General features: G+C 52.3%; 57 protein-coding genes (2 of these 57 cut by a window edge). 8 read left to right on the top strand and 49 right to left on the bottom strand.

All coding sequences use genetic code 11. The features are described 5' to 3' along the window. The 4 genes in view from EVJ29_RS02820 to EVJ29_RS02805 are tightly spaced (at most 56 nt apart) and all read right to left on the bottom strand, a layout consistent with a single transcriptional unit that may run on beyond the window. Window positions 1–734, bottom strand: the 5' portion of a protein-coding gene (locus EVJ29_RS02820) for an NAD(P)H-hydrate dehydratase (RefSeq protein ID WP_131490384.1). The gene continues 664 nt to the left of window position 1, outside the view; the window shows 734 of its 1,398 coding nt (coding positions 1–734); it begins with the start codon at window positions 732–734; the stop codon falls past the left edge of the window. A 56-nt stretch (window positions 735–790) separates the two neighbouring features. Then, window positions 791–1,201, bottom strand: a complete 411-nt coding sequence (locus tag EVJ29_RS02815) for a Fur family transcriptional regulator (RefSeq protein WP_131463777.1) — start codon at window positions 1,199–1,201, stop codon at window positions 791–793. Beyond that, entirely contained in the window at window positions 1,188–2,051 is an 864-nt protein-coding gene (locus EVJ29_RS02810) for a metal ABC transporter permease (RefSeq protein ID WP_131442970.1), read from the bottom strand. The genes EVJ29_RS02815 and EVJ29_RS02810 overlap by 14 nt, the downstream gene beginning before the upstream one ends. Then, the gene (locus EVJ29_RS02805; protein WP_070327013.1) at window positions 2,048–2,806 is read right to left on the bottom strand and encodes a metal ABC transporter ATP-binding protein; all 759 of its coding nucleotides are present in this window, start codon (window positions 2,804–2,806) and stop codon (window positions 2,048–2,050) included. The genes EVJ29_RS02810 and EVJ29_RS02805 overlap by 4 nt, the downstream gene beginning before the upstream one ends. 190 nt (window positions 2,807–2,996) lie before the next feature. Between EVJ29_RS02805 and EVJ29_RS02800 the strand changes: the two genes are divergently transcribed. The 3 genes from EVJ29_RS02800 (at window position 2,997) to EVJ29_RS02790 (ending at window position 6,956) form a co-directional block, all read left to right on the top strand. After that, window positions 2,997–4,532 carry a Ppx/GppA family phosphatase gene (locus EVJ29_RS02800; protein ID WP_131463779.1) on the top strand — a complete coding sequence of 512 codons (1,536 nt, stop codon included), beginning with the start codon at window positions 2,997–2,999 and terminating at the stop codon, window positions 4,530–4,532. Next, complete coding sequence (locus EVJ29_RS02795) at window positions 4,529–6,694, top strand: RNA degradosome polyphosphate kinase (protein WP_070327011.1); 2,166 nt, start codon at window positions 4,529–4,531, stop codon at window positions 6,692–6,694. Before EVJ29_RS02800 ends, EVJ29_RS02795 begins: the two co-directional genes overlap by 4 nt. A 91-nt stretch (window positions 6,695–6,785) precedes the next feature. Then, the gene (locus EVJ29_RS02790) at window positions 6,786–6,956 is read left to right on the top strand and encodes a DUF1427 family protein (RefSeq protein WP_021065708.1); all 171 of its coding nucleotides are present in this window, start codon (window positions 6,786–6,788) and stop codon (window positions 6,954–6,956) included. Window positions 6,957–6,993: 37 nt separating this feature from the next. Here EVJ29_RS02790 and EVJ29_RS02785 read toward each other — a convergent pair whose 3' ends face one another. The 5 genes from EVJ29_RS02785 to EVJ29_RS02765 form a co-directional block, all read right to left on the bottom strand. Continuing rightward, window positions 6,994–7,563, bottom strand: a complete 570-nt coding sequence (locus EVJ29_RS02785; protein ID WP_131490385.1) for a hypothetical protein — start codon at window positions 7,561–7,563, stop codon at window positions 6,994–6,996. Between the two features lie 3 nt (window positions 7,564–7,566). After that, window positions 7,567–8,469 (bottom strand): deoxyribonuclease IV, encoded by a 903-nt coding sequence (locus EVJ29_RS02780; protein ID WP_131442975.1) that lies wholly within the window; start codon window positions 8,467–8,469, stop codon window positions 7,567–7,569. Window positions 8,470–8,554: 85 nt separating this feature from the next. Further along, window positions 8,555–9,898, bottom strand: coding sequence for a DEAD/DEAH box helicase (locus tag EVJ29_RS02775; protein WP_071397764.1), 1,344 nt, complete (start codon window positions 9,896–9,898; stop codon window positions 8,555–8,557). Between the two features lie 61 nt (window positions 9,899–9,959). Continuing rightward, the gene (locus EVJ29_RS02770; protein ID WP_071397765.1) at window positions 9,960–10,895 is read right to left on the bottom strand and encodes a sugar ABC transporter substrate-binding protein; all 936 of its coding nucleotides are present in this window, start codon (window positions 10,893–10,895) and stop codon (window positions 9,960–9,962) included. Then, window positions 10,892–12,655: a sensor histidine kinase gene (locus EVJ29_RS02765; RefSeq protein WP_071397766.1), complete on the bottom strand. Its 1,764-nt coding sequence runs from the start codon at window positions 12,653–12,655 to the stop codon at window positions 10,892–10,894. Before EVJ29_RS02765 ends, EVJ29_RS02770 begins: the two co-directional genes overlap by 4 nt. A gap of 120 nt (window positions 12,656–12,775) precedes the next feature. On the opposite strand from EVJ29_RS02765, the gene EVJ29_RS02760 reads away from it, so the two are divergent. Next, window positions 12,776–13,729: a 4-hydroxy-3-methylbut-2-enyl diphosphate reductase gene (locus tag EVJ29_RS02760; protein ID WP_131463783.1), complete on the top strand. Its 954-nt coding sequence runs from the start codon at window positions 12,776–12,778 to the stop codon at window positions 13,727–13,729. Window positions 13,730–13,776: 47 nt separating this feature from the next. Here the strand turns inward: EVJ29_RS02760 and EVJ29_RS02755 are convergent, their stop codons facing one another. The 26 genes from EVJ29_RS02755 to EVJ29_RS02630 form a co-directional block, all read right to left on the bottom strand. Then, window positions 13,777–14,889 (bottom strand): Nif3-like dinuclear metal center hexameric protein, encoded by a 1,113-nt coding sequence (locus EVJ29_RS02755; RefSeq protein WP_131490386.1) that lies wholly within the window; start codon window positions 14,887–14,889, stop codon window positions 13,777–13,779. Next, window positions 14,889–15,605 carry a tRNA (adenine(22)-N(1))-methyltransferase gene (locus EVJ29_RS02750; protein WP_131490387.1) on the bottom strand — a complete coding sequence of 239 codons (717 nt, stop codon included), beginning with the start codon at window positions 15,603–15,605 and terminating at the stop codon, window positions 14,889–14,891. The genes EVJ29_RS02755 and EVJ29_RS02750 overlap by 1 nt, the downstream gene beginning before the upstream one ends. Before the next feature lie 101 nt (window positions 15,606–15,706). Then, entirely contained in the window at window positions 15,707–16,045 is a 339-nt protein-coding gene (cccA, locus tag EVJ29_RS02745; RefSeq protein WP_070327002.1) for a cytochrome c550, read from the bottom strand. Window positions 16,046–16,177: 132 nt separating this feature from the next. Further along, a complete protein-coding gene (gene rpoD, locus EVJ29_RS02740) occupies window positions 16,178–17,272 on the bottom strand; it encodes an RNA polymerase sigma factor RpoD (protein ID WP_016508087.1) in 1,095 nt (364 codons plus the stop codon). A 35-nt stretch (window positions 17,273–17,307) separates the two neighbouring features. Next, window positions 17,308–19,125 carry a DNA primase gene (gene dnaG, locus EVJ29_RS02735; RefSeq protein WP_233589561.1) on the bottom strand — a complete coding sequence of 606 codons (1,818 nt, stop codon included), beginning with the start codon at window positions 19,123–19,125 and terminating at the stop codon, window positions 17,308–17,310. Window positions 19,126–19,235: 110 nt separating this feature from the next. Further along, complete coding sequence (locus EVJ29_RS02730; protein ID WP_070327897.1) at window positions 19,236–20,078, bottom strand: pyruvate, water dikinase regulatory protein; 843 nt, start codon at window positions 20,076–20,078, stop codon at window positions 19,236–19,238. Beyond that, window positions 20,065–20,694: a helix-turn-helix transcriptional regulator gene (locus EVJ29_RS02725; protein WP_070327000.1), complete on the bottom strand. Its 630-nt coding sequence runs from the start codon at window positions 20,692–20,694 to the stop codon at window positions 20,065–20,067. Before EVJ29_RS02725 ends, EVJ29_RS02730 begins: the two co-directional genes overlap by 14 nt. 21 nt (window positions 20,695–20,715) lie before the next feature. Further along, entirely contained in the window at window positions 20,716–22,770 is a 2,055-nt protein-coding gene (gene glyS / locus EVJ29_RS02720; protein ID WP_131490388.1) for a glycine--tRNA ligase subunit beta, read from the bottom strand. Beyond that, entirely contained in the window at window positions 22,763–23,665 is a 903-nt protein-coding gene (glyQ, locus tag EVJ29_RS02715; protein WP_016508054.1) for a glycine--tRNA ligase subunit alpha, read from the bottom strand. Before glyQ ends, glyS begins: the two co-directional genes overlap by 8 nt. A gap of 280 nt (window positions 23,666–23,945) precedes the next feature. Beyond that, the gene (recO, locus tag EVJ29_RS02710) at window positions 23,946–24,695 is read right to left on the bottom strand and encodes a DNA repair protein RecO (protein ID WP_071397773.1); all 750 of its coding nucleotides are present in this window, start codon (window positions 24,693–24,695) and stop codon (window positions 23,946–23,948) included. 3 nt (window positions 24,696–24,698) lie between these two features. Beyond that, a complete protein-coding gene (gene era, locus EVJ29_RS02705) occupies window positions 24,699–25,607 on the bottom strand; it encodes a GTPase Era (protein WP_070326997.1) in 909 nt (302 codons plus the stop codon). Window positions 25,608–25,641: 34 nt separating this feature from the next. Beyond that, window positions 25,642–25,983: a diacylglycerol kinase family protein gene (locus tag EVJ29_RS02700; RefSeq protein ID WP_131504698.1), complete on the bottom strand. Its 342-nt coding sequence runs from the start codon at window positions 25,981–25,983 to the stop codon at window positions 25,642–25,644. Beyond that, window positions 25,980–26,456: an rRNA maturation RNase YbeY gene (ybeY, locus tag EVJ29_RS02695; RefSeq protein ID WP_131490390.1), complete on the bottom strand. Its 477-nt coding sequence runs from the start codon at window positions 26,454–26,456 to the stop codon at window positions 25,980–25,982. The genes EVJ29_RS02700 and ybeY overlap by 4 nt, the downstream gene beginning before the upstream one ends. Further along, a complete protein-coding gene (locus tag EVJ29_RS02690; protein ID WP_236633362.1) occupies window positions 26,434–28,515 on the bottom strand; it encodes an HD family phosphohydrolase in 2,082 nt (693 codons plus the stop codon). Before EVJ29_RS02690 ends, ybeY begins: the two co-directional genes overlap by 23 nt. A gap of 17 nt (window positions 28,516–28,532) precedes the next feature. Then, on the bottom strand, window positions 28,533–29,495 hold the full coding sequence (locus EVJ29_RS02685; RefSeq protein ID WP_370251801.1) for a PhoH family protein: 963 nt from the start codon (window positions 29,493–29,495) through the stop codon (window positions 28,533–28,535). 127 nt (window positions 29,496–29,622) lie between these two features. Beyond that, window positions 29,623–30,087 carry a hypothetical protein gene (locus EVJ29_RS02680; RefSeq protein ID WP_131490391.1) on the bottom strand — a complete coding sequence of 155 codons (465 nt, stop codon included), beginning with the start codon at window positions 30,085–30,087 and terminating at the stop codon, window positions 29,623–29,625. A 5-nt stretch (window positions 30,088–30,092) separates the two neighbouring features. Then, complete coding sequence (gene floA / locus EVJ29_RS02675; protein ID WP_016508066.1) at window positions 30,093–31,073, bottom strand: flotillin-like protein FloA; 981 nt, start codon at window positions 31,071–31,073, stop codon at window positions 30,093–30,095. Continuing rightward, window positions 31,070–31,582, bottom strand: a complete 513-nt coding sequence (locus tag EVJ29_RS02670; protein ID WP_070326992.1) for an NfeD family protein — start codon at window positions 31,580–31,582, stop codon at window positions 31,070–31,072. The genes floA and EVJ29_RS02670 overlap by 4 nt, the downstream gene beginning before the upstream one ends. A gap of 136 nt (window positions 31,583–31,718) precedes the next feature. Beyond that, a complete protein-coding gene (locus tag EVJ29_RS02665) occupies window positions 31,719–32,168 on the bottom strand; it encodes a GatB/YqeY domain-containing protein (protein WP_070326991.1) in 450 nt (149 codons plus the stop codon). 33 nt (window positions 32,169–32,201) lie between these two features. Then, a complete protein-coding gene (rpsU, locus tag EVJ29_RS02660; protein WP_286203271.1) occupies window positions 32,202–32,396 on the bottom strand; it encodes a 30S ribosomal protein S21 in 195 nt (64 codons plus the stop codon). A gap of 79 nt (window positions 32,397–32,475) precedes the next feature. Then, window positions 32,476–33,141 carry a deoxyribose-phosphate aldolase gene (deoC, locus tag EVJ29_RS02655; protein WP_070326989.1) on the bottom strand — a complete coding sequence of 222 codons (666 nt, stop codon included), beginning with the start codon at window positions 33,139–33,141 and terminating at the stop codon, window positions 32,476–32,478. 77 nt (window positions 33,142–33,218) lie between these two features. Beyond that, a complete protein-coding gene (gene rarD / locus EVJ29_RS02650; RefSeq protein ID WP_236633361.1) occupies window positions 33,219–34,082 on the bottom strand; it encodes an EamA family transporter RarD in 864 nt (287 codons plus the stop codon). A gap of 147 nt (window positions 34,083–34,229) precedes the next feature. Beyond that, on the bottom strand, window positions 34,230–35,387 hold the full coding sequence (locus EVJ29_RS02645; RefSeq protein WP_131463798.1) for a bifunctional cystathionine gamma-lyase/homocysteine desulfhydrase: 1,158 nt from the start codon (window positions 35,385–35,387) through the stop codon (window positions 34,230–34,232). Continuing rightward, the gene (locus tag EVJ29_RS02640; protein ID WP_131490392.1) at window positions 35,353–36,291 is read right to left on the bottom strand and encodes a PLP-dependent cysteine synthase family protein; all 939 of its coding nucleotides are present in this window, start codon (window positions 36,289–36,291) and stop codon (window positions 35,353–35,355) included. Before EVJ29_RS02640 ends, EVJ29_RS02645 begins: the two co-directional genes overlap by 35 nt. A 1-nt stretch (window position 36,292) precedes the next feature. Then, entirely contained in the window at window positions 36,293–36,760 is a 468-nt protein-coding gene (locus tag EVJ29_RS02635; protein WP_131439956.1) for an S-ribosylhomocysteine lyase, read from the bottom strand. After that, a complete protein-coding gene (locus EVJ29_RS02630) occupies window positions 36,757–37,401 on the bottom strand; it encodes a class I SAM-dependent methyltransferase (RefSeq protein ID WP_131463802.1) in 645 nt (214 codons plus the stop codon). Before EVJ29_RS02630 ends, EVJ29_RS02635 begins: the two co-directional genes overlap by 4 nt. 338 nt (window positions 37,402–37,739) lie before the next feature. On the opposite strand from EVJ29_RS02630, the gene EVJ29_RS02625 reads away from it, so the two are divergent. Continuing rightward, window positions 37,740–41,408, top strand: a complete 3,669-nt coding sequence (locus EVJ29_RS02625) for a S8 family serine peptidase (protein WP_131463804.1) — start codon at window positions 37,740–37,742, stop codon at window positions 41,406–41,408. A 99-nt stretch (window positions 41,409–41,507) separates the two neighbouring features. Here the strand turns inward: EVJ29_RS02625 and EVJ29_RS02620 are convergent, their stop codons facing one another. The 6 genes from EVJ29_RS02620 to hrcA all read right to left on the bottom strand — a co-directional run bounded on the left by EVJ29_RS02620 (window position 41,508) and on the right by hrcA (window position 47,899). Next, window positions 41,508–42,254, bottom strand: a complete 747-nt coding sequence (locus EVJ29_RS02620) for a 16S rRNA (uracil(1498)-N(3))-methyltransferase (protein WP_131463806.1) — start codon at window positions 42,252–42,254, stop codon at window positions 41,508–41,510. Between the two features lie 3 nt (window positions 42,255–42,257). Beyond that, complete coding sequence (prmA, locus tag EVJ29_RS02615) at window positions 42,258–43,196, bottom strand: 50S ribosomal protein L11 methyltransferase (protein WP_070326982.1); 939 nt, start codon at window positions 43,194–43,196, stop codon at window positions 42,258–42,260. 18 nt (window positions 43,197–43,214) lie between these two features. Beyond that, window positions 43,215–44,321 carry a molecular chaperone DnaJ gene (dnaJ, locus tag EVJ29_RS02610; protein WP_131439963.1) on the bottom strand — a complete coding sequence of 369 codons (1,107 nt, stop codon included), beginning with the start codon at window positions 44,319–44,321 and terminating at the stop codon, window positions 43,215–43,217. 109 nt (window positions 44,322–44,430) lie between these two features. Continuing rightward, on the bottom strand, window positions 44,431–46,254 hold the full coding sequence (gene dnaK, locus EVJ29_RS02605; protein ID WP_071397788.1) for a molecular chaperone DnaK: 1,824 nt from the start codon (window positions 46,252–46,254) through the stop codon (window positions 44,431–44,433). Between the two features lie 29 nt (window positions 46,255–46,283). Then, the gene (grpE, locus tag EVJ29_RS02600; protein WP_131463808.1) at window positions 46,284–46,859 is read right to left on the bottom strand and encodes a nucleotide exchange factor GrpE; all 576 of its coding nucleotides are present in this window, start codon (window positions 46,857–46,859) and stop codon (window positions 46,284–46,286) included. A gap of 17 nt (window positions 46,860–46,876) precedes the next feature. Then, window positions 46,877–47,899, bottom strand: coding sequence for a heat-inducible transcriptional repressor HrcA (gene hrcA / locus EVJ29_RS02595; protein WP_070326978.1), 1,023 nt, complete (start codon window positions 47,897–47,899; stop codon window positions 46,877–46,879). 192 nt (window positions 47,900–48,091) lie between these two features. On the opposite strand from hrcA, the gene EVJ29_RS02590 reads away from it, so the two are divergent. Then, window positions 48,092–48,697: a DUF1054 domain-containing protein gene (locus EVJ29_RS02590; protein WP_070326977.1), complete on the top strand. Its 606-nt coding sequence runs from the start codon at window positions 48,092–48,094 to the stop codon at window positions 48,695–48,697. Between the two features lie 37 nt (window positions 48,698–48,734). Here the strand turns inward: EVJ29_RS02590 and hemW are convergent, their stop codons facing one another. From hemW to lepA, 5 genes are all read right to left on the bottom strand, one after another. Further along, the gene (gene hemW / locus EVJ29_RS02585) at window positions 48,735–49,889 is read right to left on the bottom strand and encodes a radical SAM family heme chaperone HemW (protein ID WP_070326976.1); all 1,155 of its coding nucleotides are present in this window, start codon (window positions 49,887–49,889) and stop codon (window positions 48,735–48,737) included. 66 nt (window positions 49,890–49,955) lie between these two features. After that, on the bottom strand, window positions 49,956–51,140 hold the full coding sequence (locus EVJ29_RS02580; protein ID WP_131490393.1) for a DUF1015 domain-containing protein: 1,185 nt from the start codon (window positions 51,138–51,140) through the stop codon (window positions 49,956–49,958). Window positions 51,141–51,152: 12 nt separating this feature from the next. Further along, window positions 51,153–52,316: a phosphoglycerate dehydrogenase gene (locus EVJ29_RS02575; protein ID WP_070326974.1), complete on the bottom strand. Its 1,164-nt coding sequence runs from the start codon at window positions 52,314–52,316 to the stop codon at window positions 51,153–51,155. Beyond that, complete coding sequence (serC, locus tag EVJ29_RS02570) at window positions 52,294–53,370, bottom strand: 3-phosphoserine/phosphohydroxythreonine transaminase (protein WP_131463815.1); 1,077 nt, start codon at window positions 53,368–53,370, stop codon at window positions 52,294–52,296. Before serC ends, EVJ29_RS02575 begins: the two co-directional genes overlap by 23 nt. A 107-nt stretch (window positions 53,371–53,477) precedes the next feature. Then, window positions 53,478–55,301 carry a translation elongation factor 4 gene (gene lepA / locus EVJ29_RS02565; RefSeq protein WP_070326972.1) on the bottom strand — a complete coding sequence of 608 codons (1,824 nt, stop codon included), beginning with the start codon at window positions 55,299–55,301 and terminating at the stop codon, window positions 53,478–53,480. A 219-nt stretch (window positions 55,302–55,520) separates the two neighbouring features. Here lepA and rpsT point away from each other — a divergent pair, with 219 nt between their 5' ends. Then, window positions 55,521–55,781 carry a 30S ribosomal protein S20 gene (rpsT, locus tag EVJ29_RS02560; protein WP_034778152.1) on the top strand — a complete coding sequence of 87 codons (261 nt, stop codon included), beginning with the start codon at window positions 55,521–55,523 and terminating at the stop codon, window positions 55,779–55,781. 30 nt (window positions 55,782–55,811) lie between these two features. Here rpsT and EVJ29_RS02555 read toward each other — a convergent pair whose 3' ends face one another. Together EVJ29_RS02555 and holA are read right to left on the bottom strand one after the other, a co-directional pair. After that, window positions 55,812–56,243, bottom strand: a complete 432-nt coding sequence (locus tag EVJ29_RS02555; protein WP_131490394.1) for a GNAT family N-acetyltransferase — start codon at window positions 56,241–56,243, stop codon at window positions 55,812–55,814. 9 nt (window positions 56,244–56,252) lie between these two features. Further along, window positions 56,253–57,257 (bottom strand): DNA polymerase III subunit delta, encoded by a 1,005-nt coding sequence (gene holA / locus EVJ29_RS02550; protein ID WP_083273932.1) that lies wholly within the window; start codon window positions 57,255–57,257, stop codon window positions 56,253–56,255. A 97-nt stretch (window positions 57,258–57,354) separates the two neighbouring features. On the opposite strand from holA, the gene EVJ29_RS02545 reads away from it, so the two are divergent. Beyond that, window positions 57,355–57,519, top strand: coding sequence for a YqzM family protein (locus EVJ29_RS02545; RefSeq protein WP_016508105.1), 165 nt, complete (start codon window positions 57,355–57,357; stop codon window positions 57,517–57,519). A 53-nt stretch (window positions 57,520–57,572) separates the two neighbouring features. On the opposite strand, the gene EVJ29_RS02540 is transcribed toward EVJ29_RS02545, so the two are convergent. Further along, on the bottom strand, window positions 57,573–57,671 hold the end of the coding sequence (locus EVJ29_RS02540) for a DNA internalization-related competence protein ComEC/Rec2 (RefSeq protein WP_131490395.1). It continues 2,034 nt past the right edge of the window; the window shows 99 of its 2,133 coding nt (coding positions 2,035–2,133); its start codon lies off the right edge, out of view; the stop codon is at window positions 57,573–57,575.

Below are 57,671 nucleotides of genomic sequence, written 5' to 3'. Positions count from 1 at the left end.
GCTAGAAACGGTGCCCCGATCAAGTGGCGGCTCCCGCCGACGAGCTGGCCATGACCGTAAGTCGATTTATGGCCATATGGATCACGGGATAACAGACCGCGGTCAAAATCGGTCTCCGTCAACACGCGCCAGTTCGACGTCTCAGGCAACCCGATGTCGATTCGTTCGACTTTCCCGTAAAACGGTGCAGTTTGATTCAAGAACGCACTTCGCTTGTAACCATGTAACGTCAACGTCTGATCGGCTTTGATCGCGTGCCCGTCGAACCGGCTCGTCTCGTCGCTCGGCACACCGGACGGGACATCGACCGCGATCACCGTCGCCGCTTGGTCGCACATCCAGGTGATCACGTCTCTCGCTTTCCCTGTGACCGGTCCGTCAAGGCCGACTCCGAACAAGGCGTCGATAATATAGTCCGTCCGTCTCGGATCATCTACGACCGGGACCACTTGCTTCGCTAACGCTGCGTGCGTCAAGGCTTCTGGCGATCTCGGCTCGCCGAGTGGTGCCCAGACGCTGACGTCATACCCACGCCGGTGCAGTTCACGGGCGATGACCCAACCGTCGCCCCCGTTATTCCCTCGTCCACAGACGACGAGGACGGACGCCTCTGCTCGAATCACCAAACGATTCGTCAAGGCCAGCGCCGCCCGCTCCATCAAGGCTTCGGGCGTCGTCCCGTGCGCAAAAGCCTGTTCATCCGCTCGCTTGATGTCGCTTGCCGTATAAATCATCGACTCACTCCTTTCTTATATGTACACAAAAAAGGAAGTTGCAGTAATCAACCTCCTTACTTACATTGTTTACAATACCCGTAAATCTCAAATTTATGATCGATGACCTCAAAATCAGGGTCAAGCGTCTCTACGTAACGCATCGGGCAAAGTTCGAGCAGTTTCGTCTTGCCGCACCCGCGGCAGATCAAATGATGGTGGTGGTGCGATGAGCCACACGTGACCCGGAACGCTTTCTCACCGTTCAACTCGGTCGCTTCGAGCAACCCTTCCTCCGCAAACGACTTCAAGTTCCGGTAGACCGTATCAAAGCTCATCGTCGGATGTTTCGAACGCATATAATCCAGGACGTCTTTCGCACTGACGTAGCGTTCTTCGGTCGCCAAATAAGCGTACATCTCAATCCGTTTCGGCGTCACTTTCAATGACGACGATTGCAACCGTTCGATTTGTTCAGTCTGTTTCATGGAGTACCTCCTTCTTCCGTAACGATCCGATCTTCTCAAACAACATGACGGCAGCCAAAATCAAGACGGCGAGCAAGACGATGACACCGCCCGGGGCGACGTCTAGTTCGTAGGCGAGGACAAGTCCCCCAATCGTCGCAAGCTCACCGAACACGATTGCCCAAACAATCGTCTGTTTGAAACTGTTCGTGAACCGGAGTGCGGCCGCGACCGGTAACGTGATCAAGCTCGAGACGAGCAACGTGCCGACGATCCGCATACTGACAGCGATGACGAGCGCGACGACGAACATGAACAACATGTGTAACAACGTGCTCGGCAACCCGGACACTTTCGCTTGTTCTTCATCGAACGACAAGAACAAAAGCTGTTTATAAAACACGACGATGACGATGACCGTGATGAGCGCGACAGCTAGAATCAAACCGATATCAGACGGACTGACCGCTGAAATCGAACCGAACAACAGCGTCGACAAATCGACCGAGAAGCCTCGCGACAACGAAATGAAGATCGCGCTCAGCCCCATCCCCGCCGACATCATGATCGGGATCGACAGCTCTTGGAAATGGACGTACTTATTGCGGAGCCAATCGAGACCGAGCGCCGCGAGCACCGAGACGAGCGTCCCGAGGTAGAGCGGATTCAAGTCAGAGAAGAACAAGACATACTGTCCGAGAAACAAACTGAAGGAGATGCCGGCGAGTGTCACGTGTGACAAAGCGTCGGCAATCAGACTCATCCGTCTGACGACGACGAAAGAACCGATCAACGGGGCCGTAAACCCGATGACGACGGCCGCTATGAACGCATAACGTAAAAAACTATAGGTTAACAAGTCGGCAATCATGACATACCTTCATGAACGAGGACTTTGACGGGATACGGCTTGATGGCGGCAAGTTCTCCTAGTTCGCTATACTCTTTCAACCCACAGTTACAGGCCATACGTCCCCGGTCAAGATGGACGACTTTCGTGACGAGGTCGGTGACGACGTTTAAGTCGTGCGTGACGAGGATGAACGTGCACGACGTCTGCTCGCGCAACAAGTGGAGCACTTCATAAAAGTCCCGCAGATGCTTTTGGTCGACCCCGACCGTCGGCTCATCCAAGATGAGCAAATCGGGTTGGTTGACGATGGCCCGGGCGATGAACACACGCTGCTGCTGCCCACCGGACAGGCTTCCGATTTTGCGATTCCGATACTGCCACATGTTGACCGTCTCGAGTGCATTTTGAATGGCGGCCTTATCTTCCATGTTCAATCGCTTGAACAGGCCTAGCCGTCCGTACCGGCCCATGGCGACGACTTCTTCGACCGTCACCGGAAACCCCGAGTTAAATGACGCCGCTTTTTGGGAAACGTAACTGATACGGGACTTGTCCTTGAATTGGCCTTGCGGGCGACCGAACAGTTCGACCGTTCCCGCCTGCGGGCTCAATAGACCAAGGATCGTCCGAATCAACGTCGACTTGCCTGACCCGTTCTCGCCGACGATGGCGACGAAATCACCTTGCTTGATATCGATGGACACGTCCCGAAGTGCGGCCGTGCCATCATAATAATACGAAACATGATCTAATTTTACGACAGATGTCGTCATGAGCTACCCTTCTCTCGTTTGATAAATCGTAATCATTTCTACTTGCTCAGCGTCTGTATTATACAGAATATTATTAAATGCTTCAAGTTTGAGAAGATCGAGGCGCTCGTCGTCACGTCTTCACACAAAATCAAGATGAGTTTGTCTAGTGTTCGTTGTACACTAGAGGTATCGCAGAGGGGGATTTACCGTGGAAAAAAAATTAGCAGTCATTGATATCGGGTCAAACTCGATTCGCAACGTCATTTTTGAAGTGAATCGACACGGCCAATATTTTGAACGGTTGAACGTGAAGGAAGTCGCTCGGCTCTCGAGTCATATCACCGATGCGAACGAACTGTCCGAAATGGGCATCCAATCGTTAATCGAGACACTCGACCATTTCATTAGCCTGAACAAGCATCATGGCGTCAAAGAGATGTTGCCGGTCGCGACCGCAGCCATCCGCAACGCCAGCAATTCTGAAGCGATTTTAAACGAGGTCCTTGACGCGACCGGGATGGAGATCCGCTTGTTAAGTGACTATGAAGAGGCGTATTACGGATACTCGGCCATCGTCAACTCGACTTATATCGAAGACGGCTATTCGGTCGACATCGGCGGCGGCTCAATGGAAGTGACTTACTTCAAAGACCGCGAGCTCGTCTTTTATCATAGTTTCCCGTTCGGTGCCGTCACGTTGACGAACGATTTTATGTCAGGCGACACGCTCTCGAAAGATGAGCGGAAACAACTGACCGCGTTCTTGAAGAAGGCGTTCAAAGACATCGATTGGCTCGTCCCTCACGGTGTTCCGCTCGTCGGTGTCGGCGGGACCGCCCGAAACCTCGTCCGCGTCGAACAGTCGTTGTCCCACTTCCCGCTTGAAGGCATCCATCAATATACGCTCGGTGCCGACCGGCTTCACGAAGTCGTCGATGAACTGATCGACATGTCGACGAAACAACTCGGACGACTCGATGGCCTGTCAAAAGATCGGATGGACATCATCGCTCCGGCCGTGACCGCAATCGATGAACTGGCCCGCTATTTAAAAGTGCCTGAGTTTACGATGAGCAATAACGGTCTGCGGGAAGGGCTATTTTATGAATACTATTTAAAAGAGAACAACGAGATCCGTTTCGCCGATGTCAAAGAAGAAAGTTTCCGCCACTTCGAGAAACAATACGACGTCGATCCGGTCCGGCATCGTCATCTCGTCCATCTGGCCCGTCAAATTTATATGGGCTTGATCGAGGCGAAGACGATCAAACCAAAACCGTTCGAACCGGGACTGTTAGAAGCAGCTTGCCGTCTCGCTTACGTCGGTGAATACATCGACCATAACAACAAGAGCGACCACACGTTCCATTTGATCACGACCAATGACTTTAAAGGCATGAACAACGAAGACCGGCTCGCCCTGGCGCTCGTCACGTCTTACAAGTCACGGCGCCTGCTCGAACAGCATATCGAGGGCTTTCCTGAATGGTTCGACTCGAAAATGTTGAAGAGTCTAGAGCTGATCGGATCAATCGTCAAACTTGTCGACGCGCTCGATTTGACCGAGCGTCAAGTCGTCGAGAACATCGACGTCGAGACAACAGACGACGGGCTTGCCTTCACCCTTCATACATCGACGTCCCCGCGCTTTGAATTGCAGCGCGGCATCCGTCACAAAAAGCATTTAGAACGCGCGATCGAAACGACGATCGAGTTACGCGTAGAGGAGAGGATCACTTTATGACGACTTACTTACCAGAACATTTTAACAACCGCGAATTGAGCTGGCTCAGCTTTAACGAGCGCGTGCTCCAAGAAGCGATCGATGACCGCAATCCGCTCATGGAACGCCTCAAATTTCTCGGCATCTTCAGTGCAAACCTCGATGAGTTCTACATGGTCCGTTTTGGAGGACTGAAAGACGAGGTGCTCGCCGGATTCAACCAACCGGAGGACAAGGCCGGGCTGACACCGAAGCAGCAAATTAAAGCGATCTCAATCAAGGCCCAAGAACTCGTCGAAGTCCAATATGCGACGTATAAAAAAATCGTCAAACAACTCGGAACAGAAAACGTCCGCTTTTTACGTCCGAAGCACTTGAACAAAGAGCAACTTGATTTTGTTAAACTGTATTTTCGGACCCACGTCTTCCCGGTCTTGACACCGATCGCGGTCGATGCGTATCGCCCGTTCCCGATGCTGTTGTCAAAATCGCTCAATATCGCCGTCGAAATCTCGTCGACCTCAGAAGGCAAAAAGCGACTCGCCCTCGTTCAAGTACCGGCCGTCCTACCGCGTTTTCTCGAACTGCCGACAGAAGACGAAGAACATGCCGATTTGATGTTGCTCGAAGACGTCATCATCCAATTCATCGATTCGCTCTTCAAAGGCTTTGAAGTCGAGTCGACGATGCCGTTCCGGATCACCCGTAACGCTGACATGCCGTTCCATGAAGAAGGCAGTCACGATGTGTTGAAACAGATCGAGAAAGAATTGAAGAAACGCCGTTACGGCGTCGGCATCCGCCTCGAGGTCCAACAACGTTCACTCAGTAAAGAACTGTTGTTTATGCTGCAAGACGTCCTCGATCTGCACGACCGCGACATTTTCGTCGTCGACGGACCGATCGATTTGACGTTCTTGTTTGGCATCTATAATAAGATCGGAATCGAGTATGATGAGATGATCAACGAGACGCTCATCCCGTTCGTCCCGGAAGGACTCGAGCCCGGCAAGGACTTGTTCAAGGCCGTCCTGAAAAAGGATTACTTGCTCCATCACCCATACCATTCGTTCGACCCGGTCGTCCGCTTTATCGCCCAGGCCGCGAAAGACCCGAACGTCTTGGCCATCAAGCAGACGCTTTACCGTGTGTCTGGCGATTCACCGATCATTAAAGCGCTCACTGACGCTGCTGAGAGCGGCAAACAAGTCACCGTCCTCGTCGAACTAAAGGCTCGGTTCGATGAAGAGAAGAACATTCAATGGGCGAAACAGCTCGAAAAAGCCGGGGCCCACGTCATCTACGGCTATAAAGAGTTAAAAACGCACTCGAAGATCACGCTTGTCGTACGGATTCTAGAAGGAGGTGTCCTCCAACGCTTCGTCCACCTCGGTACCGGTAACTACAACGACTCGACGGCGAAGCTTTATACGGACATCGGCTTGTTGACGACGAACGAGGACTTGGCCGAAGATGCGACCAACTTCTTCAACTGGCTCTCCGGTTACGGTGAACGACCGTCTTGGCACGAGTTCGAGACGTCGCCTGACGACATGCTCGACTTCTTCCTTCACAAGATTCAAGACGAGATCAAACTGCATGAGAAGTATGGGAACGGTCGCATCGTCGCCAAGATGAACTCGCTCACCGACAAGTCGATCATTACGAAGCTGTATGACGCGTCTCAGGCCGGGGTCAAGATCGATTTGATCATTCGCGGCATCTGTTGCCTGCGGCCGGGCATTAAAGGCGTCTCGGAAAATATTCGTGTCGTCTCGATCATCGACCGCTATCTAGAACATTCTCGCATCTTCTATTTCTACCAAAACGGGAAAGAAGACTTGTATTGCTCGTCTGCGGACTGGATGACCCGAAACATGAAAAAGCGCATCGAGATCTTGTTCCCAATCCTAGATGCGGGTCATAAGTCATACATTAAAGACATGCTCGCGCTACAGCTCGTCGATAACGTCAAAGCGCGGATCCAACGCGCCGATGGCAGTTACGTCTACATCAAGCAAGAACCTGGCCAAGAGAAAATTCAATCGCAGATCATCATCCATCAATATACAGGCGGCCGTTGGAACAACATCCCGAGCGTCTTCGAACGGGAGCCGTCAAACTGGGCCGAACGTGAAGTCCTTCGCCTCCGGGCCGAAAATGAGAAAATGACTGATGACTGATGTTAGACTTCTCAAACGAGAAAGAACATTGTATAATTAGTTCGTTCAGTTAGTTGAAACGCTTTCATTTTCGAATATGGAGGAATCATTTATGCAAGAAATCTTACTCTCGTTGCTCGCCGGCCTCATCTGTGGCATGATTTTCACTGCCTTGAAGTTGCCGTTGCCTGCCCCCCCGGTCTTGCCTGGCGTCATTGGAATCTTTGGCGTCTTTCTCGGGATGAAAGTTTACCAATTCGCGCTTGCGAACTGGCCATTTTAAACAAAAAGAACGATGCCCGCGGGCATCGTTCTTTTTGTTACTCTGCATGATGGATCGCCTTATGACAAGTCGGACAGACCCACATCCCGCTGTCTCCTTCAAGATGGTACTCTAGCAGACGATGGGCCATCGCCCCATACCTGTCTATCAAGTCGACTCCACAGCTCGTACAAGCCGTGACGGAAGCGATACGGTGCATCATCATTCGTTCCCGGGCTAGATGCGTCTCGTACGTTTGCCGTGTCCAGCGTTGGGACGGGACTTGATAACCGCGGTCCCACATATCTTTTAACGTCGCATATGACGTCGACACGTCGTACATACCACTCTTGAGCAGCGGATGATGAAAATCAAGGCCGACTAAATCGACGAGACAATAGTCTCGAACTTCATCGTCGGGACGCGTTCGCCAATACCGGTCGTCGGGGCGCGTCGTCGTCTCGACGAGCATAATCTCGACTTCCGCGACGATCCCATATCCAACGACTTCGATCAAGGCTCGTCCCTCAATGCTTCCTTCAATGTAAAACGGGCTCTGCTCGCGAAAGTATGTCGGGAGCGCCGCAAATACGTCATACGTCTCTGGATCGATCTTTAGCACGCTCATCGCTTATTGATGCGCGAGCGCGAATCGTTCGCGCCATTCGGCGTCGAACGCGCCTAATCGGAACATGTCGATCTCTTGCTTATACGGCGCGACTTTCGTCTTCTCGCTGATTGGAATGTAAGGTGTTTCAAGAATTTTTGGCAAATGCGCGAACGCCTCATGATGGATGATTCGGTTCAACGCGTCAAAACCGATTTCCCCGTAGCCGATATTTTCGTGGCGGTCTTTTCTCGCCCCGCGCACGTTTTTCGAATCGTTGACGTGGATGACGCCGAGTCGGTCGATTCCGACGATGCGGTCAAACTCGGCAATCACGCCGTCTAAGTCCCCCACGAGGTCATACCCGGCGTCATGGACGTGGCACGTGTCGAAACAGACCGACAGCCGGTCGTTATGCGTCACTCCGTCGATGATCGTCGCGAGTTCTTCAAACGTCTTCCCGAGTTCGCTTCCTTTTCCTGCCATCGTCTCGAGGGCGATCTTCACCGTCTCGTCTCCGGTCAGCACTTCATTCAAGCCTTCGATGATGCGAGCGAGACCGACGTCTTCGCCGGCACCGACATGGGCGCCTGGGTGAAGGACGACATGGCGGGCGACTTGTAGCGCTTCGGCCCGCTTGATTTCAGCCGCCAAAAACGAGACCGCGAGTTCGAACGTCTCGGGTTTCGTCGTATTGCCCAGGTTGATGATGTATGGGGCGTGGACGACGATCTCCTCGATGTCATGCGCCGCCATGTGGACGAGCGCCGCTTCGATATTTAACTCCTCGATCGGTTTACGACGCGTGTTTTGAGGCGCGCCCGTATAGACCATCATCGTCGTCGCACCGTACGAGACGGCTTCCTCACTGCCAGCGAGCAGCATCTTCTTACCTGAAACCGAAACGTGTGAACCAATTTTTAACATAGTCAACTCTCCTTCGCAATCTTCTGCCTTTAGTGTACACAAAAAGAAGAACCGACTCCATGAAGTCGATTCTTCTGTTTAGTGATTACCGTCTGTTCTTCTTACGGGTCTCACGACGTTCCGTGCGCTGTTGTTGCATATGCTCGCGCGAAGCCGTCTCTTTCAATTTATACTTGAACTTCTTCTTGTAGCCTGGTTTGACTTTCTTCTTCGCCTTCTTGATCTCACCGGCCATACGGCTGTGCGCCGTGTGCGATACTTTCATCTTACGGTCGGTCACGCGGCGTTTACGAGTCTTGATCTCTTGGAGCGTCCCGCCTTTGACATCGACATGTGTGAACGCGAAACCACGCTCTTCAAGTCGATTGATCGGGCCGTTCTCGTGATCTTCATACAGCGTATACGCTTCTCCGGTGGCACCGGCACGACCGGTCCGGCCGACACGGTGTGTGTAGAAGTCGAGATCTTTCGGAATACCGAAGTTGATGATGTGCGACACACCTTTAATATCAATCCCGCGGGCAGCCAAGTCGGTTGCGATCACGTATTGATATTTTGCATCGTTGATGTCTTTGATCGCTTGCTTGCGTCGACGGGCTTGCATGTCGCCATGAAGCGTCCCGACGTTGAGGCCTGCCTCACGGAACGACTTCTCGAGCTCATCCGCGTCTTGTTTCGTGTTCGTGAACACGAGGCAGACGAACGGATTGATCGCTTTGGCCACTTCGACCGTCAATTCTTTGCGGTCGCGGTGACGGACCGGGATGACGTGGTGCTTGATCTTCGGTGCGACGCGGTGCTCGGCACTTGCTTCAGCGTAGCGCGGATCGTGAAGATATTTCTTCAAGAACGGCTCAAGCTTCTCTGGGATTGTCGCTGAGAAGACCATCGTTTGCAGTCTTTCCGGAAGCGACTGCGCGATGCGGTCCACTTCTGGCAAGAAGCCCATATCAAGCATTTGATCGGCTTCATCGACGACGAAATGTTTGACTTTATGCGGGAACAACGCCTGAACTTTCATCAAGTCGAGCAGACGGCCTGGCGTCCCGATGATCAACTGTGGTGGGTTTTTCATCTTGTCGATTTGACGTTCACGGTCAGTTCCGCCGACGATCAAACTCGTCTTAATATAGTCAGGCTGCTTCACGAGGAGTGTTTTCAACTCTTCGTGGATTTGCCAGGCAAGCTCGCGTGTCGGTGCGACAACGATCGCTTGGACTTCATGTTCGCTCGGGTCGATCGATTCTAAAATAGGTAAGAGGAACGCAAGTGTCTTCCCGGTCCCGGTTTGTGATTTTCCAATGATGTCACGGCCATTCATCGCGGCTGGAATAATCCGTGCCTGAATGTCCGTTGGGTTAGTGATGCGCTTTTCTGTCAAGGCATCGACGATAAACGGTAACAATTTGAACTGTTGGAAGCTGTTCAATCGATACACCTCCTGTTTCTTTCCACTTTTCCTAGCATAGCGGAATCTAGTTATTTGTCAATTAATCTTTACCGAGTCCTTCATACAAGTAACTCGATGAATAGTAGTGCGCCGAGATTTTTTTACTGCTCAAATGCTGTTCGAGCGCTTTGAACCCGACTTCAATCATTTCGTTCGGGGATTGCACGACCGTCGCATCGACTTTCCCGCTATGAATCAACGGGTAAATCTCTGTCACACCGTCTACCGACACGATTGTCTTGTCATTTAGTCTCTTGCTCTCGAGCGCCCTCACGACCCCGAACGTATTGTCGTCGTTATGGGAAAACACGGCGTCGAACGGGATGTCTTCCTCGAGCCAGCGCGACATCTCGATCTCGGCTTGGAACGGATCGTAGTTACCCGTGAGCGAGGCCACGACCTCGAGGTCGTCATGGGCTTTATCGTACTCGGTCAACCCGAGGCTACGATCGATGGTCGAGCGGACTTTTGCCGTTCCCCTCACTTCGACGACACGGATCGGCCGATCGAGTGCGGTATGTTTGGCGGCAATATGGTTGGCGGCCATCCGCCCGATTTCAACGTTATCGGACACGACGGACGTGAGCACGCTATCGTGGTCGATCATCCGGTCGATCGCGATAATCGGAATCCCTTTGTCTCTCGCCTTTTCGAGCGATGATTGAATGAACGTCTCGTCAAGCGTCGTCACGAAGATGGCTTTGACACCGCGCTCGATCAAAGAATCCAATTTCTCTTTTTCTAAGACACGTGAATCCTCACTTGTCGTCGGAATCGGAATGAACCCTTTTTGATTGGCCGTTCGTACAAATGCGGCTAACAACTTATTGGCGTGTTCGTGTTTTTCACTGACGAACACGAAGCCGACCTCATTGTTCGTCGTCGCGCGTTCCGGCAACTGGATCGACGTGATCAATAAAATCGTCATGGCCCAGATGACGGGAATCCAAAGCCAGTAATAGCGGAAGCCCTTCATACGTTTGTCCGCCTTGGGATTTTAATCATCATCGCCGTACCTTCTCCTTCAACGCTCTCGATTTCCATTTGACCGTTTACGGCTTTTAATGATTCTCGAATCATGTACAGCCCTAGCCCGTTGCCGTTCTCTTTCGTCGTATAGAACGCCGACCCGACCGTGTTCACTTGATCTTTCGTCATCCCGATTCCGTTATCCTCAATCAAGAACCGATAATCCCGCTCCGTGAAGAGGACCGTGACCGTGACGCTACCGTCCGCCCCTTTTGAATCGACGGCTTCGACGGCGTTTTTAAACAAGTTGTAGATGGTTTGAACGAGCATGTCGCTCGAACAGTAGAACGGCGGCATCTCATTCGGAACAATCAGTTCCCACTTCGTCACCCGTTTATAACATTCGGCGTCGAGTAAGAACTCGAGCCGACTCGCAAATTCAGTCATGTCGAGCCACTCTTCTTGAAGCTTGGATTGATCTGGTTTGGCGAGCGTGAGCATCGTCGTAATCAAATGGTTAGCCCGATTGAGCTCGGACAGTGCAAGGTCGAGCATTTCTTCACTACCATGACCTTCTTTCGCCATCTGCAAGGTGATTTGGACAGGTGTGAGCGGGTTACGGATCTCGTGAGCGATCCCGGCCGCGAGTTGACCGAGCGAGGCGAGCTTCTCTTGTTGGAGCAAGAGCTGTTGTTGGCTCAACTGCTCACGTCGAGCCGTCTCCATCCGATTCGAGTAGTCGTTATACGTATCGAGGAGCGTCTGGACTTCCTTTGAACCGGTGCGTTCGAGTAAAATCGGTTCGAGTGACTGTTGTTTCTTGATGTTTTGAACGAGTTCGAGCAGCGGGCTCGTCAATGTCTTCGAGAGAAGGAGACCGACTAAAATACTTAAGAAGAAAGTGACGAGCGTAATCATCAAATATTGCCAACGTGTATCATAGACCGCCTCATAAACCGAATCCGTGCTATGCTTGGCCAATACGCTCCATCCGTTCACTCGAGCGTCCGGTTCGAACATGATGACATCGTCTTCGGTACTTAAAATCGTCCGAACGTCATACTCATCCGTCGTTTCGACGATTGAGCGTGACAACCTTCGCTCCGCATCCGTGACGAGGTTAAACGATGTCGATAACACTTCTCCCCGCTCATTTAAGAGGTAGAGAATCATATCATCGTTCGTGGATTCGAGCATGCGCCGATAGAGGTCCGAGTTAAGCACACTGATGCTTCCACCAAACATGCCAATCGGTCGGTTGTCCTCGATGACGGGTACGTAAAGATACGTGCCCGCATCACCAGAAATCGATACAGGGTCACTCATGAATAAATCGTCGCCGTTCGAAGTGATGACTTCTTTAAATTTCGGATCAGCCTTTAACGTCATCGCGGGGACTTGCCGTTGCGAATACCAAGTGAATTCATCTTCTCGTAAATCATAGTAAAAGATCGAAGTGAAACTCGTTCGTTGGTTCAAGTAACCCGTCCGAATCCGCTCTTCAATCAAAGGTTCGTTTCCAACATAAGCACCAAGGTAGACGAGGTCTTCATACAATTTCCCAAGCCTTGTCTCGAGGTTCTCGATACTCCCATCAATCGCATAGTCAAATTGTTCTTTCGCCAATTCTTCCGCGCGGGACACCGTCACGCGATCGGCAGAGAAAGCTAGTGATGAGATGACGAGTCCAAGAATGATAAAGATAATAAATGTGATTTGAAAGAAGTACGATTTTCGAACTTCAAGCAATGTTCTCAAGCGTTCCACGGTGTCCCTCCTTTCTAACCTTAAGATTATAGCATGAATACACGCAATTCTTTTCGTATTTTCGAAACAATGTTAGACTAATACGTAGGAAAGCATCGCGAAAGGAGCGTTCATCACGAAATGAAAGTTAAAAAAATTAGCCCACGCGGATACTGCTATGGCGTCGTCGATGCCATGAAATTAGCGAATGAAGCCGTGGCCAACCCAGATTTACCACGGCCTATCCATATACTCGGTATGATCGTCCATAACCGTCACGTCACCCAAGCGTTTGAAGACTTAGGCGTCAAGACCGTAGACGGTGAGGATCGGATGCAAGCAGTTGAAACAATCGACAAAGGGACCGTCGTGTTTACGGCCCACGGCATCTCCCCGCTCGTTCGGAAGCGTGCCATCGAAAAAGGACTGACGATTGTCGATGCGTCTTGTCCTGACGTTCTCGTCACGCACGATTTAATTCGTGAGAAGACAGCGGCCGGCTACGAAGTCATCTATATCGGCAAGCACGGTCACCCCGAACCTGAAGGCGCGATGGGAGTCGCCCCTGGAAAAGTCCATCTCGTCCAGTACGAGAGCGATTTTGAGGCGTTGCCAGATCATTTGTTAGACGCAAACATTCTCGTCACGAACCAGACGACAATGAGCCAATGGGACGTTTCGGCATTGATCGAACTCATTCAAGAACGCTATCCTCACGTCGAGGTGCATAACGAGATTTGTAACGCGACACAAGTTCGTCAGGAAGCCGTGGCCGAACAGGCCGGCGACTGCGACTTGCTCATCGTCGTCGGTGATCCGAAATCGAACAACTCGAACCGCCTCGCCCAAGTCTCTAAAGAGATTGCCGGGACGAATGCCTATCGCATCGGTGACTTGAGTGAGCTCGATCTCAATTGGCTTCAAGACGTCGAAACGGTCGCGGTCACATCGGGCGCGTCGACACCGACGCCGATCACGAAAAAAGTCATCGACTTTTTGACGCAGTACGACCGTGATGACTTGAGCACACACGACAAGACACCTTATCTCGAACTGCGAAACATTTTGCCGAGAGTGAAGGCGCTTCGCAAATGACAAGCAACCCCCGTCCTCATGCATGAGGGCGGGGGTTGTGTTCAGTTTCAGCGGAACTTAAAAGGATTCGTGTCCGTAGCGGAAACGAGGAGCTCGACCTCGAGTTTTGCTGCCGTGAACTTCTGTTGCAAGACGTCGACGACGCCTTGTTTCATGACGCTCTCGACGTGATGACCCGGGTCGACTACGGCGAGCCCGAGCGCCATCGCGTCGTGGGCGACATGGAAATATAAGTCACCGGTCACGTAGGCGTCGGCTCCCTTGAAGTGCGCGGCTGAGACATACTTGTTGCCGTCACCACCGAGCACGGCCACTTTTTTGATTGTTCGGCCCAAGTCGCCGACGACCCGCACCGCTTCGACACCAAAGCTTGCTTTGACATGTTCCGAAAATTCAGCGAGCGTCAGCGGCTTGTCGAGTCGACCGATGCGGCCGAGACCTAGGACAGGCCCTGTAATCTCATCCCGAATCAAGTCATGAGCGACCTCTTCGTAAGGATGAGCGTCAAACATCGCTTTTAACACCCGCTTCTTCTTACTTTCGGTAACGATTGTCTCGATCTTCACTTCATCGACTTGCTCCGTTTTCCCGATTTGTCCGAGGTACGGGTCGGCCAAGTCGAGCGGGGTGAACTGCCCTTTCCCTGTGACCGTGAATTGGCAATCGCCATAATTCCCGATCCTTCCGGCTCCGGCCGAGCCTAACGCTTTAGACACGGCGGACTGATGTGTCTCCGGGACGAAGACCGACAATTTATACACCGGCTCTTCATACGTCGGGACGAGCACTTCGGTCTCACGCAATCCGAGTGCCTCGCTCATCCAGTCGTTGACCCCGCCCTCACAAACGTCTAAATTCGTATGGGCGACGTAGACGGCGATATCGTTTTTCAGACATTTCGTAACGATTCGACCGGCGGCGTTGCGATCGGTCACTTGGGTGAGCGCGCTAAAGATCGGCGGATGATGCGCGATAATCAAGTCCACCTCTTGCTCGATGGCTTCGTCGACGACCGATTCGAGCACGTCGAGCGTGACCATGACCCGATTCACTTGTTTATTCAGCGTACCGATCTGTAGGCCGATCTTGTCGCCTTCGACCGCGAGATGTTTCGGTGCGAACTCTTCAAACAGTTGGATGATATGATTTCCGTTTGCCATCACTGACTCACCTCTCTCATTTTGTCGCGTAACGTTTTGAACTCCTCCTGCTTCCGGACGAGCGCCTCGGTCTGGGCGCCTTCGGCCATTTGACCGAGCACGTAATCCAATTTGTCCGCTTCCCGGCCCCACTTCAATTTGAACGGTTCAGGACGAGTCTTCAGCAACTCCGGCCCGAACATAAGCTGCCACGTCCGCTCCGCCTCGTCCGCACTGTAACGCGTTTCTGTGCCCCGCTCCCCGACAAGAATCTCATATATTTTATCATTCTCCTCGACAATCGTTTCCGTGACGAGCGTAAAACCTGATACAAGCAACCATTCCCGAACTTGCTGTCCATCGACGTTCGGTTGCAGCACGAGTCGTTCGACCGCGCCTAACTTATCCCGTCCGTTCTCTAAGATCGATCGGATCAAGCTTCCGCCCATCCCGCAGATCGAGATACATGTCGCCTCGTCTTCATTCAGGACCGCCAATCCGTCACCGAGCCGGACGTCAATCTTGCTCGATGCGCCGATCAATTCGACTTGGGCTTTGGCCGCTTCCATCGGACCTTGATTCACTTCTCCGGCGATGGCTCGGTCGATGATTCCTTGCTGTACGAGATAACACGGGACGTAAGCGTGGTCGGAACCGATATCGGCTAAAATGCTTCCAGCTGGTATAAAATCGACGACTCGCTTCAGTCGCCGGTCTAACGTGACTTGTTCTTGCATGGGGACAACTCCTTTTGTCTACTTCTTCTTCTTCTTTAGGGTAACGAAATATTCTTGTCCGGACAACAAAAAACGTACCCCAGAAGGAGTACGCCTCACCCTTATTGTTCAATCAACCATGTCGCGAGCACGTCGGCTTCTTCAGCAGACGCGAGACCGGCCGGCATTGTACCTTGACCGTTGACGATGATGTTCGCGATCTCTTCAGCAGACAAACGTTCTCCGACTCCAGTCAACGCCGGACCGACGCCACCTTCAAGATTTCCGCCGTGGCAACCTGTGCAGCCTTTAGCAGCGTACAAGTCTTCCGGGTTCATCTCGGTGACGGCTGGACCTTCAGCGGCTTGTTGCGCTTGGTTTACGCCAAAATACGATAATGAGACCATAGCGATGATTGCGACGATCGCGATCGCTGCAAACGGTAACAATGGATTACGCATTGTATTTCCCCCTCATGTTCTTTCCAAATGTCTATTCCTCACTATTTTACTCAAAAAACAATAAAGAAGGAAGGAAAATCACTCATTTTCCTTCCTTTCTTCTTAATCTTCACATTTTATTCAAAAACACGATTAATCGAGGAAGTCTTTCAAGCGTTTCGACCGGCTCGGATGACGGAGCTTCCGTAACGCCTTCGCTTCGATTTGACGGATCCGCTCACGCGTGACCCCGAACACTTTACCGACTTCTTCGAGCGTGCGCGTCCGACCGTCATCAAGCCCGAAGCGGAGACGGAGTACGTTCTCTTCCCGGTCTGTCAACGTATCGAGCACGTCTTCGAGTTGTTCTTTGAGCAGTTCATAGGCTGCTGCGTCCTGAGGAGCCATCGCATCTTGGTCTTCAATGAAGTCACCGAGGTGCGAATCGTCCTCTTCACCAATTGGTGTTTCAAGCGACACCGGTTCTTGAGCGATTTTTAAAATCTCACGAACTTTCTCAGGCGTCAATTCCATCTCCTTGGCAATCTCTTCAGGAGCAGGCTCGCGCCCGAGGTCTTGCAGCAATTGACGTTGAACACGGATCAATTTGTTGATCGTTTCGACCATATGGACCGGAATCCGGATCGTCCGGGCTTGGTCGGCGATGGCACGTGTGATCGCTTGACGAATCCACCACGTCGCATACGTCGAGAATTTGAACCCTTTCATGTAGTCGAACTTCTCGACTGCCTTGATCAAACCCATGTTCCCTTCTTGGATCAAGTCAAGGAACAACATGCCGCGACCGACATAGCGTTTCGCGATCGAGACGACGAGACGAAGGTTGGCTTCAGCGAGACGTTTCTTCGCCTCGTCATCACCTTGCTCGATTCGCTTCGCGAGTTCGGTCTCGTCTTTGGCACTCAACAGATCGACACGGCCGATCTCTTTCAAGTACATCCGGACCGGGTCGTTGATTTTAATTCCTGGCGGGACAGCCAGATCATTCAAGTCGACCTCTTCGTCTTCTTTTTTCGTAGGAGTCTCTTCGGCATCGGCCGCATCTTCTGTGACGCGGATGTCTTTGCCTTCTAAATCTTCAATGAAGTTATCGATAAAATCTGAATCGACCTCAAAATGGCTGAGGCGATCCTGGATCGCTTGCATCGATACGACACCCTTCTTTTTCCCCAACTTTTCAAGTTCGTCTATGGCGTTAAATAAATCCTCTTTTTTCTTCTCTGCCATCTAGCAGTTCAACTCCTTCCAAACTTCCTTCGCGTTCATCGTTCACGTAAGCGGCGACTCCGGGTAATCAATTCTTGTAGCTTCGATGCCTGGTCTACTATACTTTCGGCATCCTGCCCGATTTCCCTTTTTGCTCGCTCGATTTGACGCTGTTCCTCATAACTGTTTATCACCTTAATGTATTCATCTAAAACCTCTTCAGTCAGATCATCAGGCGCTGACATGAGGCGAATCTCTGCATAGCGGTTGGCATAGTCAGGACGTTGGTCGCAGTGACGCTCCATAAAAGGCGGCATGACCTGCTCAAACTCTTCAAGCGTCATGTCTTCTGAAACGATCTCATAAAACGCCGTCGCCAACATGCGATGAATCTCATCTTGATAAGCTAGGCCGAGTCGGTCGCGAACGAAGCGAACCCGTTCCGGCCCACTGAGCATCGCCCGTAACAGTAATTTTTCAGCCTTCACAAAACGTGGTTCATTCGCTTTACTCGATCGTTTACGGATTGGTTCTGGTTCACGAACCGCTGGTGATGCCTGCACTTGGCTCGACACCGGTCGCGGCATTCGATTCGCTAGCGTTTCGACAGGAATGTCAAACTCATTCGCCAATTTTTTTAAATATAAATCGCGGCGAATCGAGTTGTCCGTCTTGCTGATTTCCCCAAGCATAGCTTCAATAAACCGGATCCGTTCTCCTTCACGATTCATATTTTTCCCGCGCCGAAGCGTCCGGTTCATGAAATCGAGGACGGATAAGCGTTCCGATTCGACAAAACGTTGCCATTGCTCCCGACCGTTCGTCCGAATATAATCATCCGGGTCCGTCTTCTCCGGCAACATGAGCACTTGGACGTCGAGCGGATACGCCTCGAGCATGCGAACGACTTTTAGCGTCGCCTCTTGTCCGGCATGGTCTCCGTCGTAACAAATCACGACTTCATCGACCATCCGTGACAACGCCCGGGCATGCTGCGATGAAAATGCCGTCCCGAGTGAAGCGACGACCTCGGCCGTCCCGGCTTGGGCGACTTGGAGGACATCGACGTTCCCTTCGACAAGGAGCACCCGTTTTTGTTTCCGCATCGATGCACGTGCTTGTGAAAATCCAAATAACAACTCACTCTTGTTAAAGAGTGGTGTCTCCGCCGTATTTACATACTTGGGCTGTCTGTCGTCAATCGCACGGCCGCTAAATCCGACGATCGTGCCGTCTCGATCCGCAATCGGAAAGACGACTCTTCCTTCGAACCGGTCAAAATATTCACCGGATCTAGATTTAGAAATAAGTCCTGCTTCGACCATGACTTCTAGGTCGAACCCTCTTCGCTCGAGTGAATCGACGGTGAAGCGGCGTTGATCAGGGGCGTATCCGATTTTGTATTGCCCGATCGTCGCCTCAGCCAAACCGCGTTCACGTAAATACGTCAAGCCGACTTCTCCGGCCTCGGTTTTCATCAATACCTCGTGATACAGGTCGGCGATGATCCGATGAGCATCACGCATTTGTTTGCGAACGACTTGATCGCGTGTCAACTCTTCGTCACCGGCCACCCCTTCTACAGCGATGTTTGCCCGTGTCGCTAAGCGCTCAATCGTTTCCGGGAAGGACAACCCTTCCGTTTCCATGACGAACGTAAAGACGTTCCCGCCAGCACCGCAACCGAAACAATGGTACATGCCTTTTTCAGGCGATACGGAAAAAGAAGGACTATTTTCCGAGTGGAACGGACAAAGTCCGACAAGACGGTGGCCTTGTTTTTTCAATTCAACGCGTTCACTGATCAAGTCCACGATATCCGTGGCTTGTTTCACTTCCGCAATGACTTCATCCGGTATACGTGGCAACTCCACCACTCCCTATCCAATCTCGCAACGAAACGGAACGCTCACCACGTTCCGTTTCACTATCGTGTCAATACTCTATTATACCGTTAACACGCGTCGATTACTAATGCGAGCGCTCAGTCATCTTTTGACAGTTCAAGCTGACGTAAGATGATTCCTGCCGTCTCTTCGACCGCCTTATTCGTCACATCGATGACCTCGCAACCGATTCGTTCGTATATCCCTCGCGCGTACTCGAGTTCCCGATTGATTCGCTCGAGTTGAGCGTAATCCGCTTCCGGTTTTAGACCGAGCGATTTCAAACGCTCCATTCGAATCGAAATCAACTTGTCCGGAGAAATGATCAAGCCGACGCACTTATCCGGTGACACCTCAAACAGTTCTTCCGGCGGACGCGACTCCGGCACGAGCGGGACGTTAGCGACTTTATAACGTTTTAGCGCCAAATATTGTGACAACGGCGTCTTCGATGTGCGAGACACACCGACGAGGACGATATCGGCCTTTTTCAAGCCACGCGGATCACGTCCGTCGTCATATTTGACGGCAAACTCCATCGCCTCGATTTTACGGAAGTAATCCTCGTCTAGACGATAGATCAGACCCGGTTTCTCACGCGGGCTCTCCCCGAGTTTTCCCGAGAGCACGTCTAGGAGGTCGCCGAGCAGGTCGATCGTTTTGACGTCATACGTTTTACCGAGCGACACGAGCAGTGAGCGATGTTCTTCATTAACGAGCGTGAAGGCGATCACCGCTCCTTGGGCTCTAGCCTGCGTGACGACATCATGAATCGTCTGTTCGTCTTCGACGAAAGGAATCCGGAGTGTCTCGATCGCGTTCTCATGGAACTGGATGCTTGCCGCCCGGACGACGAGCTCACACGTTTCTCCGACAGAGTCACTCACGACAAATACGAGTTGTTTGTTTGTCAAACCAATTTCCTCCTCAGAACGATTCATCGTTGGCAAGTGCAATCAACACCTTGGTCATGTTCGTCTTTGTCATTCGGCCGAGCACGATGAGCGAACCATCCTTCTCTTCGACGACTGGCATGGCGTCAATCTGTTTCTCAATCAACTTCATCCCGGCCCGAATGAGCGTCTCACCTTTTTCACAAACGGTAATATTCGGCATCCGCGTCATAATGACGTTGACAGGCAATTGGTCGAGGTCCTGATTGCCGATGGCGGCCCGCAGTAAATCTTTGCGGGACAACACCCCGACAAGCTCATTGTCTTTTCCGACGACGAACAACGACCCGACATCTTCTAAGAACAACGTGACGACCGCATCATACACGGTCATTTCATTGCTGACGACTTTCGCGGACGACATGAAATCACCAACGGTCAGCGAATCGAGTTTTTCGCGGAGCAGCGATGAATTTCGCTTGCCGACGAACGTGTAGCCGACGCGTGGTCTTGCTTCTAATATTCCAGTCATCGTCAAAATAGCAAGATCAGGGCGGAGCGTGGCACGGGTGAGCGATAACTCTTGAGCAATCTGCTCTCCCGTGATCGGTCCGTTCACTCTCACAATCTCAACAATCTTCTGTTGGCGTTCATTCAGCTGCATAGCCAACCCCCTCTAGTTTGATCAGAGTACGAGCGCGCTGAAGTCAGCAACACGCTCGATCGTCGTAGCGAGTCGCTTCATCTCACTGAGACGATTATGGCGAATCGTTTCTACGTCGCTCATGACCATCGTATTTTCAAAATAAGCACTTATCGGTTGTTCAAGCGCTCGAAGTGATGTGATGGCACGCGTGTAGTCGCCCACTTCGACCGCTTCATGTGTCTCGGGCAATGTTGATTCGACCGCGGCGTGAAGGGCTTTCTCTTCAGCATTCTCAAACAAGGCCGGATCCACTAGTCCTGGTTCGCCTTTTTTAGCGATATTGACGACGCGCGTCAACTGCTCGATCAACTGTTTCGCCTCGTCTGACAGCATATTTTGAACCGCCTCCGCGCGAGCGTCGAGCTGTTCGACAGTCAGACCAGTCGTGAGAACGGCATCAATCACATCGTATCGTACTTGTCTCTCTTGCAGACGATACTTCAAGCGGAGCATAAAGAAGTCGTTAAGTTGCGCCTTGACTTGTTCTTTATCGGCATCGTAAAGTCCTGCTTCCACCTGAGATTCGACAACTTGTGAAAGTAATTTGTCGACTGGTAGATCGACGTGCCAATCTCCAAGAATTTGAACGACTCCTTGCGCTTGGCGGCGAAGGGCGAACGGATCTTGTGAACCGCTTGGAATCATGCCGACCCCGAAGAACGCAGCAATCGAATCGAGTTTATCCGCGAGTGCGAGCGCGGCCCCCGTCGGCGTGGCCGGTGATGCGTCTCCGGCGAAGCGTGGCATATAGTGCTCACGGATCGCGGCCGCAACTTCTTTGTCCTCACCTTGCTGGAGTGCATACTTTTCTCCCATCACGCCTTGAAGCTCGGTAAATTCGTAAACCATCTGGCTAACGAGGTCGAATTTATGAATCTTTCCAGCGCGTTCGACTTTTTGAGCATCGGCACTGAACAGTGGAGCGAGCGTGAGCGCGAGTTGTTGGACGCGACGAACTTTCGCGCCTGTCGTTCCGAGCTTCTCATGGAAGACGATGCGGTCGAGACGGTCGAGCTGGTCGTCGATCTTCGTCTTTTTATCTTCCTCATAGAAGAAGACGGCATCGGCGAGTCGTGCCCGGATGACTTTCTCGTTCCCTTTGGCAACGTTTTGCAGATGGTCTGCGTTACCGTTACGAACCGTCACAAAATAGTGTTGGAGCGTGTCACCGACATAGACCGGGAAATAGCGCTGATGCTCTTTCATCGTCGTGATCAACACTTCTTCCGGAAGGTCGAGGTAGCTCGCATCAAACTCACCGAACAGGGCTGTCGGCCACTCGACGAGGTTCGTCACTTCTTCAAGCAGCGATGCGTCAAGTGTCACCGTCCATCCTTGCTCGTTCGCCAATTGTTCGATTTGACGCTCGATGCGTTCGCGACGGTCGTCGTACGATGCGACGACAAACTCTTGTTCGAGCGTGGCCGCATAGCGGTCAGGTGATGAGATCGTCACGTCGCCTTTACTTAAGAAGCGATGTCCGCGTGTCACATTACCTGTTTTGACGCCCTCGATCTCGAAATCGATCTGTTCTGTCCCAAACATGGCGACTAACCAGCGGATCGGACGCATGTAACGGAGGCTGCTCGTACCCCATTTCATATTTTTCGGGAACGTCATGCCGCGGACGACGTCTTCAAGGCCGCCAAGTAATGAAGCCGTCGGCTGACCTGACTCGTGACGATTTGCGAAGACGTATTCGACCCCTTTTTCTTCCGCGAAGTAAAGGTCGTCGACTGACAGTCCGCGTCCACGCGCAAATCCTGCTGCCGCTTTCGACCAGTTTCCGTCTGCATCTTGCGCAATCTTTTTAGCCGGTCCCCGGAGCGTCTCCGTCAAATCTTGTTGACTCTCCTCGACGTCACGGACGAGTACAGCGAGACGACGTGGTGTCGAATAGACCGTGACAGCTCCGAAGTTGACGCGGGCGTCCGACAAGAACGCCGCTACGCGCTCTCCTAACTGTTTCTCCGAGCGGAGCACGTATTGGGCTGGTAGTTCTTCAAGTCCGATTTCTAGTAAAAGGTCACGCATCCAAGGCACCTGCTTTCTCTTGATTAAGGAGTGGGAAGCCGAGGCGTTCCCGTTCTTCGATAAATTTGGCCGCACATGCCCGCGACATGTTGCGGACACGTTGGATGAAACCGGTCCGTTCCGTCACCGAGATCGCGCCTTTCGCATCGAGAAGATTGAACGTGTGCGAGCATTTTAAGATGTAATCGTACGCCGGGAAGACGAGGTTTTCCTCGAGCGCCCGCTTCGCTTCTTTCTCATACGTGTCGAACAACGTGAACAACATATCGACGTCTGACAGCTCGAACGTGTACTTCGAGTGTTCAAACTCTGGCTGATAGAAAATATCGCCATACTTGAAACCGTCTGTCCAGACGAGGTCGAACACGCTCTCGACTTCTTGAATATATGACGCGAGACGTTCGAGGCCGTACGTGATCTCGACGGCGATCGGGTCGCACTCGATCCCGCCGACTTGTTGGAAGTATGTGAACTGGGTGATTTCCATCCCGTTCAACCACACTTCCCAACCGAGTCCGGCCGCACCGAACGTCGGGTTTTCCCAGTTGTCCTCGACGAAGCGAATATCGTGTTCGAGCGGGTTGATGCCGATGAGCTCCAAACTCTCCAAATAGAGTTCTTGAATGTTGTTTGGGGACGGCTTCATGATGACTTGGAATTGGTGATGTTGATACAGACGGTTCGGGTTTTCCCCGTATCGACCGTCAGCCGGACGGCGTGACGGCTCCGTATAACAAACGTTCCACGGCTCTGGTCCGAGACTCCGTAAAAACGTCATCGGGTTCATCGTTCCGGCCCCTTTTTCTACGTCATACGCTTGCATCGTCAGGCAGTTTTTCGACGCCCAAAAATTTTGCAACGTGAGAATGATTTCTTGCACCGTTTTGTGCTTCATATGTGACACCTCCAAAAGTATTGAAACGACAAAAAACGCCCCTATGTGCCATGCACATAGGGACGGGATTACCCGCGGTTCCACCCTACTTGCCTCGGTATCGAGGCCACTCTTTGGATTGGGGCGCTCCGGAATCGCCATTCGCTCTCTTCATGGCGTTCGGCTCTCACCTTCCCGAACTCGCTTTACCCATGATTTAAGAACTACTCATTTTCCTTCACAGCGCACGCTATTTCATTTGTCTAATCGTAGATTATGGTATCGAACCTTGCATGAATTGTCAATCATCGTTCAAGTAAAGTCGCTGCATCTGATCGAGGACTCGTTTCGTCTTGAGGTTCAATCCGCTGTAAGAGTCCATATAGGCGTCAAACAGTTGCCGTAACAGGAGACGTGTCTCCTTCGTCAACGGGACGTTACTAAACTCTGACAGCTCATGCCGGCTCAACAAGTAAAGTAACTTCGCCAGCCGCTCACTCATCTGAATCGACCCTGCCTCTTGGTGACGCGAACAGAGAAACCCGCCCGACGTCACGGAAAAGAACATCGGGTCGGTCACATCGTTGCACCGGACACAACCGGTCAAGACCGGGGCGACACCGAGCAGATACATAATTCTGAGCTCGAAATGATGGGTGATGATCTCTGGGTCCATTCCGGCGTTCAGCGCTTGGAGCGCGTCATTCAAAATTCGGTATAACGGCCGGTTCGGGACTCGATCTTCGACAGTTTTATCGACGAGTTCGAGCAAGTACACGGCATACGCCATCCGCTCGACATCTTTTCGCACTTCCGGGTATGACGTGATCACGTCAGACGACTTGAGTTGACCGAGACCGCGGCTCGACGGGAAGATATAGACGGCTTCGACGAACGGTTGGCTCGATGCGTGCAACCGACTCCCTGGCTTTTTCGCACCACGTGCCATGACGGCGACTTTCCCGAGCTCTTCTGTGAAGATTGTCACGACTTTGTTGGATTCACCATAATTGACGGTCCGAATGACGATGCCCGTGACTTTTTGTAACATGGCTCAATACTCGTCGTCGCGGAAACCGAGGTCACGGAGTTGGCCCATCTTATTGCGCCAATCTTTTTGGACTTTCACCCATAAGTTTAAATACACTTTCGTACCAAGCAAGAGCTCGATGTCATGACGCGCTTCCGTCCCGACCTGACGGAGCATCGCACCTTTCTTGCCGATGACGATTCCTTTTTGCGAGTCACGCTCGACCATGATGACGGCTTCGACGTCGACCATGTCCGAGTTGTCTCGTTTCTTAATCGATTCGATGTTGACCGCGATCGAATGCGGGATCTCATCGCGCGTGTTATGGAGCACTTTCTCGCGAATCAGTTCCGAGATGATGAAGCGCTCCGGGTGATCCGTCACTTGATCGGCCGGATAGTACATCGGCCCTTCAGGCAGCAGCTTCTTGATCTCACCGATGAGCGGTTCGACGTTATTGCCTTGCAATGCTGAAATCGGAACGTACGCCGCGAAATCAAGTTGATTCGTATACTGTTCGATGACAGCGGGAATCTCGTCCGGGTGAATCAAATCGATTTTGTTCATCACAAGGATGATCGGTGTGTCGAGTCCTTTCAACTTCTCGATGATGAACTCGTCACCGGCACCGCGCGGCTCTGTGACGTTGACCATGAACAAAATCGCGTCGACTTCACGCAACGCGTTCGTCGCCACTTTCATCATGAAGTCGCCGAGACGGTGCTTCGGTTTATGGATCCCTGGCGTGTCGATGAAGATGATTTGCGTGTCGTCTGTCGTATAGACACCTTGGACCTTGTTACGTGTCGTCTGGGGCTTGTCTGACATGATGGCGATCTTTTGACCGATGACCCGGTTCAAGAACGTCGATTTCCCGACGTTCGGACGTCCGATAATTGAAACAAAACCTGATTTAAAACCTTCTTGATACATAGTGCACCTGCTTTCTAAATTTCCAATACATTGATTATAAAGCGAATAAATACGGCCCGAAAATGACGAGCGCTGTTACGGCTGCTCCGCCCGAAGCGACGAGAACCGATCCCGCCGCGACGTCTTTCGCTTGTTTGGCGAGCGGCTCGATGTCTTTCGTCACGAGATCGACCGTCCGTTCGACGGCCGTGTTCACCAATTCGAGAGCGATGACAAGCACGACCCACCCGAACAAGATGAGGTTTTCAAGCGTTGTCGTCGGGAGCCACCAACAGAACAATCCGACGAGCAGGCTTGCAATGAGGTGAATCAGCATGTTCCGTTCGGTTCGCACCGCGTGCACGATCCCGTGCACCGCAAACCAGAACGGATTCACACCTCGCCTCGCTTCAACTCAAAATGAGCGAGCACTTGCTCCTGACGCACCGTCATCTCGGCTTCTTCTTCTGGCGTCATATGGTCGTAGCCGAGCAAATGGAGAAAGCCATGAATCGCCAAGAAACCGAGTTCACGTTCGAACGAATGACCGTAGTCCGCCGCTTGCTCGCGGCACCGCTCCACCGAGATGACGATGTCGCCCAATAGACGGGGTTCATCCTCATCAAGCATGAAGTCCATCTCTTCTTCTCCCATCTCGTCAAAAGCAAAGCTGATGACGTCCGTCGGCGCGTCTTTGCCGCGCCATTCCTGGTTGATCACTTGAATCTCGTCATTCGTTAAAAATGTGACTGACAGTTCACTCGGTTCTTCGATTTGTTCAGCCAAGGCCGCGTGAACTAAAATCGATTCGACTAACTCGAGCTGAGACTCGGTCAACAACCCTTGTTCATCGTTCGAGATGATTTGCATGTAATTCGCCTTCTTTCTTTAGTTCTGGGTATTCGATCCGTTCATGGAACAAGCCGGTCAACGTCTCGCATGCACTCTCGCCGACACGCCACACTTCTTTCGTCGTCAAGTCACACTCTTCGAACTGACCGTCTTGAAGCTTGTCGCGAATGATCGAGCTGACGAGCTGACGTATACGCTCCGGTGTCGGCTGTTTTTGCGACCGAACCGCTGCTTCGATCGAATCGACGATCATGACGACCGCCGCCTCACGCGACTGCGGTTTCGGTCCCGGGTAACGGAAACGTGACTCCGACACGTCTCGTGACTCTTTCGCTTTCACATAAAAGAACTTGAGCAGCGACGTCCCGTGATGTTGCTCGGCGATGTCGATAATCTCTTTCGGCAGTTTATAGCGCCGCAACAAATCAGAGCCGTCGTAAGGATGCGCCATAATGATGTCGGCCGACTCTTCCGGTGTGAGCCGGTCGTGCGGGTTCACCCCGTTTTGTTGATTCTCGATAAAGTGGAGCGGCCGTTCCGTCTTGCCGAGGTCGTGATAATAACTCGCGACCCGGGCGAGCAGACCATCGGCCCCGATCGCCTCACACGCCGACTCGGCGAGATTGGCGACCATCATGCTATGGTGATACGTTCCCGGCGCCTCCATCAACAGTTTTCGCAGCAGCGGATGCGTCGGGCTCATCAATTCGACTAGGCGTCCGGACGACAATACGCCGAACCAAGGCTCTAGAAACGGCAGGAAGCCGAACGTGAGAACGATCGACAGCAAGGCGCTCGTGATTGCGAAACCGGATAAATAGGCGACCATCTCCCACGTCACTTGCGTGTTCCGCAAGAACAGGAGCGCGAGCACCATGATGATGTTGATGATTCCGAGCAAGACGCCTGAAAGGAACAAGCGTTTCCGTTGAATCTTCGGTTCGACCAAAAAGACAGCCAGGAAACTCCCGGTCGCAAAGTAAACGACCGTCATAAAGCTCGTATTTTGGCCAAAGCTCGCAACAATTGAACCAGCAATCATCGTGATGAGCGCCGAAGCCAACGCGACCCGTTCATCGACTAAGATACGGAGCAATAAGACGACGAACGCCGTCGGGGCGATGACGTACGCATACGTCGTGAACTCGATCCCGATATAACCGACGCCGAAGAAAATACCTAGTTGCAGCAATAGTAGGCCATAGACAGTAATCAAAATTTTAGGTCGGAGCAAAAGCTCTTGAATTTTTGAACGGATCAGCATGAATAAAAATCCGACCGTCAAGAGTCCGCTGAGCAAATAGGCACCGAACAAAGGCGCGAACGAACGGTTCGGGTCAATCGCACCGGTCAATTCGAGCTTCCGATAGATTTCACGGGTCACGACTTCCCCTTGGTTGACGAGGAGCTGCCCTTCTTGAATGATAACCGGTTCAACGGCGTCGATCGCTTCTTGTTCTTTCTGACGAGTCGCTTCCGAATCGAAGACATAGTTCGGGACGATCAGTTGGTCACTTAAACTCGTCGCGACCGCTCGGAATTCTAACGACAACGGTGATTGGTCGATGACCGTCGACGCCCGGTCTCTCGCCTCGGCAATCGACTCGGAACTCGTTTCGATCCGATTGGCCATGACTTCTTGAAGCGCCGTCACGGCGACGTCTTCGACGGTACGACGCGTGTTCACGGTCGCCTCCAGGAGTGAGTTCAACTCATCGTCTGCAAGGAGCCCGTTCACTTCTGTAGAGTTCAATCGATTTTTGATATCAGACAGTTCAGTGTCCTCATCTGTGTCTTCGAACGCCGCAAACAATTGCTCAATTTTGGCAATCTGTTGATCGGCGAATTCACGGCGTAATGAGAACTGACTCCCGACGGCGTTCGTCGCGTCTTGTCTCAGACGGTCCGACGCGACCCTGTCCTCGATCGTGATCGGGGAGCGGATATCTTGTGCGGCGATGCCAAGCGGCTCAACGCTGATGATTGATGGGCGCACCGTAAAGTAGAGGATCGCGCCAAGGATGAGAAAAAAGAGGACGGAGATTGTGGCGACCGTCCAATGACGTGCTTGCTGCATCAGTGCCCCCCCTTTCGTCATGTAATATCTGTACTGTAGGCGTTGATGATTTTTTTGACGAGTGGATGCCGCACGACGTCTGAGGCGCTAAAGTGTTCGAAGTGAATCCCGTCGACCCCTTCGAGGAGATGGAGCGCTTCTTGAAGCCCCGACGCTTTCCCTCTCGGTAAGTCGACTTGCGTCAAATCACCGGTGACGACCATCTTCGACCCGAACCCGAGCCGTGTCAAAAACATTTTCATCTGTTCTTTCGTCGTATTCTGCGCCTCATCCAAAATGACGAACGCATCTTCAAGCGTCCGTCCGCGCATGTAAGCGAGCGGGGCGACTTCGATTGTGCCTCGCTCGAGCAGACGGTTCGTGTGTTCGACACCATAGACGTCAAACAAGGCGTCATAGAGCGGTCGTAAGTAAGGGTCGACTTTTTCTTTTAAGTCGCCCGGCAAGAAACCGAGGTTCTCACCCGCCTCGACGGCAGGACGCGTCAAAATGATCCGTTTCACTTGACCTTCTTTCAGCGCCCGCGCAGCAAGGACGACCGCCAAATACGTCTTCCCGGTCCCGGCCGGCCCGATCCCGAATACGAGGTCGCGTTTCTCGATGGCCCGGACGTAACGGCTCTGTCCGACCGTCTTCGCCCGGATCGGTTTCCCTTTGTTCGTCGTGAAAACGACGCGGCCATAATGTTCGAGCAGTTCTTCCCCTTTGCCGATCTTAATATGTTGGATGACACTGATCGCATCGCCCTCGTTCAACCGTGCACCTTGTTTAACGAGTTGTTGCAGCGTCTTGATCACACTTTTCGTCAATTCGAGCGTCTCCACGCTATCGGCTTGGATGATCAGCTCTTCGCCACGGGGCGTAAGCGCGACGGCAAGCTCGGCCTCGATCGCATGGAACACCTCGTCTTTCGGTCCGAGGAGTGCCTGCGCTTCGCTCGCATGTTCCATGACGAACGGTATCTTATCTGTCGTAATCAATGGATGTTTCTCCCCCTCATCTATAGATTGTTCCTTCTTTACTTTAGCACTATCATGCCGTTCGTGAAAGAAAGACCGTTAGCTCGAGCCACAAAAAAAGCAGCGACATCGAGTCACTGCTAAAAAATTACCGACGGCGGCGTTTCGAGACCGGCGGCTGAAGAATCTCACTCCAGACGATGGCTTGACGCGCTTGCTTCATCGAAATGCGTGGTTGCGCTGTCTGTCGTGAATCGGTCGCTTCCGTTATCGGAGGGATTTTGACTGCCTGTTCGAACGCAGCGCTCACTTTCGGGAGCGACTCACGCGACTTTGGTGCGTGCCGATTCGGATCAAACTCGTGCCGGTCTGAATTTTCGACCGGAATCGCGACACGACGACGAACTTTTTGCGGTACTTTGTTCTGTCGTTCGTCTCGCGGATCGTTGAGTGGTCCATCGACTTCTTTCATCATGTCGCCGACCGTATCCAAATACCGTTTCAGATCCGTGCTCGGTGGCTTTTCTCCTGTAGATGACGACTTCTCAAGTCGCTTCATGACCGCTGAAGCGACCCCGAAGGCGGCTAATAGTAAGATCCATAATCCATCCATATCGATTACTCTCTATCAGATTCGACTGGATGACCGATCGCATTACGCATTTGCGTATCCGCTTGGACGTTCAAGTAGTTGACGTAATCCATGACCCCAAGCTTGCCGTTACGAAGCGCATCTGCCATCGCGAGCGGTACTTCCGCCTCGGCCGCGACAACTTTGGCGCGCATTTCTTCGACCGACGACTTCATCTCTTGCTCGCGGGCAATCGCCATTGCACGACGTTCCTCGGCTTTCGCCTGCGCAATTTTCTTATCTGCCTCGGCTTGGTCGGTTTGGAGCACCGCGCCGATGTTTTTACCGATATCAATGTCGGCGATGTCGATCGACAAGATTTCAAACGCCGTCCCTGAATCGAGACCTTTCGTCAATACGGTACGTGAAATCATGTCCGGGTTCTCAAGCACGTGCTTATGGTTATGTTGCGAACCGATCGTCGAGACGACCCCTTCACCGACACGGGCGATGATCGTTTCTTCACCGGCACCCCCGACGAGGCGGTCGATGTTGGCACGAACCGTGATCCGCGCTTTCGCTTTCACTTCGATCCCATCCATCGCCACACCGGCGATGAACGGTGTCTCGATGACTTTCGGGTTAACCGACATCTGAACGGCTTCTAACACGTTCCGGCCAGCAAGGTCGATGGCGGCGGCACGTTCGAACGATAACTCGATATCGGCACGGTGCGCCGCGATCAAAGCGTTGACGACACGGTCGACGTTACCGCCGGCTAAAAAGTGACTCTCGAGCTGGTTCGTGTTCAAACCAATGCCCGCTTTGACGGCTTTGATGAGCGGGTTGATGATTTTAGACGGGACGACGCGACGAAGTCGCATCCCGATCAATGTGAAGATGGAGACGTGGACGCCTGAAGCAAACGAGCTGATCCACAGGCCGACCGGTACAAACGTGAAGAACACGGCGAGCGCGATCAATCCCCCACCTGTGATGAGTAACGTGCTTAATAGTTCTGGTGTCATTCTGTTACATCCTCCTTCGGTTCTACAAAGCGTCGGACGACAACGCGTCCTGAGTCGACTTTATACACCTCAATTTTTGTTTGTTCATCGAGATAGCTACCTTCTGCCACGACGTCGATTCGTTCGCCTTCAATCTCAGCAGTACCTGCTGGACGAAGTGGCGTCAATGTGACACCGACTTTCCCAAGCAACCGCTTCCGGTCATCATGAGACAAATACCCCTTATCAGTCGACGTCGAATCGGTCAAAATCAAGCCTTTATACATGAGCGAGCGATTCGACTGCAGTCGACGGTACGCCCAAAACCCGAGTCCCGCAACAAGCGCCGTCGCTAAACCAAGTGACAGCCAAAGCTGCCCGATCGTGGCACCTGCCATAATCAAACTCGCCACGACGGCGCCTATCCCGAGGACCCCGAACAATCCAAAACCGGCAACGAACACTTCAATTCCAAGAAGGACAATCCCGACGAAAAACACCGTCAGAATCACTCCGAGACCAAATGTCATCGTATTGCTACCCCCTTCCAAATCCAAAGCTACCTCTTATCTCTAGTGTATACGAAACAAGATTGAATGTGGTTTCATAATACGCAAAAAAAGGCAGAAACTTTTGGATTTCTCCAAAGTTCCCTGCCTTTTATCATTAATTCGTCAATTGTTGTTTGACAATTCGGTTCACAAGACCACCGTCAGCCTTGCCTTTAACTTGTGGCATGACGACGCCCATCACCTTACCCATATCGGACGGACCCGCAGCGTTCGTCTCGGCAATTGCCGCCTTGACGATTGCTGTGACTTCGTCTTCAGAGAGTTGCTTAGGCATGTAGACCTCTAGTACGACAATTTCATCAGCTACTTTAGAAGCAAGGTCTTCACGACCAGCGCTTTCGAATTCTCGGAGGGAGTCTCTGCGCTGTTTCATCTCTCGGTTGAGCACCGTGAGCTCCTCTTCCTCAGTAAGATCTTGTCGACCAAGTTTGATGGCCTCGTTCTGGAGCGACGCTTTGACCATTCGGATCGTCGTGAGACGATCTTTCTGTTTAGCGCGCATGGCTTGCTTCATGTCGTCCGTCAAGCGTTCTTGCAGACTCATGAGCCAACACCCTCTCTACAAAAGAAACTTCAATCAGAATTTCTTGTTCTTGCGAGCAGCTTCTGATTTCAATTTACGTTTTACGCTTGGCTTTTCGTAGTGACGACGTTTGCGAACTTCGGCAAGAGTGCCATCTTTCGCAACACCGCGTTTGAAACGACGAAGAGCGTCTTCAAGCGATTCGTTTTTACGGACACGAGTTTCCACTAGTTTTCCCTCCCTCCGAATTACACGACTAAGGAAACGTGTTTCACACGTCATACCACATTATAGTGAAATTAAGTCGTGTGGTCAACTACTACTTCAATTAATAATCGCTGTCCGAACGCCCGCCTGTGACGATGGCAATTCCGGCAGAAGCGCCAATGCGCGTTGCACCAGCATCGATCATCGCTTGTGCGCCTGCGAAATCACGGACGCCGCCTGATGCTTTGACGCCAAGATCCGGTCCGACCGTCTCACGCATGAGTCGGATGTCTTCGACGGTAGCGCCGCCAGTTGAGAATCCAGTCGACGTTTTCACGAAGTCTGCACCCGCTTTGACTGACAGCTCAGCCGCTTTTTTGATTTCTTCTTTAGTAAGCAGGCACGTTTCAAAGATGACTTTGACGAGCGTACCGTTTGCTGCTTCGACGACGGCACGGATGTCGCGTTCGACGAGGTCGAAATCGCCGTCTTTCATCGCACTGATGTTGATGACCATGTCGACTTCGTCTGCGCCGTTAGCAATCGCATCTTTCGTTTCGAACGCTTTCACTTCAGGTGTGTTCGCACCGAGCGGGAATCCGATGACCGTACAAACTTTGACGTCCTCATCTAATTTAAGTTGCTCGGCAGCGTAAGCGACCCATGTCGGGTTGACACAAACGCTCGCGAATTTGTACTCAAGTGCCTCTGCACATAATTTTGTGACTTGATCTTTCGTTGTTTCTGCCTTCAAGGCCGTGTGGTCGATATAACGTGCTAATTCCATAATAAATTCCTCCTCTGACATATAGGTCTGACATCTAACATATTATCATGTTTTTGAGAAATGTAACAGCTTTCACTTCATGCAAGTTGACGGCGTTTTCGCGTTTGGACCCAGCTGTTCCAACTGAAGAAAAAGATGGCGATCCAGATGCACGTGAACGCGAAAACATGATACGTCGTGAACGGTTCATCGTACAAGATGACACCGATCGCCAGACTGAGCGTCGGGGCGATGAACTGTAAAAAACCGACGAGCGTGAACGGGATATGTTGCGCCCCGTAACCGAACAACAGGAGCGGCAACGCCGTCATGACGCCCGTGCCTAAGAGCGCGGCCCAAACAATCGGTTCGCCCGTCATCGTGAGCCCGCCGCGCGACGTTTCGAAAGCGAGGAAGATGACCGCGACCGGAACGACCGCGAGAGTCTCGATGCCTAGACTGACCGTCGACGCAAGCGGCCGCCGTTTTTTGACCATCCCGTAAAACCCGAACGTACTCGCCAATATGAAAGCGATCCACGGGAACGACCCATAACCGAACGTCAAGACGAGCACCCCGACCGTCGCGACACCGACCGCGAGCCATTGGACTCGATTTAATGATTCCCGAAAAACGAGGACACCTAACACCATGCTGACGAGCGGATTGATATAATATCCGAGCGATGCCTCGATGATATAGCCGTGATTGACCGCCCATATGTAGACAAACCAGTTCGCACTGACGATAAAGCCGTTCAACATAAAGGCGTTCCGCGTCGCCCGATGTCTGAGCGCATAATTGAATTCAGTCCACTGTTTCGTCCATTTCAAGACGAGTAAAATGAATAGAAACGACCAGACGATACGGTGGGCGAGGATTTGACTGCTCGGTATTTCCTGTAGAAACTTCCAATAGATCGGCAGGATGCCCCACATGACGTACGCACCGATTGTGGGCATGACTCCTTTATTCAATCTGTTCACCCGCTCTCCTAATCAATTATCGTCAGTTTAGTCGATGCGTTTCGGACATTCAAGCGATTTCTTCCAACCTTCCCACGACAAAAGAGGAGCGCTCTGAGAGCGCACCTCGTGTCACACGTTCATTCAGCTCGTGATTGTCGTCAAGGCCGCAAGTGCTTGCTCCAAGTCTTCAATCAAATCGTTCACATCTTCAAGTCCGACAGAGATACGGACGAGCCCGTCCGTGATGCCGAGTTCTGCCCGACGTTCGGCCGGAATCGAGGCATGTGTCATCCGTGCCGGCACGCTAATCAAGCTCTCGACCGCACCGAGACTTTCAGCGAGCGTGAAGTAGTTCGTTTTCGCAACGACCGTCTCTGCCGCTTCGGCCGATCCGACGTCAAAAGCGATCATGCCGCCAAAGCCTCGGGCTTGTGACAGATGGATTTGTTTCGCTGTCTCGCTGGCAATGCTCGGGTGCAACACCCGGCTGATCGCCTCGTGAGACGTCAAGAACTCGACGAGTGCGAGCGCGTTCGTCTCGATCTCTTCCATCCGGACCGCGAGCGTCTTGATGCCGCGCACGACGAGGAAGCTGTCTTGCGGTCCGAGCACGGCTCCGACCGAGTTTTGTAGGAACGCCAAACGTTCCCCAAGTTCTTCTGTCCGGGCGACGACGAGTCCGGCGACGACGTCACTATGTCCACCTAAATATTTCGTGGCACTGTGCAAGACGTAGTCCGCACCGAACTCAATCGGATTTTGGAAATACGGTGTCATGAACGTATTGTCGACGACGAACAAGACGTCGGCCTCGGTCGCAATGTCACGCACACTGCGCATGTCCGTGACGTTCAAGAGCGGATTCGTCGGCGTCTCGACATAAATCATTTTCGTGTTCGGTTGGACGGCTTCGCGGACTGCCGCCGCGTCAGACGTATCGACAAAAGATGCTTCCAAGCCAAGTGATTGAAATACTCGATTGAATACACGGTACGTTCCCCCATATACGTCAGAACCGACGATGACGTGGTCCCCTGATTTCATTAACATGAGAATCGTTGAGATGGCGGCCATCCCTGAAGCGAACGCAAAACCACGCGCCCCGCCTTCGATGTCGGCGATCAGCGTCTCAAGCGCCGTCCGCGTCGGGTTAGCCGTCCGCGAATATTCATACCCGTCCCGCAAATTGCCGATTCCGTCTTGTTTATAAGTACTCGTTTGATAGATGGCTGGTGTCACGGCACCCGTCAACGGGTCCGTCGTCTTACCGCCGTGAATAAGCGCTGTTTTTGTACGCATGTTCTGCCTCCTTGACTATTCCTTGACTTAAATATCGTTCGACACTGTCTGGTAAAATCGTGACGATCACACCTTCGGTCATCCGGTTTGCTTCTTGCACACAGGCGGCGATGGCCGCACCGGAAGAACTTCCGACGAGCAGTCCTTCTTGCTTCGCCAAATGGGCGACGTAATAAAACGCGTCATCATCAGAAATCGTATAAATCCCATCGACGAGTTCGCGATCTAAAAACACAGGCCACTTCTCGACACCGATTCCTTCTGTTTTATGGGGCCCTGGTTGCCCACCGTTTAGGATTGATCCTTCGGGCTCAACGACAACGTTGCGGGTGCCGTGGTTTTTCAAAACCGCGGCGACCCCAGTGAACGTGCCACCCGAGCCCGCGCCGGCGATGAAGACGTCGATATTCGGTATATCTTGCAATAACTCTCGGGCGAGTGAATCGACATACGTATCCGGGTTATCCGGATTCGAGAACTGTTCCGGTAAATAGGCGTTATGTTCAACCGCCAGCGCTTTGGCCCGCTCGATCGCACCCTTCATCCCGAGCTCGGTTTCCGTGTTAATGACAGTCGCGCCAAGCAATGACATGAGCGCTTGCTTCTCTTGACTAAACTTTTCAGGCGTGACCGTGATCAAGTTCACCCCGTACCGCTGACAGGCGAGGGCGAGCCCGATGCCGGTATTCCCTGCCGTCGGCTCGACGACCGTACCACCCCGTTCGAGTTGGCCGCGTTCAAGCGCTTGTTCGATTAAATGAAGCCCGAGCCGGTCTTTCACACTCCCGCCTGGATTCATCATCTCGAGCTTGCCGTATATTTTAACGCCTTTCGGAACAGGCAACGTCCGTAACTCGAGCAGCGGCGTGTCCCCGATCAGTTCATAGACGTTATTGACGAGCATATTACGCCTCGTCCTTAAAGATGATGTGCCACTCGTCACGTTTCGCGAGCATGTCGGCCGCTAATTTTTTTGCGCCCTCAAAGTCGTGGTGGTTGGCACTTCCGCATTGGATTGGGTTTTGCGCCGGCAACTCCGTCGCATTTGCTGCATCACGGAGTGTCGCCTCGACGAGGTCGAGCATCGATTCGTAATCGCCGTCGTTCAACATCGTCCAATAAAAACCAGTCTGGCAACCCATCGGCGAGACGTCGATGATTTGGTCCGAGTGACTGCGGCTGTTCTCAGCGATCAAGTGCTCGAGCGAATGGACGGCCCGCATCGGCATGAGACCCTCGTTCGGTTGGATGAAGCGAATGTCGTATTTATAGATCGTATCGGCCGTCCCTTTTTTCACTCCTGCTAAACGGACGTAAGGCGCTTGTACTTTTGTATGGTCCAAATTAAAACTTTCGACTTTATAACTTTTCATGATTGAGTTCCTCCTGATTGTTTCGTGGCCACGACGAGCCAGACGAATTTATTTTTTTGTGTCATCGAGACCGTATAACCGTTCGCTTCGAGCATCGCTTGAATCGTTTGCGTATACGGATAAAATTCGCGGTTCAAATCTTCTACCAAGTCGTCGTACCCGTTACCGCTCGCCCAGTCGAGAATGTCTCGCTTCGCCTTTTGCGAGGCGAACATCGTGTCGAGTAAGACGAATCGCGGTGAATCGAGCTGCTCGACGTAACCTTGAATCGCTGTCCGTTTCTCTTCATCCGTCAGATGGTGAAACGCGTATGACGACACGATCGTATCGATCTGCTCTGTCGTCGGATAGTTTAAAAAGTCACCGTCGATAATATCAATCTCAAGTTTTTCGGCGGCGACAGCCCGCATCTCCGGGGACGGTTCGACCGCAACCAGCTCGTGACGTTCTAAAATCTTCATACTTAAGTTCCCGGTCCCGACTCCGAACTCCATGACCTTCCCTTCGAGATGATCCACGACCTCGCTCAACATCTCCTCATAACCTGCGAACACTTCTTTATATTGCTCGTCATGTCCGGCCACGGTCGTGTCGTATTGCGTTGCCCATTCCTTAAAAATGTCCATGAACTGTAATCCCATTGCTCCACCCCATCGCTTTATTCCGACTATGTCGATAAGTTTTATATGTTTTATCTATTCAGACCATACCAATTTTCAAAAAAAATCTCAAGCGAATTGTTCGAATCATTTTATTCGAGGGCATATCACGCCCAAATTTTGAAACTTGAGTTGAACGCGTGAATTTAGACCTAGCTATTTTAGTAAAAGATAGGCCGAAAGTAATTGTCAGAATTTTTAAATTTGTTCAAATTCATTACCTTGTTTTCGAAAAAAACGAGCGATTATCGCCCTGCATTCAGCTATCATTTTCCACAAATACATATACTTCTCAATTAAACGATTGGAGGATTTTCAAATTGCCAAACTTTAAATTTTATGTAAACGTCTCCCTCGCTACATGCCTGGCGTTGACACCTGGGCTGCTCGGACTCGGAACAGATCCGGTACTTGCCAAACGATCCGTTACGCCGAATGCTGAGATCGCCGACAAGCAAGAAAAATTGCGTGTCGTCGTCGAACTCGTCGGTGCACCTGCCATCGAACAAGCAAAAAAGAAAGGGAAAAAATTCAATGAATTGACGAAGGTCGAGAAAGACAATGCTCACGGACTCGTCAAAGCCGAACAGAAAAAAGCGAAAGCCGCCATCTCAAAAAAAGGTGTGAAAGCAGAAACGATTGAAGAGTTCACGACCGTCTTCAACGGATTCAGTACGTTGCTCTCGGCTACAGACGTCCAGAAAGTTGAAGCGTTGCCTGAAGTCGCTCACGTCCATGTCGTCAATGAATACGAGCGCCCCGAGGTCAAACCGGATATGGTAACGAGTAACGGCATGGTCCAATCGCAACAGACATGGGGCGACTATGGGTATACCGGCGAAGGAACGATCGTCGCCGTCATCGATACGGGTGTCGATGCAGACCATCGCGACTTCCGCTTAACCGACGATACAAAAGCAGAGCTCACGCAAGGTGAGGTCGAGTCGGCAGTCAGTGAGTTCGGTTTGCCGGGAGCCTACATAAACGAGAAAGTTCCTTATGCTTATAACTATTACGACGAGAACGATGATATTCGCGATGATTCCCCTGGCGCCTCGATGCACGGGATGCACGTATCGGGTACGGTCGCGGCCAACGGGGATGAGGCGACTGGCGGTTTGAAAGGTGTCGCTCCAGAATCGCAAGTACTCGGTCTCAAAGTATTCAGCAACGACCCGAACTACGCCTCGACGTACGGCGATATCTATATTAAAGCGATCGACGATGCCATCAAACTCGGCGCCGACGTCATCAATATGAGTCTCGGATCGACGGCCGGTTTCGTCGATGCCGACTCACCCGAGCAACAAGCGGTACAGCGTGCTGTCGATAACGGTGTCTTCATGTCGATCTCAGCTGGTAACTCGGCGTACTTCGGAAACGGATACGATCTCCCTTATGCGAACAATCCGGATACCGGCGTCGTCGGCGCTCCGAGCGTGAGCTCGGCCTCGACTTCAGTCGCCTCACTCGAGAACGACCAAATTCAATTGGACGCTTTCTCGATTCAATCCGGTGACAAGACCGATAAAATCGGATGGAAGAAACAAGATGGCCCAGCTTTCACGAATGGGGACTATGAACTCGTCCATGTCGGTGACGGACAGCCTGGTCAATACGTCGGGAAAGACGTGAAAGGGAAGATTGTCTTCGCGGTGCGTGACGGCGCCTATTTCTACTCGAACATTCAAAAGACAGCCGAAGCGAACGGGGCTGCCGGTGTCATCGTCCGCGGTGCCGTCGGTCATGGTGATTACGTCAGTATGGCGCTAGCGAACCCACAAATCCCGATGGCGTCACTCAGCATTAAAGACGGAAATGAGCTTCAACAGCGACTCGTTGCCGGTGAACAAATGAACATTAAATTCGCAGGTGACCGCATTAGCGTCGCTAACCGTGCAGCCGGTTCACTGTCTAACTTCACTTCGTGGGGCGTGACACCAAACCTCGATTTCAAACCTGAAATCTCGGCGCCAGGCGGACAAATCTTCTCGACGTTGAATGACGATCAATACGGATTGATGAGCGGAACGTCGATGGCTGCACCACACGTCGCAGGAGGCGCCGCCCTCGTGCTCGAACGTGTCGATCGCGAGTTCGCTTTAAGCGGTACGGCTCGGGTAACGATGGCGAAGAATTTGTTGATCAACACATCGAAAGCCGTGACTGATATCGGTCCATACAACCAACAGTTGAATCAGAACCTCCCATACACGCCGCGTCGGGGAGGAGCCGGTTTGATGCAATTGCACGCGGCCGTCTCAACGCCAGCCGTCGCCTATGAAAAGACAACAAAAGAAGCAAAAGTTGCCTTAAAAGAACTCAACCGAAGCAAGGCGACGTTCACGCTTGTTGTCGAGAACTTATCCGACAAAGCCGTGTCATACGATGTTTCGTCTTCACTTCAGACCGACCTCGCCATCGAACGGACGGCCGGGACGATTCAAAATGCGATGGAGGCCCAACCACTCCAAAACGCCAGCGTGACGATCAACGGGAAGAAAGCAAATACGGTCAAACTGAAAGCGAAGCAAACAGTCGAACTCAAAATCGCGCTCGACGTCTCGAAAGCGCAGGTTCTCAATCCAAAGACGCTGAACGGTCTCGTCTCGGCCAAAGACGTATTTGAAAACGGCTATTTCGTCGACGGTTTCGTGCGCTTGACCGATGTGAACGGGGCAGAAGGCAATCCAGGACTCGTCGTACCGTTCGTCGGTTTCGAAGGCGACTGGGGCAAAGCACCGATCTTTGACGCTTCCATCTATGAATCAGGATCGTTCTATCAGACGGCTGGAATGGTCGATCAGACAGGGAATTATTTGGGCATGAACCTAGATGAGTCGTTCACGTCCGACACAATCGCGTTCTCTCCTGACGGGGACAACGTAAAAGATGTGGCGACACCGGTCTTCTCGCTCCTTCGTAACGCCAAAGACGTCAAATATCGCATCGTCGACGAGTCAGGCGATGTCGTCCGCACGCTCCGGCAAGATGACGAGTTGCGTAAAAACTACTTCGATGGCGGACGCAATACACCTTACTACTACTCAGCCGACTACAAATGGGACGGACAATTGAACGGTAACCCGGCCCCGGCCGGCAAGTACTTCTATGAGATCGAAGCGAGCATCGATTACATGAAAAAAGAGGCACAGACGCTCCGCTTCCCGGTTAAAGTCGACTATACAGATCCGACGTTCTCGGCGAAGTGGCAAGATGACAGTTTGTCCGTAAAAGCGAACGACGACTTCTCTGGTATCCATTCTGTCGAATACTTCTTGAACGGTAAGTCTGTCGCCAAACTTGCAAACGGGTCGGCCAGTCATGCCTTCACGTCGCCACTTAATGAGACCGATGAAGTCAGCGTCCGCGTCACAGACCATGCCGGAAATAGCACGACCAAAACAGTCGCCTATTCGACGGATTCAGAAAAACCTGGCGTCTTCTTGGACGCGCCGCTCGCTTTGTCACCTTACGCGACGTCAATCGTCCCCATCAAAGGATCGATTCAAGACGCATCAAACATCAACTCATTCCAAGTCGATGGGATTGATGTCCCGCTCACATGGAATGAAACAACGAAACGATATGACTTCAGTACGAATCGGACATTTACAGACGGCGTGCACAAACTCCGCTTCGTCGCTGAGGATGCGGCTGGAAACGTCGCCAACTTCCAACGGACAATTTTCGTCGATGCGACACCAGCCGTCATCGAGATCGGGAAACTACCGAAACAAATCGGGAAAAAACAAACTACGGTCAACGTCAACGTGACTGTCAAAGATAATTTTGATGAAGTGAAGCTCCTCGTGAACGGTGATTTGAAATTCAGCCAGGCACTAAAAGCACCTTATGAGATGCGCGCTTTCTCAAGAACTGAAAAAGTCACGCTTCCTGTGACGTCAGGAGAGAATACGTTCACGTTCGAAGCGGTCGACCTCGCCGGCAACGTGACGACGAAGACGATCACGTTGTTCAAAAAATAATCTGTCATGAAGAAGAGCCCTCGCCTAGGCGAGGGCTCTTGTCATGTGGTCATTAAACATAAAATCAGCTCCCGCAAACTGCGGGAGCTGATTTCGTGTTCAATTCAATTCAAGCGCATACGATAACGCCGCTAACGCGTAGAGCGGCGCCGTCTCGGTGCGCAAAATCCGGGGGCCGAACGCACACGGGCGCGCGCCTTGATTCGTCCAGGCGTCAATCTCCTGATCGTCAAATCCGCCTTCAGGACCGACGATCAGCAGGAGACGCTGTCCGCGTTCAAGCGCTTTGAAGACAGCCGCGAGTGCCGCTTGTTCCCCTTGCTTCGCCGACTCTTCATAAGCGATGACGACCGCATCGTAATTAGAAAAGTCGTCTAGCAGGTCACGCGACGAGACGTACGCGCACGTCGGGACGACGGCCCGGTACGACTGTTCGGCCGCTTCTTGCATGATTTTCTGTAGCCGTTCAACTTTCTTAGGGGCTTTTTTTGCGTCCCATTTCGCGACCGATCGTTTCGACTCGAACAACTTCAAGTGATGCAACCCGAGCTCGGTCGCTTTTTGAGCGACAAGCTCGACTTTATCACCTTTCGGCAGTGCGTAGGCGAGCGTCACATCAACGGGCAGTTCAGTCGTCGCCTGCCGCGCTTCGAGTACTTTTGCCGTCCCCGATTTTTTTTCGAGCGCGATCACCTCACAGACGTACTCGACACCTGTACCGTCTAACAACACCATCTGATAACCCGGTCCCGCCCGCAACACCGTCCCGATATGATGGACGACGTCTTGCGGCAATGCGACCGTGTCTGTTTTAAACGCATCACGTTGTAAGAAATAGCGTTGCATGGCTTATCCCTTCTTCGCGATGATGGCGACCCAGTCTTCCATGACTCGCGTCTCTTCGATCGAGAATCCAGCCGCCTTGAGCGCTGCCGTCACTTCATCTCGTTTTTGGCCGATGATGCCCGACGTGATGAAATAGCCGCCTGGTTTGACGCGCACGTAAGCATCGTCAACGAACAGCATGATGACGTCAGCTAAAATGTTGGCGACGATCAAGTCATACTCACCGCTCATCCCTTTCAACAAATCACCCGTCTTGACGTCGACGACGTCTAGAACGCCGTTCGTCTCGACGTTTTGGCGGGCCGATTCGACCGCGACCGCATCCAAATCGAGCGCCTCGACTCGTTCCGCGCCAAGCTTCGCCGCCGCGATGGCAAGTACGCCTGAGCCCGTCCCGACATCGATCAAGCGGTCACCCGGTTGGATATAGTTCTCGATCGCTTGAATGCACAGCATCGTCGTCGGGTGCGTCCCGGTCCCGAACGCCATACCCGGGTCGAGCAAGATCACGTTCTCTTCCGGTTGTGGCACGTATTCTTCCCACAGCGGCACGATCGTGAGATGTTGCGAGATCTTGACCGGTTTATAGTACTGCTTCCACGAGTGGGCCCAGTCCTCCTCATCCATCTCGAGCGCCGTCACGGTACCAGCGCCGACTTCAAAGATATTGCGCAGCCGTTCAATTTCTTTTTTCAGTGTCGAGAGCGTGTCCGGTAGGTCGCCTGAGACAGGAACGTACGCTTTCACGTGGACACCCGACGTTGGATACGTATCGCGGCCGGATTCGTCCCAAATCTCTCCGAAATGATCTTCTGCCATCATCCGGTCGTAGTCTTCGACGTCCTCGATGACGACACCTTGTGCCCCCACTTCATGTAGTAAATTTGATACGGCTTCGACTGCCTGCTGTGTCGTGTGGACACAAATTTCAGACCATTTCATCGCTTGTACACGCTCCTTTTACTGGCTAAAAAACTTTTTCATCTTTTGGAAGAGGCCGTGCTGTTCTTCCACGCCCGCTTCTCCGCTGATCTCTTCAAACTCGCGGAGCAATTCTTTTTGACGATCTGTCATGTTCGTCGGTGTCATGATGACGATATTGACGTACTGGTCGCCGTTGCCGCCGCCGCGAACGCTCGGCATCCCTTTTCCACGCAAACGGAATTTCGATCCGGTCTGTGTTCCGGCTGGCACTTTCAAGCTGACCTTGCCGTGCACGGTCGGGACTTCGAGTTCGGCGCCGAGTGCTGCTTGCGCGAACGTGACCGGCATCTCCATCGAGATGTGCTGGTCGACACGCTCGAAGATTTCGTGCGCCCGAACGCGGACGACGATGTAAAGATCGCCGGCCGGGCCACCGTTAGCGCCAGGACCACCTTTGCCGGACATGCGGATCTGTTGGCCGTTATCGATACCGGCAGGAATTTTGACTTCGACTTGCTGTGTCTTCTTGACGTGACCAGAGCCATGGCACGTCGTACATTTCTCTTTGATCGTCTTGCCTGTTCCATGACATTGGCTACACGTCCGCTGATTGACCATGCGACCGAGCACCGTGTTCTGTTCGACCGTTTCGACACCGCTACCGCCACAACGGCCGCACGTCTCTGGTTTCGTCCCCGGCTTGGCACCGCTACCCATACACGTGTCACATTCGACTTCGATCTCAAGGTCGATCGTTTCCGTCTTACCGGTCACGCTCTCCATGAAGTCGAGGTCGACGACGTATTGATAATCTTCTCCGCGTCGCGGTGCGTTCGGGTCTTGACGACGTCCGCCGCCGCCGAAGAACATGTCGAAGATGTCGCCGAATCCGCCTTGGAAGTCACCGCCGCCTCCGAACTGGCTCGCTCCTTCAAATCCGAAGCGGTCATATTGAGCCCGTTTCTGCTCGTCTGACAGCACTTCATACGCCTCACCGAGCTCTTTAAATTTATCGGCCGCATCCGGCTCTTGGTTGATGTCTGGATGATATTCCCGTGCCAATTTGCGATAGGCCCGTTTGATGTCTTGCGCCGAGGCCGATTTGTCTAGGCCAAGCACTTCATAATAATCTCGTTTCGCCACGTTACTCTCTCCTCTTTACTGTTTCAAGTTCGATTTTACCGATTCTACCTTAACATGGAAAGAGCCAAAGCAGAAACCTGCTTTGGCGCCATCCAATCTATCGGTTGCCTTATTTACGATCGTCGAGATCTTCAAACTCCGCGTCGACGACGTTATCGTCTTTCGCTTCTGTTTGTGTCTCAGCGCCTTCAGCACCTTGCTGTTCAGCCATGTTCGCATATACTTTTTGCGTCAATTCTTGTACGACTTCAGATAGCTCATCTTTCGCCGTACGGATTGCTTCGAGGTCTGTACCTTCAAGTGCTGATTTTGCTTTTTCTTTCGCTGCTTCGGCTTTGTCTTTATCTGTTGCGTCGACTTTATCTCCAAGGTCTTTGATCGCCTTGTCCGTCGCGAAGACGAGTTGGTCCGTTTCGTTACGGAGCTCTGCTTCTTCTTTACGCTGTTTGTCTGCTTCCGCGTTCGCTTCCGCTTCTTTCACCATGCGCTCGATTTCAGCCTCGTCGATACCTGAAGACGACTGGATCGTGATCGACTGCTCTTTGTTCGTACCGAGGTCTTTCGCCGATACGTGAACGATTCCGTTCGCATCGATGTCGAACTTGACTTCGACTTGTGGGACACCGCGTGGTGCCGGCGGGATGTCCGTCAATTGGAAACGACCGAGCGTCTTGTTGTCAGGCGCCATCGGGCGTTCCCCTTGCAAGACGTGGATGTCAACGGCTGGCTGGTTGTCTGCTGCTGTCGAGAAGACTTGTGATTTCGATGTCGGAATCGTCGTGTTGCGATCGATCAACTTCGTCATCACGCCACCCATCGTCTCGATACCGAGCGAAAGCGGAGTCACGTCGAGAAGGACGACGTCTTTCACGTCACCGGCAAGGACACCGCCTTGGATCGCTGCACCGAGGGCAACGACTTCGTCCGGGTTAACGCCTTTGAACGGCTCTTTCTTCGTGAAATCGTGAATCGCTTTTTGGACCGCAGGGATACGTGTCGAACCACCGACGAGAATGATCTTGTCGAGATCAGACGGCGTGAGGCCTGAGTCTTTCAACGCGCGGCGAGTCGGTTCCATCGTGCGCTCGACGAGGTCTGCTGTCAATTCATCGAATTTCGCACGTGTGAGTGTTGTTTCAAGGTGAAGCGGGCCAGCTGCTCCTGCTGTGATGAACGGGAGGCTGATGTGCGCGCTTGTCACGCCTGAAAGGTCTTTCTTCGCTTTCTCGGCCGCATCTTTCAAGCGTTGGAGCGCCATCTTGTCTTGCGCGAGGTCGATACCGTTCTCTTTTTTGAATTCAGACACGAGGTAATCGATGACTTTTTGGTCAAAGTCGTCTCCACCGAGTCGGTTGTCCCCTGCTGTCGCGACAACTTCAAACACGCCGTCTCCGAGCTCGAGAATCGAGACGTCGAACGTACCGCCACCGAGGTCATAGATCAAGATCGTGTGATCTTCACCTTTGTCGAGGCCGTAAGCGAGCGCCGCTGCTGTCGGCTCGTTGATGATCCGTTTGACATCGAGACCGGCAATTTTCCCGGCGTCTTTCGTCGCTTGACGCTCAGCGTCGTTAAAGTAGGCAGGAACTGTGATGACCGCTTCAGTTACGGACTCACCAAGGTAGTCTTCTGCATCTTTTTTAAGTTTTTGCAAAATGATGGCCGAAATTTCTTGTGGCGTGAATTTCTTACCGTCGACTTCGACCGTATGTGACGTTCCCATATGACGCTTGATCGATTGGATCGTGTTCGGGTTCGTGATCGCTTGACGCTTCGCGACTTCACCGACTTGACGCTCTTCCCCTTTGAATGCGACGACAGACGGTGTCGTACGGTTCCCTTCTGCGTTTGAGATGACGACCGCTTCGCCACCTTCCATAACTGCTACACAAGAGTTCGTTGTTCCTAAATCAATTCCGATAATTTTAGCCATTGTCTATTCCTCCATCTAGTTAAGTAATTTTATTCCGAAACTTTTACCATGCTTGGACGAATGACGCGTCCGTGCAACGTGTACCCTTTTTGAAGCTCCATCGTTACAATCCCAGACTCGAACTCATCACTCGGTTCTTGCATGACCGCTTGATGATAATTCGGGTCGAACGGCTGACCGACTGCTTCGATCACTTCAACGTTCTCGGCGTTTAACACGTCGAGCAATTGACGGTGGATCATGTCGACACCCGCTTGAATCTGTTTAGCGTCATCCGATGACGCTTCGACTTGAAGCGCACGCTCAAAGTTATCGATGAGCGGAATCAGTTTCTCGATGACGGCTTGCGAAGCGAACTTGACGCGTTTCGCGTTCTCTTCGTTCGTTCGGCGGCGGAAGTTGTCAAAATCAGCACGAATCCGAAGCTCGCTCGCTTTGAGCGCTTCGATTTCTTGTTGCAAATCTGGTCCCTCAGAACTTTCTTCCACTATTTCAGCATTTGAAACCTCGTCAGCGTCCGCAGTCTCTGACTGCAACGCGTCGAAATCTTTCTCTTCGAGCACTTCTTCTTCTTGGTCTGGCCCGTTTTGATTTTCAGTAGTCATATTGAGGCTCCTTTCGTTCACTCTTCTAGTTTCGTTCGCCTTAACGCTTCAATGATTTGTCCCATCATCCGCACCCCGTGCCGATAATCCATCCGGGTCGGACCAATCATCGCAATCGTCCCGAACGTCTTGCCGTCGAGCGTATAGTCCGAGGTGATGACGCTACAATTTTGAAGCGCAAGGATCCCATTCTCGCTCCCAATGCTCACATAAATCTCGCGATTTGGCAACGATTCGAGCCAGTCGGTCAACCGTTCTTGCTCGTCGATCCACTCTAGGAACGGACGTAACGTATCGAGCGTTTGAAACTCGGGTTGGTTGAAGATGTTTTTCTTCCCACCAAGATACAGCGAGGTCGGATGATGTACCCCGACGGTCGCTTGAATGAGTTGCATCATCGACTCATATTGTTGTTGATGAGCGAGGCGAAGGTTTGACACTTCTTCTCCGATACGGAACTTCAGTTGACCGAGCGGAGTTCCTTTTAGACGATCGTTTAAAAATCGGATTGTTTGTTCGACCATATCCGGCGCCATCGGCGATTCGAACACGACCGTTCGATGTTCGACGTGCCCTTGATCCGTTACGATCAAGACGACACCGCGCCGTTCATCGAGCGGCATCAAATCGATCCGTGCCAGCCGGTTCATCTGACTGCTCGGACCGAGCGCTACCGTCGTATAATTGGTCAAATCAGAGAGTAGGTCAGCGGCTTGACGAATGAGGACTTCTGACTCTTGGGCGGACGCTCGCAAGCGTTCCCCGAGCCGATATGTTTCCCGCTCGTCGATGAGTTTCGTCTCGACAAGGTGATCGACGTAATAACGATACCCGACTTCAGACGGGATTCGTCCTGCTGAAGTGTGCGGTTTTTCGATCAAGCCCATGTCTTCTAAATCCGCCATGTCGTTTCGGATCGTCGCCGAACTGAACGACAAGTCATCCCGTTTCGAAAGCGTCCGTGAACCGACGGGCTGGGCTGTCTGAATGTAATCATCAATGATTGCTCGTAAAATGAGCAATTGTCTCTCTGTCAGCACAACATCACTCCTCTCTGAAGGATTGGCCTCATTTTTATTAGCACTCATATTTACTGAGTGCTAATCACACTTCAAATATTATCATGTTCTCCTTATTTGTCAATTCAAATGCATCATTTTTTCCATCGATTGAAAGTCATTCGAAATGCATCTTCCGCGCACTTTCGGTATGATACGAATTGAGGTGATCATATGTTTACAACTAAACAATTTAACGTGTTTACGCAAGACGGGCTCGACGCCCGCATGTCAGGTATTCGCGCGGACATTCAACCGCTGTTCCATCGCATCTATGACGAGGTCGGTCCGCAGCTTGAAGCCGACGTCGGCATCCCGCTCTATCTCCACGTCGCCAAGCACGCCCGCCGGACGGTCAATCCGCCGAAAGATACGTGGATGGCGATCTGTCACGATAAACGTGGCTATAAGAAACATCCGCATTTCCAAGTCGGTCTGTTCGACGACCGTGTCTTCGTCTGGCTTGCCTTCATCTATGAGATGCCGAACAAAGAAGCAATCGGCAAACGACTCATGACAATCGACTTTAAACATGAATTTCCCGACTTCCATCTTGCCGGCGATCATATGAAAAAAGAGGCGTTCTTGATCGAAGAGACGTCCTCTGCGTCAATCGATGCCATCGTCGAGCGCTTCGCGACCGTCAAAAAAGCCGACTTCTTGATCGGTCGTCAACTTTCGGCCGATGCCTCGATCCTCCAAAACGAAGCGGCGTTCCTCGCCCTTGTCGAGGACACGTTCGGACGGCTCATGCCGATCTACCGCGAGCTCGTTCTCTAACTAAAACAGGCGAATCCGACATCGGATTCGCCTGTTTTTACGTTGTCACATCATTTAATCGTGCCTCACCGATGAATGCCGCGAACGCCTCGTTGGCGAGCGGGAGTCCCGACTCGGTCAACCGGACGTGCGTGTCCGTCGTTTCAATCAACTGTTTCGCTTTCAGTTCGGACAAGACGTGCCCGAACACCGACTCCATCGAGACACCGTACTTCGTTTCGAACGTCTCAAACGACACACCGCTGCGCATCCGGAGTCCGAGAAACAACTCTTCTTCCATCCGCTCGAACGTCTCGAGTGTCGTCGTACTTCGAACCGGTAAACCTTCCGCCTTGATATAGTGCGGGATCGGCGCGACGTTCGCCCGGCGCTCGCCGTTCAAGTAACTGTGAGCCCCGGCTCCGAAGCCGTAATACTCCTCGTTCCGCCAATACACTTGGTTGTGACGGCTCTCCCGTCCCTCGACACTGTAGTTCGAGATCTCGTACTGCTTGAGCCCACGGCGTTCGAGCGTCTCCATGACTTTCAAGTACATGGCGACTTCGATGTCCTCACCCGGCAGACGAAGCTTGCCTTTGCGGTCTTGGATCGCGAAGACGGTGTGCGGTTCGAGGATCAAGGAATAGGACGAGACGTGTTGGATCGGCAGTTTGAACGCCAAGTCGAGGTCCCGTTCGATCTGTTCGAGCGTCTGCTCCGGTAGTCCGAACATGAGGTCGATCGAGATGTTGTCGAACCGTTTCGCCGCCTCCGTCACCGTCGCGAACACGTCATCCGCCCGATGCGTCCGCCCGATCCGTTCAAGCCCGCCGTCGTCGAACGTCTGGACGCCGAAACTGACGCGGTTGACACCGCCTCGTTTCATCGTATCGAGCTTTTCGGCGCTCACAAAGTTCGGATTCGCCTCGACCGAGTATTCTATATTCTTTGTAGCGAGCGGGAGCAAGTGCCGCTCGACCATGTCCATGAGACGTTTCATCTGCACCTCATCGAGCGCGGTCGGCGTTCCTCCGCCGATAAAGATCGTCTCGATCTCATCTGTCGGATATTGTTCAAGCGATAGGACGATCTCTCGTTCTAACGCATCTAAATAGTCATCAACCGGTTGGTTCTTTAAGAACACCTTGTTGAAATCGCAGTAATAACAAATATGTTCACAAAATGGAATGTGAAGATATACGGCTTTAGCCATGGCGGCCACCCCTTTCTTCTCCTTCCATTTATAACGCTTTTTACGTCTTCACGCCACTGTCTGCATTCAATCGAAACGATGGATGAACAATCCGCTCTTCAGTTTCGGATCGAACCAAGTCGATTTCGGTGGCATCTGTCCGGATTCATCGGCGACCTGCATCAACTCTCCCATCGCCGTAGCGTGACATGTCAACACGACGACATCCGGTCGCTCGGCCAACCGTTCCAGTTGTTCGACGGCGTCTGAGCCGCCGACGAAGTCAATCCGTTTATCGGTCCGGACATCGTCCACTCCGAAGTACGGTTCGAGAATATCCCGTTGTAGCGTGGCAACGTCGAGAGCCGCGGTCGACTGTCGTTTCGTCAACTCATACTGTTTGCCGCGGTAAGACAATCCGAACGAACCGCGCGCTTGCGGAACGACGAGGCCGTCAGTCGACACCACTTCGTACGAGAACGAAATCCCGTCCAATAAAGCCGCGACTTCTTCAGGCGTAACATCGGTCAACAGGCGATGGTACGGCAAGATCGTCAACTCGTCGCTCGGGAAGAGCACACCTAAAAAGTGATCGCGCTCTAGTTTCGATTCACCTTCAGGCAGTTCTAGCGCCGCGACGACAGCCGCCGCTTTGGCCCGATGATGCCCGTCGGCGATATAGATGGACGGGATCGTCGCCCCGATCATAATGACACGCGCCTGGTCTTTCGGCGGCACCGCATAGCCTTCGTGCAAGACACCTTGACTGTCCGTGAAGGAAAATAGAGGTCGTTCGTTCGTGGCGGCTTCAAGGATACGCCGTAACGCCTCGTCCGGCTCATGGCTCAGTAAAATCGGTCCGGTGTGCGCTTTCGTCGCCGCCACATGTTCGACCCGTTCCCGCTCTTTCACTTCTCGTGTATGTTCATGGATCTTGATGCGGCCCGCCTCATAATCCGCGACCGAAAACGTCGCCACGAGACCGGTTTGACGCCGCCCTTGATTCGTCAGCCGATAGACGTAAAAGCCGTTTGCCTGTTCCGTCAGTTCAGTCGCGTACAACCGTTCCAACTCGGTCCTCGCACGTCGTCCCCACGCTTCGAGTGACAGGTCAGCGGCAAACAGTTCCGGCTTATCGACCGAGAGAAATGAGTTCGGACGTCGCTCGACGTCTCCTCGTGCCTGTTCGACGTTCACGATGTCGTACGGGTCGGCCGCCACAGCTTCAGGATGGGCCGGCATATACGGTTTAAACGGTTTAAATATGACCATGTTGATCCCTCCTTAAAATTCACGGACGCGCATGACGCCCTCGATGTCGTACAAAGCATGCACGGACAGTTCTTCTTGTTTATGGTTATCGATGTCGATCATCGTGTAGGCCACATCGTTCCGGCTGCGATTCACCATGTTATCGATGTTGATCCCGTTCTCGGCGAGCCGGCTCGCAATTTGACCGACCATGTTCGGGACGTTCAAGTGCAGCACCGCCAAGCGTCGCTTGCCGACGTAAGGAAGTTCAGTGTCCGGAAAGTTAGCGGAATTCCGGATGTTTCCGGTCTCTAAATACAGTTTCAGCGTATCGACGGCTTGAATCGCGCAATTCACTTCGGATTCTCGTGTCGAAGCCCCAAGATGCGGAAAAGCGACGACTTGAGGATGGCCGAGTAACGCCTGTTGCGGGAAGTCTGTAATGTACGTCGCCACTTTATCTTGTAACGCCTCAATCAAATCAGCATCGTTCACGAGCTCGCCACGGGCGAAGTTCAATAACGTCACCCCAGGCTTCATCCGTTTGAACCAACTAGCGTCGATCAAGTTGCGTGTGTCGTCCGTGAGCGGCATATGGATCGAGAGCAAATCGACGTCTCTGAGCAAATCGTCTAAATGCTTGGCTCGTTTTACTTGCTTTGATACGTTCCACGCTCCATCGACCGATAAATGCGGGTCGTACCCGACGACGTCGACACCGAGCTGAAGCAGGTCGTTCGCGAGCGACGCCCCGATCGCGCCGAGGCCGACGATGCCGACCTTCTTGCCTCGTAATTCAGAGCCGACAAAGCGACGCTTCTCGTCTTCCATCGCCCGCTCAAGTAACGCTTGGCTTGGGAACGTTTGCTCGTTCACCCAACGCGCGCCTTCAAGGATCGGCCGGACCGATAAAAGCATGCTCGCGAGTACGAGTTCTTTGACCGCGTTCGCGTTCGCCCCTGGTGTATGGAACACGACGACGCCTTGACGCGCCAAGCGCTCAAGCGGGATGTTGTTCACCCCAGCCCCGGCCCGGGCGATCGCGAGCAAGTACGGGGGAATCTCGGCGTCGTGAACGTCATGGCTCCGAATGACCCAGGCATCGGCCTGCTCCACTGCGTTGACGGCGTATTCTCTCGGCTCAAAACGCTCTAGCCCGGCTGATGCGATTTGATTATATGTTTTGATGTGAAACATCGTATCCCTCCTGTTCAAATGCTTGCATCACTTCGACTAGACGAACGACTCCTTCGAGCGGCATCGCGTTGTAAAGACTGGCCCGCAGCCCTCCGACCGAGCGGTGGCCACCAAGTTCGATCAATCCACGTTCCTCGGCGAACTGTTGAAACGCTCGATCCGTCTCGTCCCGTCCCGTCGTGAACGGAATATTCGTCAATGAACGGATATCTCCTGTGACGAGCGACCGGAACAACGTTGAGCCGTCTAAATAAGCATACAATCGCGCGCTCTTCTCACGGTTGCGCCGTTCCATCTCGGCGACGCCACCCGTCCGTTCGACCCAGGCGAGAACCCGTTCGGCGACATACATGCTAAACGTCGCCGGTGTGTTCAAAACGGTGTCGGTGTGACGGGCGTAGTTCAAATAACTTGGCAAATCGCGGTCGACAATCAAGTCGCGACGAATGATGACGACGCTTAACCCGGCCGGTCCGATATTTTTTTGGGCGCCTGCGTACAGCAGACCGTAGCGGCTCACGTCGATCGATTCTGCCAAAATATTGGAGGACACGTCCGCGACGAGCGGGATGCCTGTATCCGGAAGCATCGTATAACGTGTCCCTTCGATTGTATTGTTCAGCGTCAAATGGAGATAATCGGCGGTCTCGCCATCCCCTTCATAGTCAGGCAGTTCCCGATAGTTCGAACTCGCCGAACTGCCGACGACGGCGACGTCCCCATAGTGGCGGGCATCAGCGATCGCTTTTTTCGACCACGTGCCGCTGTCGAGATAAGCGAAACGCCCTGTCGTACGCAAGTTCATCGGAATCATCGAGAACTGGAGCGTCGCCCCGCCTTGCAGCCAAAGGACGGCGTAATCGTCTGAGATGTCCATCAATCTCCGCAGCCTCGCTTCGAGCGCCTCGGTAATCGCAATGAAGCGCTCCGAACGGTGGCTCATCTCGACGATCGAGACACCCGTTTTTTGATAAGACAGAAACTCGTCTTGCACTTCTTGTAGTACCGATTTTGGCAAAACGCTCGGCCCTGCTGAAAAATTATAGACGGTCACCGCTACTCCTCCTCTATTTTTCTGTAAGTGGGTACTATTCCGTACCGGACGTCACGAATCCTGCCAAATGAAAAAAATCGCCCTTATCCATGGATAAGGGCGACCACTCATTCTTCGTCCATCGACAAGACGGACATGAACGCTTCTTGCGGCACTTCGACGGATCCAACCATCTTCATGCGTTTTTTACCTTCTTTTTGTTTCTCGAGAAGTTTACGTTTCCGCGAGATGTCGCCGCCGTAACATTTGGCAAGGACGTTTTTACGTAACGCCTTGATCGTCGACCGGGCGACAATTTTCGTGCTGACCGCTGCTTGGATCGGCACTTCGAACTGCATCCGTGGGATGAGCGCCTTTAACTTTTCAACGATGACTTTCCCACGTTCGTAGGCGAAGTCGCGGTGAACGATAAAGCTGAGCGCATCGACGAGCTCGTTGTTGAGGAGAATATCCATCTTGACGAGGCGTGACGGACGATACCCGATCAAATCATAGTCCAGTGAGGCATAGCCTTTCGTACTTGATTTCAATTGATCAAAGAAGTCGTAGACGATTTCACTGAGCGGAATATCGTACGTGATTTTAACACGGGTCGTATCGATGTACTCCATATCGATAAAACTGCCACGTTTCTTCTGACAAAGTTCCATGATCGAGCCGACGTAATCGTTCGGTGTCATGATCGCCGCTTTAACGTATGGCTCTTCGATCAATTCAACTTTTTGTTGCTCAGGCATCTTCGACGGGTTATCGACGTGGATGACGTCTCCTGACGTCGTCGTAACGTGATAGATAACCGACGGTGCCGTCGTGATCAAGTCGATTCCAAACTCGCGCTCGATCCGCTCTTGAATGATTTCCATATGAAGCATGCCGAGGAATCCGCTACGGAAACCAAATCCGAGCGCTTGTGACGTCTCGGGCTCGAACTCGAGTGCCGCATCAGATAACTGGAGCCGCTCAAGCGCTTCACGCAAATCGTTATACTTGGCCGCATCAATCGGATAAAGACCGCAGTATACCATCGGGTTCATCTTACGGTAACCAGGAAGTTGCTCGGTCGATGGGTTTTTAGCGAGCGTGATCGTATCACCGACACGAACGTCGCCAACCGTTTTAATCGATGCCGAGAGCGTACCAACGTCTCCGACATTCAACTCTTTCACAGATAACGGTTTAGGTGTCGAGACACCAAGATCCGTCACTTCGAACGATTTACCGGTCGACATCATTTGAACTTTATCCCCGACTTTGACCGAACCGTTGACGACTCGGATCGAGGCGACGACGCCACGATACGCATCGTAATACGAGTCGAAGATCAAAGCCTGAAGCGGTGCTGACGGATCTCCCGTCGGCGGCGGCACAAGCTCTACGATTTGTTCAAGAATTTCTTCAATCCCGATTCCTGCCTTGGCAGAAGCCGGCACCGCATCACTGGCGTCCAGTCCGATCACGTCCTCAATCTCTTGACGGACGCGTTCGACGTCAGCCGACGGTAAGTCGATCTTGTTGATGACCGGGATGATCTCGAGGTCGTTGTCGAGTGCGAGGTAGACGTTTGCGAGCGTCTGCGCCTCGATCCCTTGGGCGGCATCAACGACGAGGACCGCACCTTCACACGCTGCGAGTGAGCGCGAGACTTCATACGTGAAGTCGACGTGTCCAGGCGTGTCGATCAAATGAAGGATGTACTCAACTCCATCTTTTGCGGTATAGTTCAATTTAACAGCGTTCAATTTGATCGTGATGCCACGTTCCCGTTCGAGATCCATCGCGTCAAGCGTCTGTTCTTTCATTTCACGCGCCGTAAGCGCACCAGTTCTCTCGAGAATCCGGTCAGCTAGCGTCGACTTGCCATGATCGATGTGGGCGATGATGGAAAAGTTGCGAATCTTCTTCTGACGGTTCTCTAATTCTTGTTTATTCATATATGGGTTCACCTATCCTTCTCATGCATACCGTGTCATTATATCAAAATCCTAAGTTAATGTGTACGACCTACTACAACAATACCACATATAGTTTTCAGAATAATCATCAAGTGGTTGCTTTTCGAATAACCGTTTGCTACAATTGTGCTTGTTCTGTTGAATGATTACTTGAAGTAATGAGAACATACACTTTCTTGTTTCAGGAGGTGAAATAACATGGCAAATATCAAATCAGCAATCAAACGTGCAAAAACTTCTGAAAAACGTCGCGTCGCTAACTCGCAAGAGAAAGCAGCAATGCGTACAGCAGTAAAACGTGTCGATACTCTCGTCGTCGAAGGAAACAAAGAAGCAGCTCAAGAAGCTTTCGTCCTCGCTACGAAGAAAATCGACAAAGCTGCAGCAAAAGGTCTCATCCACCAAAACAAAGCAGGTCGTGACAAATCACGTCTCGCAGCTCGTATCGCAGCTCTCTAATTAGAGAACAAACGAAACAGCCGCCTCCGTTCAGGAGCCGGCTGTTTTTTTGTATAGCATGACGTAATGTGTCCCGATGCCTTCAATTTCGAACGGATCCCCGACGATGACGAGGCCGTTGCGTTCGTAAAACCGGACCGCGACCTCGCGGGCGTTACACCACCAAGAAGCGTTCAATTCACGATGGACCGCCTGTAAGAAACGAGATCCGACGCCTGTCCCGGCGACGGCCGGATCGGTGGCCATGCCGCGCAGTTGAAACGAAACTCGTTCGCCAGACAGCTCCCGGTCTTGTCGCATCACCGTCGCAATCGATAAGATGCGCCCGTCTTCAGCCCAGGCGTAGTGACGGGTCGACTCGGCGTCATCCCCGTCAAAATAACACGTCGAAACGGCTAAACCTGGACGCAGTACTTCATGCCGGAGCGGGACCACTTCTTCAAGCAACACTTGCTGCAACATACAACCACCTCACAGTAATGTTAATTGACAGACGAGCGTGTCAAACACGATCTGTTTGTCGCCCCGTCCTGTCTTCATCGCTTCGTCCGCATCGGCGATGAGCGTGAGCGCCTTGGCGAGCTGCGCCTCTGAAAAGTTACGGCTCGCTTGCGTCGCCAGTTTCACCGTATAAGGGTGGGCGCCAATTTTTGAGGCGATTTGCTTCTCGCCGTACCCTTTCTCGGTCAACTGCTTGGCGAGGTACATATTTCGATATTGACGAGCGAGCAACGCCAAGAGACCGATCAGTTCTTGGCCTTGTTTTTCTAAATCACGGACGAGGCGCAACGCCAAATCGGCCCGTCGGCCCACCAAATACTCGGACAGTTGGAATACGTTATCTTCTAGCGTCCGAGGCACGAGATCGTTGACGATTTCAAGCGGGATGTTGGCTCCGTCGCCAGCATAGAGCTGGAGCTTCTCCAGTTCCCGGACGAGCTTGCCCCAGTCGTCTTGACAAAGGAATAGCAAGCGTTCGACCGTCGTACGCTCCATCGACTGCCTGCGCCGGTTCAGCTCGTCATTGACGTAGCGCATGAGCTCGCTTTGGCTCGGCTTCTTCGCCTCGAGGACGATGGCTCGCTCTTTCAAGCGCTTGACGACTTTCTTCCGCTCATCGAGTTTTTCCGCTTCAACGATGAAGACGAGCACCGAGTAAGGCGCCGGCTGCAACACGTACTCGGTCAACCGCTCGAGATTTTGCTTTTGTTTTTCTTTGGCGCCGGTTAAAAATTGGGCCTGTTTGACGATGACGGTGCGGTAGTCACTAAAGAACGGTACCGTTTCAGCTTCGTCTAACGCCGTATCGAGTGACGTTTCATGTAAATCAAGCTGCATGACGTCAAATTTGTCGCCAGACGGACTGGCCGCCTTGACGATTTCTCGTTCCCACGTCTCGAGTAAGTACTTCTCTGTCCCGTACAGGACGTATACGTTCGACAACTTGCCGTTGTGCAACCACGGTTCATTCAACACACACACCACTTTCACAATTTATTCTTATCTAAAACATAGATTATCCTTCTTTGATTCGCTATACTTAGAACGGAACCATTTTAAGGAGGGACTCACTATGCATATTAACTCGGTTCGCCCGCAAAGCGAAAACCCGTTTGAGAACGACGTGCAGTGCAAACGTAACGATGCCATCGATTCAGCAATCGGCTTCATCGTCCCGTTCGGCTTTTTCTTCACGATTTTCGCAATCGGTGTTCTTATCAAATTTTTAAGTCTTTAAGTCGTAAAGCGATTGCCCCGGGGGAGCAATCGCTTTTTAGTTTATCATAGTTTTCACGGCCTGACTGCCCTTCTCACGCTCCCCTGACACCGTCCCCGCTCACAGACGACCATCCCGTCCTCATCCGTCCGCAGCAACCGCCTTCCCTGAAT

The organism is Exiguobacterium sp. SH4S7 (assembly GCF_004336795.1).
Taxonomy (GTDB): domain Bacteria; phylum Bacillota; class Bacilli; order Exiguobacteriales; family Exiguobacteriaceae; genus Exiguobacterium; species Exiguobacterium aurantiacum_A.
The sequence above is the reverse complement of the archived record's forward strand: the minus strand, read 5'-3'. Positions and strand labels throughout refer to the sequence as shown.

Coding starts and splice junctions, on each gene's coding strand:
- EVJ29_RS02680 (WP_131490391.1), bottom strand. CDS start 30,087: ATGGATGGATTATGGATCTTACTATTAGCCGCCTTCGGGGTCGCTTCA.
- EVJ29_RS02635 (WP_131439956.1), bottom strand. CDS start 36,760: ATGAAAAGTTATAAAGTCGAAAGTTTTAATTTGGACCATACAAAAGTA.
- glyS (WP_131490388.1), bottom strand. CDS start 22,770: ATGCGTGACCTTTTACTAGAAATCGGACTTGAAGAACTACCAGCCCAA.
- EVJ29_RS02690 (WP_236633362.1), bottom strand. CDS start 28,515: ATGCAGCAAGCACGTCATTGGACGGTCGCCACAATCTCCGTCCTCTTT.
- EVJ29_RS02750 (WP_131490387.1), bottom strand. CDS start 15,605: ATGCAAGAACAAGTCACGTTAGACCGGCGACTGAAGCGAGTCGTCGAT.
- EVJ29_RS02790 (WP_021065708.1), top strand. CDS start 6,786: ATGCAAGAAATCTTACTCTCGTTGCTCGCCGGCCTCATCTGTGGCATG.
- EVJ29_RS02645 (WP_131463798.1), bottom strand. CDS start 35,387: ATGCGTACAAAAACAGCGCTTATTCACGGCGGTAAGACGACGGACCCG.
- EVJ29_RS02785 (WP_131490385.1), bottom strand. CDS start 7,563: ATGAGCGTGCTAAAGATCGATCCAGAGACGTATGACGTATTTGCGGCG.
- EVJ29_RS02780 (WP_131442975.1), bottom strand. CDS start 8,469: ATGTTAAAAATTGGTTCACACGTTTCGGTTTCAGGTAAGAAGATGCTG.
- EVJ29_RS02620 (WP_131463806.1), bottom strand. CDS start 42,254: ATGCAACGCTATTTCTTACAACGTGATGCGTTTAAAACAGACACGGTC.
- era (WP_070326997.1), bottom strand. CDS start 25,607: ATGTATCAAGAAGGTTTTAAATCAGGTTTTGTTTCAATTATCGGACGT.
- glyQ (WP_016508054.1), bottom strand. CDS start 23,665: ATGAAGCACAAAACGGTGCAAGAAATCATTCTCACGTTGCAAAATTTT.
- prmA (WP_070326982.1), bottom strand. CDS start 43,196: ATGAAATGGTCTGAAATTTGTGTCCACACGACACAGCAGGCAGTCGAA.
- hemW (WP_070326976.1), bottom strand. CDS start 49,889: ATGGCTAAAGCCGTATATCTTCACATTCCATTTTGTGAACATATTTGT.
- deoC (WP_070326989.1), bottom strand. CDS start 33,141: ATGGAATTAGCACGTTATATCGACCACACGGCCTTGAAGGCAGAAACA.
- recO (WP_071397773.1), bottom strand. CDS start 24,695: ATGTTACAAAAAGTCACGGGCATCGTCATTCGGACCGTCAATTATGGT.
- EVJ29_RS02580 (WP_131490393.1), bottom strand. CDS start 51,140: ATGGTCATATTTAAACCGTTTAAACCGTATATGCCGGCCCATCCTGAA.
- EVJ29_RS02640 (WP_131490392.1), bottom strand. CDS start 36,291: ATGCTCGTCAATAACGTCTATGAACTGATCGGGGACACGCCGCTGCTC.
- dnaK (WP_071397788.1), bottom strand. CDS start 46,254: ATGGCTAAAATTATCGGAATTGATTTAGGAACAACGAACTCTTGTGTA.
- EVJ29_RS02795 (WP_070327011.1), top strand. CDS start 4,529: ATGACGACTTACTTACCAGAACATTTTAACAACCGCGAATTGAGCTGG.
- rpsT (WP_034778152.1), top strand. CDS start 55,521: ATGGCAAATATCAAATCAGCAATCAAACGTGCAAAAACTTCTGAAAAA.
- EVJ29_RS02730 (WP_070327897.1), bottom strand. CDS start 20,078: ATGAATCGTTCTGAGGAGGAAATTGGTTTGACAAACAAACAACTCGTA.
- EVJ29_RS02725 (WP_070327000.1), bottom strand. CDS start 20,694: ATGCAGCTGAATGAACGCCAACAGAAGATTGTTGAGATTGTGAGAGTG.
- EVJ29_RS02670 (WP_070326992.1), bottom strand. CDS start 31,582: ATGACATTTGGTCTCGGAGTGATTCTGACGGTGTTTTTCGTCGGGATT.
- lepA (WP_070326972.1), bottom strand. CDS start 55,301: ATGAATAAACAAGAATTAGAGAACCGTCAGAAGAAGATTCGCAACTTT.
- ybeY (WP_131490390.1), bottom strand. CDS start 26,456: ATGCAAATCATCTCGAACGATGAACAAGGGTTGTTGACCGAGTCTCAG.
- EVJ29_RS02815 (WP_131463777.1), bottom strand. CDS start 1,201: ATGAAACAGACTGAACAAATCGAACGGTTGCAATCGTCGTCATTGAAA.
- EVJ29_RS02590 (WP_070326977.1), top strand. CDS start 48,092: ATGTTTACAACTAAACAATTTAACGTGTTTACGCAAGACGGGCTCGAC.
- EVJ29_RS02760 (WP_131463783.1), top strand. CDS start 12,776: ATGAAAGTTAAAAAAATTAGCCCACGCGGATACTGCTATGGCGTCGTC.
- cccA (WP_070327002.1), bottom strand. CDS start 16,045: ATGCGTAATCCATTGTTACCGTTTGCAGCGATCGCGATCGTCGCAATC.
- EVJ29_RS02810 (WP_131442970.1), bottom strand. CDS start 2,051: ATGATTGCCGACTTGTTAACCTATAGTTTTTTACGTTATGCGTTCATA.
- EVJ29_RS02545 (WP_016508105.1), top strand. CDS start 57,355: ATGCATATTAACTCGGTTCGCCCGCAAAGCGAAAACCCGTTTGAGAAC.
- rarD (WP_236633361.1), bottom strand. CDS start 34,082: ATGCCCACAATCGGTGCGTACGTCATGTGGGGCATCCTGCCGATCTAT.
- EVJ29_RS02555 (WP_131490394.1), bottom strand. CDS start 56,243: ATGTTGCAGCAAGTGTTGCTTGAAGAAGTGGTCCCGCTCCGGCATGAA.
- EVJ29_RS02755 (WP_131490386.1), bottom strand. CDS start 14,889: ATGGCAAACGGAAATCATATCATCCAACTGTTTGAAGAGTTCGCACCG.
- rpoD (WP_016508087.1), bottom strand. CDS start 17,272: ATGGCAGAGAAGAAAAAAGAGGATTTATTTAACGCCATAGACGAACTT.
- EVJ29_RS02630 (WP_131463802.1), bottom strand. CDS start 37,401: ATGGGATTACAGTTCATGGACATTTTTAAGGAATGGGCAACGCAATAC.
- EVJ29_RS02770 (WP_071397765.1), bottom strand. CDS start 10,895: ATGAAGGGCTTCCGCTATTACTGGCTTTGGATTCCCGTCATCTGGGCC.
- EVJ29_RS02665 (WP_070326991.1), bottom strand. CDS start 32,168: ATGAGTCTGCAAGAACGCTTGACGGACGACATGAAGCAAGCCATGCGC.
- floA (WP_016508066.1), bottom strand. CDS start 31,073: ATGACACCAGAACTATTAAGCACGTTACTCATCACAGGTGGGGGATTG.
- grpE (WP_131463808.1), bottom strand. CDS start 46,859: ATGACTACTGAAAATCAAAACGGGCCAGACCAAGAAGAAGAAGTGCTC.
- EVJ29_RS02805 (WP_070327013.1), bottom strand. CDS start 2,806: ATGACGACATCTGTCGTAAAATTAGATCATGTTTCGTATTATTATGAT.
- EVJ29_RS02575 (WP_070326974.1), bottom strand. CDS start 52,316: ATGTTTCACATCAAAACATATAATCAAATCGCATCAGCCGGGCTAGAG.